General features: G+C 62.8%; 61 protein-coding genes and 1 tRNA gene (2 of these 62 cut by a window edge). 27 read left to right on the forward strand and 35 right to left on the reverse strand.

Annotation, left to right across the window (positions count from 1 at the left end; translation table 11 throughout):
* The 9 genes in view from ACEN9P_RS09560 to ACEN9P_RS09600 are tightly spaced (at most 40 nt apart) and all read left to right on the forward strand, a layout consistent with a single transcriptional unit that may run on beyond the window.
* Positions 1 to 699 carry the 3' portion of a hypothetical protein gene (locus tag ACEN9P_RS09560; RefSeq protein ID WP_495621812.1) on the forward strand. Its footprint begins 45 nt before the window's first position, so only the last 699 of its 744 coding nucleotides appear in the window; its start codon lies beyond the left edge, outside the window; the stop codon is at positions 697 to 699.
* On the forward strand, positions 689 to 2,128 hold the full coding sequence (locus ACEN9P_RS09565; RefSeq protein ID WP_495621813.1) for a GH3 family acyl-acid amido synthetase: 1,440 nt from the start codon (positions 689 to 691) through the stop codon (positions 2,126 to 2,128). The genes ACEN9P_RS09560 and ACEN9P_RS09565 overlap by 11 nt, the downstream gene beginning before the upstream one ends.
* Positions 2,125 to 3,234 carry a hypothetical protein gene (locus ACEN9P_RS09570; protein WP_495621814.1) on the forward strand — a complete coding sequence of 370 codons (1,110 nt, stop codon included), beginning with the start codon at positions 2,125 to 2,127 and terminating at the stop codon, positions 3,232 to 3,234. The genes ACEN9P_RS09565 and ACEN9P_RS09570 overlap by 4 nt, the downstream gene beginning before the upstream one ends.
* Before the next feature lie 12 nt (positions 3,235 to 3,246).
* The gene (locus ACEN9P_RS09575; protein ID WP_495621815.1) at positions 3,247 to 6,003 is read left to right on the forward strand and encodes an FG-GAP-like repeat-containing protein; all 2,757 of its coding nucleotides are present in this window, start codon (positions 3,247 to 3,249) and stop codon (positions 6,001 to 6,003) included.
* A 2-nt stretch (positions 6,004 to 6,005) separates the two neighbouring features.
* Entirely contained in the window at positions 6,006 to 6,830 is an 825-nt protein-coding gene (locus ACEN9P_RS09580; RefSeq protein ID WP_495621816.1) for a fatty acid desaturase family protein, read from the forward strand.
* A 3-nt stretch (positions 6,831 to 6,833) separates the two neighbouring features.
* Entirely contained in the window at positions 6,834 to 7,778 is a 945-nt protein-coding gene (locus ACEN9P_RS09585; RefSeq protein ID WP_495621817.1) for a hypothetical protein, read from the forward strand.
* A 40-nt stretch (positions 7,779 to 7,818) separates the two neighbouring features.
* Positions 7,819 to 8,445: a nuclear transport factor 2 family protein gene (locus ACEN9P_RS09590; RefSeq protein WP_495621818.1), complete on the forward strand. Its 627-nt coding sequence runs from the start codon at positions 7,819 to 7,821 to the stop codon at positions 8,443 to 8,445.
* Complete coding sequence (locus ACEN9P_RS09595) at positions 8,442 to 9,413, forward strand: fatty acid desaturase family protein (protein WP_495621819.1); 972 nt, start codon at positions 8,442 to 8,444, stop codon at positions 9,411 to 9,413. The genes ACEN9P_RS09590 and ACEN9P_RS09595 overlap by 4 nt, the downstream gene beginning before the upstream one ends.
* Positions 9,414 to 9,418: 5 nt before the next feature.
* On the forward strand, positions 9,419 to 10,015 hold the full coding sequence (locus ACEN9P_RS09600) for a YybH family protein (protein ID WP_495622159.1): 597 nt from the start codon (positions 9,419 to 9,421) through the stop codon (positions 10,013 to 10,015).
* Here ACEN9P_RS09600 and ACEN9P_RS09605 read toward each other — a convergent pair.
* The 3 genes from ACEN9P_RS09605 to ACEN9P_RS09615 are packed head-to-tail and all read right to left on the reverse strand — an operon-like array spanning position 9,985 to position 13,477.
* Complete coding sequence (locus ACEN9P_RS09605) at positions 9,985 to 10,629, reverse strand: phosphatase PAP2 family protein (protein WP_495621820.1); 645 nt, start codon at positions 10,627 to 10,629, stop codon at positions 9,985 to 9,987. The genes ACEN9P_RS09600 and ACEN9P_RS09605 overlap by 31 nt on opposite strands.
* A complete protein-coding gene (locus tag ACEN9P_RS09610) occupies positions 10,626 to 12,269 on the reverse strand; it encodes a B12-binding domain-containing radical SAM protein (protein ID WP_495621821.1) in 1,644 nt (547 codons plus the stop codon). Before ACEN9P_RS09610 ends, ACEN9P_RS09605 begins: the two co-directional genes overlap by 4 nt.
* Positions 12,266 to 13,477: a cytochrome P450 gene (locus ACEN9P_RS09615; protein WP_495621822.1), complete on the reverse strand. Its 1,212-nt coding sequence runs from the start codon at positions 13,475 to 13,477 to the stop codon at positions 12,266 to 12,268. Before ACEN9P_RS09615 ends, ACEN9P_RS09610 begins: the two co-directional genes overlap by 4 nt.
* 258 nt (positions 13,478 to 13,735) lie before the next feature.
* Here ACEN9P_RS09615 and ACEN9P_RS09620 point away from each other — a divergent pair, with 258 nt between their 5' ends.
* The gene (locus ACEN9P_RS09620) at positions 13,736 to 14,731 is read left to right on the forward strand and encodes a 4Fe-4S dicluster domain-containing protein (protein WP_495621823.1); all 996 of its coding nucleotides are present in this window, start codon (positions 13,736 to 13,738) and stop codon (positions 14,729 to 14,731) included.
* Positions 14,732 to 15,050: 319 nt separating this feature from the next.
* Here ACEN9P_RS09620 and ACEN9P_RS09625 read toward each other — a convergent pair.
* Positions 15,051 to 15,126, reverse strand: a tRNA-Arg gene (locus ACEN9P_RS09625).
* Positions 15,127 to 15,359: 233 nt separating this feature from the next.
* On the opposite strand from ACEN9P_RS09625, the gene ACEN9P_RS09630 reads away from it, so the two are divergent.
* Positions 15,360 to 15,914, forward strand: coding sequence for a c-type cytochrome (locus ACEN9P_RS09630; protein WP_477663702.1), 555 nt, complete (start codon positions 15,360 to 15,362; stop codon positions 15,912 to 15,914).
* Positions 15,915 to 15,967: 53 nt separating this feature from the next.
* Here ACEN9P_RS09630 and ACEN9P_RS09635 read toward each other — a convergent pair whose 3' ends face one another.
* From ACEN9P_RS09635 to ACEN9P_RS09650, 4 genes are read right to left on the reverse strand one after another with little or no spacing between them, the layout of a single operon-like run.
* Positions 15,968 to 16,537, reverse strand: a complete 570-nt coding sequence (locus ACEN9P_RS09635; protein ID WP_477663701.1) for a DUF2946 family protein — start codon at positions 16,535 to 16,537, stop codon at positions 15,968 to 15,970.
* Positions 16,538 to 16,558: 21 nt separating this feature from the next.
* Positions 16,559 to 17,533, reverse strand: a complete 975-nt coding sequence (locus ACEN9P_RS09640; RefSeq protein ID WP_495621824.1) for a YheT family hydrolase — start codon at positions 17,531 to 17,533, stop codon at positions 16,559 to 16,561.
* 23 nt (positions 17,534 to 17,556) lie between these two features.
* Positions 17,557 to 18,003: a YybH family protein gene (locus tag ACEN9P_RS09645; protein ID WP_477663699.1), complete on the reverse strand. Its 447-nt coding sequence runs from the start codon at positions 18,001 to 18,003 to the stop codon at positions 17,557 to 17,559.
* Positions 18,004 to 18,043: 40 nt separating this feature from the next.
* A complete protein-coding gene (locus tag ACEN9P_RS09650; RefSeq protein ID WP_495621825.1) occupies positions 18,044 to 18,901 on the reverse strand; it encodes a hypothetical protein in 858 nt (285 codons plus the stop codon).
* A gap of 44 nt (positions 18,902 to 18,945) precedes the next feature.
* On the opposite strand from ACEN9P_RS09650, the gene ACEN9P_RS09655 reads away from it, so the two are divergent.
* From ACEN9P_RS09655 to ACEN9P_RS09665, 3 genes are read left to right on the forward strand one after another with little or no spacing between them, the layout of a single operon-like run.
* A complete protein-coding gene (locus tag ACEN9P_RS09655; RefSeq protein ID WP_495621826.1) occupies positions 18,946 to 19,548 on the forward strand; it encodes a LemA family protein in 603 nt (200 codons plus the stop codon).
* Positions 19,549 to 19,580: 32 nt separating this feature from the next.
* Entirely contained in the window at positions 19,581 to 20,501 is a 921-nt protein-coding gene (locus ACEN9P_RS09660; protein WP_495621827.1) for a TPM domain-containing protein, read from the forward strand.
* Positions 20,502 to 20,506: 5 nt separating this feature from the next.
* On the forward strand, positions 20,507 to 21,049 hold the full coding sequence (locus ACEN9P_RS09665; protein WP_495621828.1) for a TPM domain-containing protein: 543 nt from the start codon (positions 20,507 to 20,509) through the stop codon (positions 21,047 to 21,049).
* Positions 21,050 to 21,062: 13 nt separating this feature from the next.
* Here ACEN9P_RS09665 and ACEN9P_RS09670 read toward each other — a convergent pair whose 3' ends face one another.
* From ACEN9P_RS09670 to ACEN9P_RS09715, 10 genes are all read right to left on the reverse strand, one after another.
* The gene (locus ACEN9P_RS09670; RefSeq protein WP_495621829.1) at positions 21,063 to 21,206 is read right to left on the reverse strand and encodes a hypothetical protein; all 144 of its coding nucleotides are present in this window, start codon (positions 21,204 to 21,206) and stop codon (positions 21,063 to 21,065) included.
* Between the two features lie 216 nt (positions 21,207 to 21,422).
* Entirely contained in the window at positions 21,423 to 21,839 is a 417-nt protein-coding gene (locus tag ACEN9P_RS09675) for a F0F1 ATP synthase subunit epsilon (protein WP_007868942.1), read from the reverse strand.
* 123 nt (positions 21,840 to 21,962) lie between these two features.
* Complete coding sequence (gene atpD, locus ACEN9P_RS09680; protein WP_007868954.1) at positions 21,963 to 23,369, reverse strand: F0F1 ATP synthase subunit beta; 1,407 nt, start codon at positions 23,367 to 23,369, stop codon at positions 21,963 to 21,965.
* Between the two features lie 49 nt (positions 23,370 to 23,418).
* The gene (gene atpG / locus ACEN9P_RS09685) at positions 23,419 to 24,285 is read right to left on the reverse strand and encodes a F0F1 ATP synthase subunit gamma (protein ID WP_007868957.1); all 867 of its coding nucleotides are present in this window, start codon (positions 24,283 to 24,285) and stop codon (positions 23,419 to 23,421) included.
* Positions 24,286 to 24,349: 64 nt separating this feature from the next.
* On the reverse strand, positions 24,350 to 25,903 hold the full coding sequence (atpA, locus tag ACEN9P_RS09690) for a F0F1 ATP synthase subunit alpha (protein WP_495621830.1): 1,554 nt from the start codon (positions 25,901 to 25,903) through the stop codon (positions 24,350 to 24,352).
* A 64-nt stretch (positions 25,904 to 25,967) separates the two neighbouring features.
* Complete coding sequence (locus ACEN9P_RS09695; protein WP_007868963.1) at positions 25,968 to 26,498, reverse strand: F0F1 ATP synthase subunit delta; 531 nt, start codon at positions 26,496 to 26,498, stop codon at positions 25,968 to 25,970.
* 12 nt (positions 26,499 to 26,510) lie between these two features.
* Complete coding sequence (locus tag ACEN9P_RS09700; protein WP_477663879.1) at positions 26,511 to 26,981, reverse strand: F0F1 ATP synthase subunit B; 471 nt, start codon at positions 26,979 to 26,981, stop codon at positions 26,511 to 26,513.
* A gap of 74 nt (positions 26,982 to 27,055) precedes the next feature.
* Complete coding sequence (atpE, locus tag ACEN9P_RS09705; protein WP_007868969.1) at positions 27,056 to 27,319, reverse strand: F0F1 ATP synthase subunit C; 264 nt, start codon at positions 27,317 to 27,319, stop codon at positions 27,056 to 27,058.
* Positions 27,320 to 27,380: 61 nt separating this feature from the next.
* Complete coding sequence (gene atpB, locus ACEN9P_RS09710) at positions 27,381 to 28,253, reverse strand: F0F1 ATP synthase subunit A (RefSeq protein ID WP_477663880.1); 873 nt, start codon at positions 28,251 to 28,253, stop codon at positions 27,381 to 27,383.
* Between the two features lie 12 nt (positions 28,254 to 28,265).
* The gene (locus ACEN9P_RS09715) at positions 28,266 to 28,766 is read right to left on the reverse strand and encodes an ATP synthase subunit I (protein WP_074578713.1); all 501 of its coding nucleotides are present in this window, start codon (positions 28,764 to 28,766) and stop codon (positions 28,266 to 28,268) included.
* Positions 28,767 to 28,962: 196 nt separating this feature from the next.
* Between ACEN9P_RS09715 and ACEN9P_RS09720 the strand changes: the two genes are divergently transcribed.
* From ACEN9P_RS09720 to ACEN9P_RS09750, 7 genes are all read left to right on the forward strand, one after another.
* Positions 28,963 to 29,409 (forward strand): DUF4149 domain-containing protein, encoded by a 447-nt coding sequence (locus ACEN9P_RS09720; protein WP_477663881.1) that lies wholly within the window; start codon positions 28,963 to 28,965, stop codon positions 29,407 to 29,409.
* Positions 29,406 to 29,936, forward strand: a complete 531-nt coding sequence (locus tag ACEN9P_RS09725) for a DUF2062 domain-containing protein (protein ID WP_477663882.1) — start codon at positions 29,406 to 29,408, stop codon at positions 29,934 to 29,936. Before ACEN9P_RS09720 ends, ACEN9P_RS09725 begins: the two co-directional genes overlap by 4 nt.
* Positions 29,937 to 30,009: 73 nt before the next feature.
* A complete protein-coding gene (locus tag ACEN9P_RS09730; RefSeq protein WP_495621831.1) occupies positions 30,010 to 30,912 on the forward strand; it encodes a D-amino acid aminotransferase in 903 nt (300 codons plus the stop codon).
* Positions 30,913 to 30,926: 14 nt separating this feature from the next.
* On the forward strand, positions 30,927 to 31,244 hold the full coding sequence (locus ACEN9P_RS09735; protein ID WP_495621832.1) for an HP0495 family protein: 318 nt from the start codon (positions 30,927 to 30,929) through the stop codon (positions 31,242 to 31,244).
* 19 nt (positions 31,245 to 31,263) lie between these two features.
* Positions 31,264 to 31,950, forward strand: coding sequence for a lipoyl(octanoyl) transferase LipB (gene lipB / locus ACEN9P_RS09740; RefSeq protein WP_495621833.1), 687 nt, complete (start codon positions 31,264 to 31,266; stop codon positions 31,948 to 31,950).
* A 29-nt stretch (positions 31,951 to 31,979) separates the two neighbouring features.
* The gene (gene lipA / locus ACEN9P_RS09745) at positions 31,980 to 33,017 is read left to right on the forward strand and encodes a lipoyl synthase (protein WP_477663885.1); all 1,038 of its coding nucleotides are present in this window, start codon (positions 31,980 to 31,982) and stop codon (positions 33,015 to 33,017) included.
* 10 nt (positions 33,018 to 33,027) lie between these two features.
* Positions 33,028 to 33,729: a helix-turn-helix domain-containing protein gene (locus ACEN9P_RS09750; protein WP_477663886.1), complete on the forward strand. Its 702-nt coding sequence runs from the start codon at positions 33,028 to 33,030 to the stop codon at positions 33,727 to 33,729.
* Here ACEN9P_RS09750 and ACEN9P_RS09755 read toward each other — a convergent pair.
* On the reverse strand, positions 33,723 to 33,917 hold the full coding sequence (locus tag ACEN9P_RS09755) for a hypothetical protein (RefSeq protein WP_007868991.1): 195 nt from the start codon (positions 33,915 to 33,917) through the stop codon (positions 33,723 to 33,725). The genes ACEN9P_RS09750 and ACEN9P_RS09755 overlap by 7 nt on opposite strands.
* Positions 33,918 to 34,161: 244 nt before the next feature.
* Between ACEN9P_RS09755 and ACEN9P_RS09760 the strand changes: the two genes are divergently transcribed.
* Positions 34,162 to 35,001 (forward strand): DMT family transporter, encoded by an 840-nt coding sequence (locus tag ACEN9P_RS09760; RefSeq protein WP_477663887.1) that lies wholly within the window; start codon positions 34,162 to 34,164, stop codon positions 34,999 to 35,001.
* On the opposite strand, the gene ACEN9P_RS09765 is transcribed toward ACEN9P_RS09760, so the two are convergent.
* A complete protein-coding gene (locus tag ACEN9P_RS09765; RefSeq protein WP_495621834.1) occupies positions 34,964 to 36,439 on the reverse strand; it encodes an MFS transporter in 1,476 nt (491 codons plus the stop codon). The genes ACEN9P_RS09760 and ACEN9P_RS09765 overlap by 38 nt on opposite strands.
* Positions 36,440 to 36,587: 148 nt before the next feature.
* Here ACEN9P_RS09765 and ACEN9P_RS09770 point away from each other — a divergent pair, with 148 nt between their 5' ends.
* Positions 36,588 to 37,493 carry a LysR family transcriptional regulator gene (locus ACEN9P_RS09770; protein WP_477663889.1) on the forward strand — a complete coding sequence of 302 codons (906 nt, stop codon included), beginning with the start codon at positions 36,588 to 36,590 and terminating at the stop codon, positions 37,491 to 37,493.
* On the opposite strand, the gene ACEN9P_RS09775 is transcribed toward ACEN9P_RS09770, so the two are convergent.
* From ACEN9P_RS09775 to ACEN9P_RS09795, 5 genes are read right to left on the reverse strand one after another with little or no spacing between them, the layout of a single operon-like run.
* Positions 37,490 to 38,779 (reverse strand): sensor histidine kinase, encoded by a 1,290-nt coding sequence (locus ACEN9P_RS09775; protein ID WP_495621835.1) that lies wholly within the window; start codon positions 38,777 to 38,779, stop codon positions 37,490 to 37,492. The genes ACEN9P_RS09770 and ACEN9P_RS09775 overlap by 4 nt on opposite strands.
* Complete coding sequence (locus ACEN9P_RS09780) at positions 38,776 to 39,462, reverse strand: response regulator transcription factor (protein WP_477663891.1); 687 nt, start codon at positions 39,460 to 39,462, stop codon at positions 38,776 to 38,778. Before ACEN9P_RS09780 ends, ACEN9P_RS09775 begins: the two co-directional genes overlap by 4 nt.
* 32 nt (positions 39,463 to 39,494) lie before the next feature.
* The gene (locus ACEN9P_RS09785; protein ID WP_495621836.1) at positions 39,495 to 39,860 is read right to left on the reverse strand and encodes a hypothetical protein; all 366 of its coding nucleotides are present in this window, start codon (positions 39,858 to 39,860) and stop codon (positions 39,495 to 39,497) included.
* The gene (locus tag ACEN9P_RS09790) at positions 39,860 to 40,312 is read right to left on the reverse strand and encodes a DUF4260 domain-containing protein (protein ID WP_495621837.1); all 453 of its coding nucleotides are present in this window, start codon (positions 40,310 to 40,312) and stop codon (positions 39,860 to 39,862) included. Before ACEN9P_RS09790 ends, ACEN9P_RS09785 begins: the two co-directional genes overlap by 1 nt.
* A complete protein-coding gene (locus ACEN9P_RS09795; RefSeq protein ID WP_477663894.1) occupies positions 40,305 to 40,763 on the reverse strand; it encodes a Spy/CpxP family protein refolding chaperone in 459 nt (152 codons plus the stop codon). The genes ACEN9P_RS09790 and ACEN9P_RS09795 overlap by 8 nt, the downstream gene beginning before the upstream one ends.
* 163 nt (positions 40,764 to 40,926) lie before the next feature.
* On the opposite strand from ACEN9P_RS09795, the gene ACEN9P_RS09800 reads away from it, so the two are divergent.
* The gene (locus ACEN9P_RS09800) at positions 40,927 to 41,982 is read left to right on the forward strand and encodes an amidohydrolase family protein (protein WP_495621838.1); all 1,056 of its coding nucleotides are present in this window, start codon (positions 40,927 to 40,929) and stop codon (positions 41,980 to 41,982) included.
* A gap of 4 nt (positions 41,983 to 41,986) precedes the next feature.
* Here the strand turns inward: ACEN9P_RS09800 and ptsP are convergent, their stop codons facing one another.
* Genes ptsP through ACEN9P_RS09825 form a run of 5 tightly spaced genes read right to left on the reverse strand, consistent with a single transcriptional unit; the run spans position 41,987 to position 46,295 of the window.
* Entirely contained in the window at positions 41,987 to 43,756 is a 1,770-nt protein-coding gene (gene ptsP / locus ACEN9P_RS09805) for a phosphoenolpyruvate--protein phosphotransferase (RefSeq protein ID WP_413328656.1), read from the reverse strand.
* On the reverse strand, positions 43,753 to 44,022 hold the full coding sequence (locus ACEN9P_RS09810; protein WP_007869021.1) for an HPr family phosphocarrier protein: 270 nt from the start codon (positions 44,020 to 44,022) through the stop codon (positions 43,753 to 43,755). Before ACEN9P_RS09810 ends, ptsP begins: the two co-directional genes overlap by 4 nt.
* Positions 43,991 to 44,434, reverse strand: coding sequence for a PTS sugar transporter subunit IIA (locus ACEN9P_RS09815; RefSeq protein WP_477713814.1), 444 nt, complete (start codon positions 44,432 to 44,434; stop codon positions 43,991 to 43,993). The genes ACEN9P_RS09810 and ACEN9P_RS09815 overlap by 32 nt, the downstream gene beginning before the upstream one ends.
* Positions 44,431 to 45,729: an MFS transporter gene (locus ACEN9P_RS09820; RefSeq protein ID WP_495621839.1), complete on the reverse strand. Its 1,299-nt coding sequence runs from the start codon at positions 45,727 to 45,729 to the stop codon at positions 44,431 to 44,433. Before ACEN9P_RS09820 ends, ACEN9P_RS09815 begins: the two co-directional genes overlap by 4 nt.
* A gap of 5 nt (positions 45,730 to 45,734) precedes the next feature.
* Positions 45,735 to 46,295: a hypothetical protein gene (locus tag ACEN9P_RS09825; RefSeq protein ID WP_495621840.1), complete on the reverse strand. Its 561-nt coding sequence runs from the start codon at positions 46,293 to 46,295 to the stop codon at positions 45,735 to 45,737.
* Between the two features lie 132 nt (positions 46,296 to 46,427).
* Here ACEN9P_RS09825 and ACEN9P_RS09830 point away from each other — a divergent pair, with 132 nt between their 5' ends.
* The 3 genes from ACEN9P_RS09830 (at position 46,428) to cynS (ending at position 49,452) form a co-directional block, all read left to right on the forward strand.
* The gene (locus ACEN9P_RS09830) at positions 46,428 to 46,988 is read left to right on the forward strand and encodes a hypothetical protein (protein ID WP_495621841.1); all 561 of its coding nucleotides are present in this window, start codon (positions 46,428 to 46,430) and stop codon (positions 46,986 to 46,988) included.
* Positions 46,989 to 47,058: 70 nt separating this feature from the next.
* Entirely contained in the window at positions 47,059 to 48,858 is a 1,800-nt protein-coding gene (locus ACEN9P_RS09835) for a heparinase II/III domain-containing protein (RefSeq protein WP_495621842.1), read from the forward strand.
* 150 nt (positions 48,859 to 49,008) lie between these two features.
* Positions 49,009 to 49,452 carry a cyanase gene (gene cynS / locus ACEN9P_RS09840; RefSeq protein WP_495621843.1) on the forward strand — a complete coding sequence of 148 codons (444 nt, stop codon included), beginning with the start codon at positions 49,009 to 49,011 and terminating at the stop codon, positions 49,450 to 49,452.
* Between the two features lie 142 nt (positions 49,453 to 49,594).
* On the opposite strand, the gene ACEN9P_RS09845 is transcribed toward cynS, so the two are convergent.
* The 5 genes from ACEN9P_RS09845 to ACEN9P_RS09865 all read right to left on the reverse strand — a co-directional run.
* Complete coding sequence (locus ACEN9P_RS09845; RefSeq protein ID WP_495621844.1) at positions 49,595 to 50,653, reverse strand: hypothetical protein; 1,059 nt, start codon at positions 50,651 to 50,653, stop codon at positions 49,595 to 49,597.
* A 322-nt stretch (positions 50,654 to 50,975) separates the two neighbouring features.
* On the reverse strand, positions 50,976 to 51,359 hold the full coding sequence (locus ACEN9P_RS09850) for a DUF1801 domain-containing protein (protein ID WP_495621845.1): 384 nt from the start codon (positions 51,357 to 51,359) through the stop codon (positions 50,976 to 50,978).
* A gap of 12 nt (positions 51,360 to 51,371) precedes the next feature.
* Positions 51,372 to 52,256, reverse strand: coding sequence for a DUF4238 domain-containing protein (locus ACEN9P_RS09855; RefSeq protein ID WP_495621846.1), 885 nt, complete (start codon positions 52,254 to 52,256; stop codon positions 51,372 to 51,374).
* Positions 52,257 to 52,316: 60 nt separating this feature from the next.
* Positions 52,317 to 53,129, reverse strand: a complete 813-nt coding sequence (locus ACEN9P_RS09860; RefSeq protein ID WP_495621847.1) for a hypothetical protein — start codon at positions 53,127 to 53,129, stop codon at positions 52,317 to 52,319.
* A 214-nt stretch (positions 53,130 to 53,343) separates the two neighbouring features.
* Positions 53,344 to 53,745: the 3' portion of an AbiU2 domain-containing protein gene (locus tag ACEN9P_RS09865; protein ID WP_495621848.1), read on the reverse strand. It continues 153 nt past the right edge of the window; the window shows 402 of its 555 coding nt (coding positions 154-555); its start codon lies beyond the right edge, outside the window — the gene reads right to left on this strand; the stop codon is at positions 53,344 to 53,346.

Raw genomic sequence — 53,745 nt, forward strand, 5'->3', positions numbered from 1 at the left:
GCGCGGGACGTGGCTGCGATGTATGCACTCTACCGTGTGTATTACGCGCAAACCGATGACCGTCTTTTCGCGCAGGATATGGCTGGCAAAAGCCATGTCATTGAACTGCATGGCGACACTGGACTGCAGGGGTTTTCCACGCTGGAACTACTGCGCCTGGAATCGGACGGAGTGCGTCAGATGGTAGTTTTTTCCGGTGACACCATCATTGACCAGGCCAGTTGGGGTGAACAGGCGTTGTCGCTGGCGTTTTGTGAGTTTGCCGGGCGCGTCAAAGCCACATTTCCCATTGACCCACTGTACTGGTTTTTGATATCCAAAGGCTATCGCACCTATCGCTATCTGAGTTTGTTTGCGCGTGACTACTACCCCAGTTACACGGCCCCGACACCGCACGCGATGCAATCCCGGTTGGATACCATTGCACGGCATAAATTTCGCAATGCCTACGACGCCGCGTCTGGCCTGATTCGGTTTCAGTCTCCCCACGGACATTTGAAGCCGCAGTGGGCTGGGATTCGTGAAGGCTTGCGCCAACGACCCGAAATCCAGTTTTTTCTGGAGCGCAATCCGCACTACGACCAAGGGGATGAACTGGCCTGTCTGACCAAACTTGAAGCCGGCAATCTGCGCTCACTGGCACGGCGCGCTTTTGTAGCAGGTCTGGCCCGCCCGCTGACGCAACTGGATGTCCATTAGCCAAGCGGTAGCGGGTCACGCTGCGCGATTTCGTTATCTGCTGGATGATCCCGCGGCCGTTCAAGCACGCCAACTTGCCACACTGGTGGCGAACAACGCACAGTCGGCCTGGGGTTTGCTGCACCAATTCGGGACTATTGGGAACTACCGTCAGTACGCGCAGAATGTGCCAATTTCAAATTGGGACGATCTGGCACCCTGGGTGGACCGTGTCGCAAAGGGAGAGCGAACGGTCTTGACCAGTGCCCCGGTTCTGGTATTTGAGGAAACCGGTGGCAGCTCCGGGGGCGCCAAGTTGGTGCCCTATACAGAAGATGGTCTGGCATCGTTCCGCAAAGGTTTGTTACCTTGGCTGGATGATTTGTTGGCGTCGTACCCAGCCCTCGGGCAGGGAAAGTTCTACTGGGCCATTTCACCGGCCTGCCGCGCCCCTCGAGCGACCCCTGGGGGCGTACCGGTGGGCCTGGCCAGTGACGCTGCCTATTTTGGCGCCGAACTGGCACCCCTGGTGCTGGACGCGCTGGCGGTGCCGCCCACAGTCGGTGCGATTGCTGACTTTACGCAATGGGTGGCTGCGACGGTTGAGCATCTCATGGCCTGCAGGGAATTGACCATGATTTCCGTTTGGAGCCCGACCTTTTTGTCTGAGTTGCTGCGCCTGGCGGGGTCCGGGCTGGACTACAGAACATTGTGGCCCCAGCTGAAAGTCATCAGTTGCTGGGATCAGGCCAGCGCGCGGCCGCAAGCCCAGGCATTGCAAGACTTGTTTCCGGGCGTCGTTGTGCAAGGCAAGGGCTTACTGGCGACCGAGGGGCTGGTCTCGATTCCGCTGGTGGGCTTTGAATTTCCGGTGCTGGCAATAGAGTCAGGCTTCTGGGAGTTTCTCGACGCGAGCGGCCGCGCGCTGCGCGCGCACGAGGTCGAGAAAGATGCCGACTATACGTTGGTGATGAGCACCGCGTCTGGCCTGTACCGCTATGTGCTGGGTGACCGCGTCAGAATTCCGGGCTTTGCCGGGGGTACGCCGATGATTGAGTTCATTGGCCGCGGCGACACATCGAGTGACTTGTGTGGCGAAAAGCTGGTTGATGAGTTCGTGGCCCGGGCATTGGCGCCGCTGGCCTTGCGGTTCGCGATGCTGCGCCCGGTTTGCGCGCTGGGCAATACGCCAGGATACGCATTGTTGTTCGATGTCGATGAGGTGCCGGAGCAGACGGCCGTGGCATTGGCGCACCAGGTTGAGCAAGCGCTGTGTGCCAATCCCCAATATGCCTACGCGCGCAATCTGGGGCAATTGGTGGCTCTGACACCGGTTGGTATCCACCAACCACTTGCGCGCTGGCTTGCACGCGGGTTGGCACGTGGCCAGCGTCTCGGCGATATCAAGCTGCCCGCGCTAGGACCCGACGATGATTGGTACCGGCCATGAGCCGCTTTGCCTTCGCGCTGGCAACGCCCGATGACGACGCACAACTGCGTGCGCGCATGGCTGCAGACTGGATGGAAGGTGACATTGCCGTGAGCTTTCGCCGCGAACCGTCCTACTTCGCTGGTTGCAGCTTGCAGGGCAGCCTTGCACAGGTGATCAAATGCACCGAGCTGTCCAGCGGACGCATCATCGGGATGGGCGCACGACTGAAGACCATGGCCTTCGTCAATGGCGCGGCGTGCCAGATCGGCTACCTGAGTGACCTGCGGGGTGCGCCAGAGTACAGGCGCGGGACGCTGCTGGCGCGTGGCTACCGTTTTTTGCAAACTTTGCATGAAGTCGATCCATTGCCTTTCTACTATTCGATCATCTTTGCCGGCAACGACGCAGCCACACGCAATCTAGTAGGTGCGCGCGCAGGATTGCCGGACTACACCGACAGTGGTGCAATTTTGACGCCAGCACTCCACCTCGATCTGCCAAAACGGGTCTTACAGGTCCCTGGCGTTGAATTCAGCCGCGGCAGCGACGCGCAAGGCGACGACATTGTGACCTTTTTGAATCAGCAGATGGCGCGCAGACAGTTGGCACCGTGCTATGCGGTGGCCGACTTTCTAGCCGGGGGTCGTCTTCGGAATCTGTCGTTTTCTAACTTCTTCATCGCCCGCCGTGGCCCGAAGATCGTGGCCGCATTGGCCGCCTGGGACCAAGTGGACATTCGTCAAACGCATATTGAGCGCTACTCGCCCGGTCTGCGTGCGCTGCGCCCGCTGTACAACGTGTTGAGTGCGCTCACGCCGTTGAAACCTTTGCCAGCGACCGGCGACAGAGTGCCCTATTTGTACTTCTCCTGCGTTGCAGTGGCAGAAGATGACAGCGCATTGTTTGCTAGCCTGTTGCGCCATGCGTATCGTGCATTGCGCACCGGGCCCTGGCACTATGCGATCATAGGACTGCATGAACGTGATCCGTTGCTTGAGGTTCTCGATGGCTACCGCGCTATTGCAGCCGCGGGTCGTCTCTACGTCGTGCGCTATCCGCAGGCCGCAACGGAAATCATGGCTTTGGACGCCAGGGTTCCGTATGTGGACATGGCGCTTGCCTGAACGGAAGCTGCAATGAAAACTTGGCTGCGTGTACCTGATTGGCGCGACCCACGGCTTGCGGTGGCTGCTATTTTGGGGACCTATGTGCTGTTGGGCATGACGGTGCTGGGCTTTAACCGCAGTCCACTGCAAGTTTGCACCACGGTTGCTGCGGCGGTTCTACTTGACATGGTTTTCCACCGCATTTTTCGCCCTCAAGAACCACCGTTGTTCCCGTTCAGTGCGCTAATCACTGGGTTGGGGCTGAGTATTCTGGTCAACTATGCGCACGGTCTATGGCTGGCAGCAATGCCGGCTTTTTTTGCGATCTCGTCCAAGTATGTGTTCACCTGGCGTGGTCGCCATCTGTACAACCCAGCCTTGTTTGGTGTGGTCGCCAGCTTGTTACTGACCGACGGCTTGATCAGCGACTCACCCGCCTATCAATGGGGCGGCTCCTACGCTATTGCGGCCTTCATCGTCACGCTGGCACTATTTTTTGTGTTTCGGATCCAACGCTTTGCCCTGATTGGCTCGTTCCTGCTGTTCTACGCCATCAGCCTGTGCGTGCGTGCTTGGTTCACGCGTTGGCATATGCCGATGGAAACCTGGTTTCTGGGAACCCTGACCTCGCCACCTTTTTATCTATTCACCTTTTTCATGGTGACGGACCCACAGACTTCACCTGCCACGCGGCGCGGCCAGGTGCTGCTGGCATTTTGCATTGTTACAGTCGATTTTCTTCTGCATTTGCGCGAGACCTTGTCGACACTTTTCTATGCGGCGTTTTTGTGCGCAAGCCTGCGATTGCTGTGGACGCACGGCCAGGCCATTCGCGATGGGGTCGGCGCCTTGCGCGTTCGGTTGGCATTCAGCTACAGACGCTGGGCGATGGTCGGCTGCATGGGGGCGGCTGCCTGGCTGGGCGTTCACGGCCTGTTGGCCACAGACAGCGATTTTTTGCCGGATTTTGAATTCAAGGAAATCATTGCCGAGCAGGTTGGCATCAGCTCCCGGCCGGGGCAGGTGCTGCATTCAGTGGACCCGCGCATAGCCCATATTGCAAAATGGGTGCTGTCGGTGGGCGATGCGGTGGCGGTGGCGGACGTCGACAACGATGGCTTGCAGGATATTTTTCTGACCTATCCGCTCAAGGATGGGCGCGACCGGGCGGCGCTGTACCGCAACCTTGGCAACTACCAGTTTGAGCGCGTCGCCATACCTGCATTGGATGGCATCTTCGACCACCCTGAGATTCACGGCCTGCCGTCGGGGGCCATCTTCTTTGACTACGACAATGACGGCGATCAGGACTTGCTGATACTGGTGGGCTATGGCAAGGTACGCCTGCTGCGAAACCGCCTGGTCGAAGATGGACGCTTATCCTTTGTCGATGTCAGCGATGCGATGGGGCTTGGTGACTACGGCATCAGCGTTGCCGCAAATGTGGCCGACTTTGGGCATTCGGGCAAACTCGATGTGGTGATTGGCAATGCATTGAACCCCCTGTTGCCGGACTATGCCAAGCCAACACCGTTCAATATTTTCAAGCTGCCGCAGCCCGAGTACCCCGGGGACCGACGGATGTTCAATTTCATGCACCGCAATTGGCACAGCGCCAACAACGGCGGCGGCATAATCCTGTTTCGCAACCAAGGTGGGCGATTCGAAAAGGCCGATGCACAGGCCTTGGGGCTGGCCGGTGAAAAGCGCTGGACCACGGCCATAGGCGCGGCTGACCTCAATGGGGATGGCTGGCCGGACCTGTATGCGGCCAACGACTTTGGACCAGACCAATTGTTGATCAACCAACGCGACGGCACGTTTGCCATGGTCAAGGGTAACGTCGCCGGAGAGATTGGCCGGGACACCTACAAAGGCATGAACGTGTCCGTAGCCGATTTTGATGGTAGCGGTCGGCCTGGTATTTACGTGTCCAATGTTCATGAAAAATTGCAGGCCGAAGGCAGCCTGCTGTGGATGAATAGCGGCAAAGGTGACACAGCGTCCAGTTGGGTCGACCAGGCCATGCAAAAGAACATGCTCAACGAAAAGCGTTTTGGCTGGGGCGCGGCTGCCGGCGATGTGGACCTGGATGGTCGGGTCGATATCTTGCAAGCCAATGGCATGGTCGACAACGCCTACGACAAGATCTACCCCGACTGCCCTGACTACTGGTACTGGAACGACAAAATTGCCTTGACGCGGCCCGACGTACATGGCTATGCGGACCGCTGGGCCGACCTGCGCGGCCGCTGTATTTTTCCGTTTGAGCGCAACCGGGTGGAGTTGAACCGTGGGCGCTACTTTGTCGACGTCGCCCAACGCGTGGGCTGGGGCAAGCAGGGAAATTCGCGTGGCATTGCGCTGGTCGATCTCGACAACCGTGGCAGACTGGACGTGCTGGTGACCCACCAGTTCGCGCCGGTATCCATTTACCGCAACCAACCCATTGCAGGCGCGGCGCCAAAATCCTGGATTGGCCTGTCACTGGCAGGTGATGGCCATAGCTGCAACCGCGACGCCATTGGCACCCGTGTGGATATTGAATACACCTCCCAGGGCACGCTGCATAAGCAATGGCGTGAAGTATTGGCCGCCAACGGTTTTTCAGCACAAGGTGATAGACGCCTGTTATTTGGCCTGGGTGATTACCGTGGCGTCGTCAACCTTTCGATTCATTGGTGCGGTGCCCCCACGCCACAAAAACTGACGCTTGAGCCCGGGCGATACCATGCGCTGAAAATTGCTGCGCAAGACACGCTTGCCGCGGTCGGACAGAAGAAGTGAGCATGCTCAAGCACCGTGCCGATGTTCGTAGCCTGGCATTTGTCACGGTGGCGTTGCTGCTGTTGGGGTTGCCGCACACGTGGCTGCCAACACCGGGCCTGGCTGTGCCGTGGATTGCGTGCGCCAGTCTGGCCTGTTTTATTGCCAGCATCATCAACCACAACCACATGCACCAGCCCGTGTTCACGGATCGCAGGTGGAATATTTGCTTCAACCTGGCCTTGAGTCTTGCGCGTGGACACAGTGCCAGCGGCGTCATCGTTCCGCATAACCTGAACCACCATGTGCAAGCCGGTGCCGAAGACGATTGGATTAGTCCACGACTCGCAGGCCAGGGGCTGGGATGGTGGCGTTTGTTACGCTACGTCGTCGTGGCAAGCGGCAACATGATGATTCAGCGCCAACGTGCAGATGCCCCACGTTTACCGAAGTCCATGCGTGCCAGCCTGATACTGGAAAAGCTTGTTTTGGCCATCGTCGTGGCGTTGGCGTGCCTGCATGACTGGCAGATATTTTTGGCCTACAACGTTGTGCCCTGGCTGCTGGGCCTGGCGCTGTTGGTGGGTGTGAATTTGCTGCAACACGATGGTTGCGATCCAGGCTCCGTGCTGGGAGAGTCCCGAAATTTCACCGGAAAATGGGGGAACTGGATGTTTTTCAACAATGGTTTTCACAGTGCACACCACTACCAGCCCGCACTGCATTGGAGCCAACTGCCGGCCCTGCATGCCACGCTTGCGCAGCGACTGCCTGGCAATGACCTGACGCATGCCTCGATTGTTGTCTACCTGTGGCATTTTGGTTGGTCACGCGTCGGCGTGCGTTGATGCATGGGCAAGCTGTACATCTCCGCTCCGGTTGACGACGTTCAATTGGCCACCCACGTCGCGCCAACCGTTGCCGAACTGGCTGGTCGCTTGCCCACCGAACAAGAGCTGTGCCACTTGGCGCGCGTGCAGGGCCTTGATTACGCGACCATGGTGTTGTACCAGGCGCTGCACGCATCGGCACAGCACCGCCCATTTATTGATGCCGTGAACGCCGAGCCGGTTCGCACATCACATCCGCCATTGGATGCCAAGGTCCTGATCATTCCCGCTCTGTTCCATGGCCATTTTCCGGAAACCGGTGCCGACGCCAAGTTGGTGGCCGATATTGCGCGCCACTGTGGCTTTGCCGTTGAAACGCTGCCCATTCGCAGTGTTGCGTCCAGCACGGTGAATGCGCAGATCATTGCCGAGGCACTCAGTCGCGAAACGGCTCGCAACCTGTGGATTTTTACGGTCAGCAAGGGCACCGCGGATTTTCGACTCTTCCTGCAACGTCATCCGGACCATCCGGTCATTGACCGGTTGAGTGGCTGGGTGAACGCCTGTGGCATTGCCGGCGGCTGTGAAATCGCCGACTACGACACCGCAACAGCATGGCGTCGCCTCAAATACTGGTTTATTTGCCGCCTGTTTGGCAATGGCCCGGAGTTGCTGCGAGAAATGCGCACCGACCACCCGTATTGGCAAGTGCCCATTCAACTGCCCAAGAGCATGCAAGTGTTCAATTTTTCCGCCGTACCCTTGGGGGCCCACATACAGACTTCCTTGATTGGCCGCTATCAGGCGATCAGCCAGTTGGGTCCCAACGATGGCATGGTGCTGTGCCGCAATTCCATGCTGGAGCACGGTCCCTGCTATCCTGTGTGGGGATGTGACCATTTCTTTCGCAGCCCATTGGTGGCCCCGTTGTTGTACCGCTTTTTCGGTTTTTTGCGACGGCAGTGATCGTTCGTTATAGTTCACCATCTTCCAACAGGAGAACACTATGCGGCAAATTGGCATTGGGAAACTGACCCGCAACTTTTTGCTGGGTGCGCTGCTGGCGTCCTGTGGGTACACCTGGGCTGCGACAGCGCCAGTGCTCGATCCCAGTGCGGGCAGGGTCGAAGACCGGCTGCAATTGCGAACGCTGCTGGACCAGATGGAAAAAGCCATCAGCAATTTGGACGTGGAGGCTGCCATCAAACAGATGCAGCCGGACGCGGTAGTGACCTGGCAAAACGCCGAAGTGTCACGTGGCCCCGAGCAAATTCGCGCGTACTACAACCGCATGCTCAAGGGCGGATCCCCTATCGTGAAGAAATTCAGCACCAAGGCGACCTTGGGTGGGCCCGCCGTGTTTTACGCCGACAGTGCGGTGGCGTATGGAACCACCATCGATACCTATGAGCTGTCGGATGGATTAAGTTTTCAGTTGAAGGCGGCCTGGAGTACGACGGTCACCAAGACCGATGGGCAGTGGAAAGTGGCGGCACTGCATTTTTCAACCAACCTGTTTGACAACGCGCTGCTCAACAGTGCCGAGCGATTGATCTGGATTGCCGGTGTCGCTGCCTTTGCGGCCGGTCTGCTGCTGGCTTGGCTTGGGCTGCGGCTGACACGCAAGAAATGAATGCGATGCCGCAGTTCCGCGTGAACAACGCTGACAAAGTGGCGATCCGGCCATGGATGAACCTGGCGATCATCGTCACCGTCTATGCCGTGGCGTTGTCGTTGCTATGGCTGGGATCACGGGTAAACCTGGAAATAACGCTGCTGTTGGGCATCGCTTTTTCGTTTGTGTTGCTCACCAATTACGCGCTGATTCACGAAGCCACGCACGACAACTTGCATCCCAATGCCCGTTGCAACCAATGGCTGGGCGTTGTCACTGCCTTTCTGTTTCCAATACCCTTTTCCATGATCAAGGTGACCCACACGGTGCACCACTGCTGCAACCGCACAGACCATGAGATGTTTGACCTGTACTACCCGGGCGACAACATGTTCCTTAAACTAGGCCAATGGTACGGGCTGCTCACGGGGTTTTTTTGGCCCACCATTCCGGTGGGCATGGTCATCCTGGCCACTTGGCCGGCGCTGCTCAAGACCGCACCCTTTCGCAAGGCGCGGACCACGGCCGTGCTGTTCGACGATTTTCAGAAAAAGGGAGTGGGTCGTATTCGCGTCGAGGTGTTGCTGCTGATAGGATTCTGGGTTGCGATGTTCGGGTTGTTGGGTTTGAAATGGCAGAGCGTCTTGTTGATGTACGCCTGTTTCGCTTTCAACTGGTCAACAAGACAGTACGTGACCCATGCCTTCACACCGCGCGACGTCGTCAACGGGGCCTTGAATCTGCGTGTCAGCGCGCCGATGTCGTGGCTGTTGCTCAAAGGCAATTGGGACCTGGTGCACCACCAAAAACCGTGGTTGCCGTGGACAGCTTTGGCAGAAGAAGGCCGGCGCAGCGTGGCGCCCGTTGGTTTTTGGCGGCAGTATGCGCGCATGTGGGGAGGGCCCGTGCCGACGCGTGAGCCCTCGCCCGAGCGTCTGCCGAATACTACGGCTGTTCCCCACAGCATGTACCAGACACCAGTTTGATCGGCATGGCGTTCGCCCGTTCGTGGGTTTGCATGGTACTGCTAGCCTTCCTGGGCAGTACCGGCGCATCGGCCGTGCCAGAAGACCAGGCGCCCGACGTTGCGCGTATCCATGCCTTGTTGCATGAAATCGAAGAAGCCACCAATACCCGGGATATGCAGCGCCTGTTGCGCCACGCCACCGACGGTATCGTCATGCTGTCCAAGAACGGCGAGACGCTGGTCGGCAAAGCCGCAGTGGACGCCTATGTGAACAGGATGCTGGGCGCAGCGGGGCCAGTTCTGACAGGCATGCACACTCGGGTGATACAGGACGGACCACCACTGATCCATGGTGCGGTGGCCATGGCCCACGGAACGTCTGATGATGCGTACGAGTTCCAGGGCGGCATGCGGCTAGCCATCGTGACATCATGGTCCGCAACCTTGGTGCGCCAGGATGGGGAGTGGAGAATAGCCAGCCTGCATTTCTCCTTCAATCTGTTTGACAACCCCTTGCTCAACGCTGCGCGCTTTAGTGTCATCGTTGCCTCTGGCATAGGCTTGGTGTGCGGACTGTTGACCGGTGTTCTTTACTTGCGCTGGCGGGTTAGATTCAGATAGCGGTTGTAGCAGTAGCGGCCCAGCGCCAGGCCTGCCAGCACGTCCAGAAGATGATGTTGATGCACCAGCAACACGGAGGCCACAATCAACGCCAACCAACCCTGCAGTAGCAGGGCCCAAAGTCGACCCTGTGCGCAGCCGGCCAAGGCACTGGCGATAACCCACACAATCAGACTGCTGTACGCAATGTGCAAGGACGGCACCAGGTTGTGGCTGAGGTCCAATTGGTACATCGCTGCATAGACTGCGGCAAAGTCGGGAACGGTCGTCGGGCGGGTGTGCCCCAAGTGGCCAGGTATCAGCAAGAAACAGATGCCGCCGATGATGGTGGCCAGCGCAAATACTCGGGCTAAGGCGCGCATTTGTGCTGGGCTCAGGCAGAACATCGGAAGCCAGAACAGCGCCGAAATGGAGAAGTAAACGAAGACCATGGACGGAATAAATGGGATGGCCAGTTCCCACTGCGTGTACATTCCCCACGTCGTTTCGCGCCTTGCTGACAGCCAATTGCAGCCGCCATAGACCAGTACAAACAACACACTCAATTGCACCAACAGGCGCACATATAACAGAGCGGCTGCCCTGTCCGGCCAGCCAAAGCCGATCTTCTTCATTGTGCGCGCCAACGCGCCATGTCACGACGCAAATGCCGGTCCAGCCAGGCATTGGCGAGGTTCATCGATCGTGTAACCACAGGATGTTGCGTTGCAACGCGGTGCTGAAAATCCAGCAAGTCGCTACGCTGCTCGGGTCTATACCCCAACAGACCGGCATAGAAGAGTGGCGCATTCAGTGAAATTTTCTCGGCCATGATGCGTTGATGCAGATGGCGTACATGGTTGCCCACGTCTGCGGCCGACATCGTCGCATGCTCCCAATAGGGCGCTACGGTGTGGGGGTTGCTATCCGTGCGTAAATGGAAGCGGTCACGGTTGAAACTGCTGAGAATCGGAACCCCGGCAACACGTGTGCTAAAGGTGGCCAAAAAATAGAAATCGGGCGGCGTGGCGGCCAGAAACGCCAACGTGGTGTCCATGGTCTTTCGCGTTTCGCCCGGGAAGCCGACAATCAGTGAAACCACACTTGTTAATCCCACAGCTCGACAATTGACCAATGCTTGGTGATTGGCCTCCACCGTGCACTGCTTGTCCATGTTGTCGAGCAAACCTTGGTCGCCCGATTCCACACCAATTTGCACTTGGTGCGCGCCGGCCTCTTTCATCATGGCGGCAATCTCCGGGTGGGCCAGATCGTCGGCGCGGGCATAGCAGATCCATTTGAGTCCAAGCTGGCGTTTCACCAGTTCACCGCAGAGTTCAACCAGCCGACGCCTGGGCATGGTGAACAGCGAGTCCAGGCAGGTCACATATTGCGCACCAGTTTCCTCGCGATAGCGTTGCCAGTCATCAGCGATTTTTTTGGCACTTTTGTAGCGAAACCGTGTGTCATCGAACAAATAGGGATAATTGCAAAAGTTGCAGCGGTACGGGCAGCCGCGTACGCTTTCGTAATAGACCATGGGGAATTTTCTACCGTGGTCTCGTTCGGCTTGTGCCCAGTCCGGGGTGGGTAGAAAGTCCAGGTCGCTGCCATTGGGTACGCCGCTGCGCAAAATATGGGTGCTTGCGCGCGTCTCCACACTACCCGATACCGGTGCCACCAGTGTCGCAAAGCCTGAGCGGATATAGCGTACCAGGGTCGGCACCAGCATTTCGCCATAGCCTACCGCCAAAATGTCGACTTCCGGCATGCCGGCCCAATCGTGCACCAAGGTGCCACCCAGAGCGCCGCCGATGACCACCCGATTGTGCGCACGCTTGAGGCGTTTGACCAGTGGCTCTACCTCGCTCAAATCGCGCAATAGCGTCGCCGATAGAAAGACACAACAGCATTCTGCCAACAAGGATCTTGCCTGTTCTGTATTGGCAAATATCTCATCAACAGTGACGGCGCCATAGGCCATGCCTTCTTGCGCCAACAGGGTCAGCAACACCACCTCGGTCAGTTCCGGCGCTGACAGATTTTCCGTGTTGGCGAAATATTCGCGAACCAAAGGCGACAGACGTCGCCTGCCGAGCAGGCGCTCGACTTGACCAGCGATCATGGGCTCGGCCATCACCAGCTTGATTTTCAAATCCAACCAAGCGGCCTGTGCTGCGCGCCATTGCAGCGACTGCTTGCGCAAGGCGCGCAGCACAGAAGTTTCCTTCTCATTGAGCAGGCCACCAGTCACAACCAATACTTTTTGCATCATCGCACCCTGCGCAGCGTGGGCCCACCCGAGGGCACGATGAGAACCATTTTTCGCACCGGTCTGACTTTTTCCGGCTCTACCGTCTCCATTTGGCTGTGTGTCAACAGCGTGGCCGCAATCAAAGTCATTTGCCGTTGGGCCATGGGCATGCCCGCGCACAACCTTTGACCCAGACCGAATGGAAAATAGGCATGGCGCCATTCTGGCTTGGGGTTGAGAAACCGTGTCGGTTGGTATTGCGTAGCTTGCTCAAAGACTGCCGGGTTGCGATGCGCCAAATACTGACATGGCAAGACCCTGGTGCCAGCGTGCACGACGTGCTCGCCGACCGCCGTGTTGGCTGTAGCGTGCCTGGTCAAGTGAACCACGACCGGACACAGCCGCAAACTTTCCTGAATCGCCGACTGCAGCAACGGCAAGTTTTCCGGCAGTACTTCTGCATGGGCGTTGGTCAGGGTGCTGACCTCGTTCTGCACCGCGGCCAAGGCGTCGGCATGGTTCCACAGATGGTGAAAGACCCAGCCCATGGCCTCAGCGCTGGTGTCGTGGCCGAATAGCAGAAAAGTCACGGTCTCGGAGATGATTTCGTCATCCGTCAGTGCATGGTCGCCTGCCATGCGGGCACGCAATAGCGCGCCCAATACACCACCGTCGACGGCGTAGGCTGCCTTGCGGGTCATTTGCTCTCGGATAAAGGTGTGCACCTTTTCTCGGTTGATCAAAAAACGGCCCCAGCCCGACCAGGCGCCCAGATTCACATGCAAGGGCTTCAAAAACAGAATGGCCGGATTGCGAAACGATGCCAGCCAGGTTTGGATGTGCGACACCATTGCCTGGTGTTGTTCGGTGTTCAATGCACCAAAGAGGATTTCCACCATGGCATTGAGCGTGATGGTGCTGACCAAGCGACTGCCCTCGAATGTCTGGCCTTGCGATATCTCTTGCAATGCCTGGCAAGCCCATTTGCGCGTGAGTGTGTCGTAGCGCGACAGGTCTCCGTAGAAGAAATGCGGCAATAGGGCCTTGCGGTGCGACTGGTGGCGCTCGCCTTCAATGGCTATCAGGCTGTGTTGGCCGACGACCGGTCGCAAGGCCTCGGTCCCGCGACCACCTATGAGATCGCGATTCTTCGTGATCTCGGCAACCAGTGTTGGATCGCCAGTGACCAGACAATCGCCCATCACGGGGAGGCGCAGACGCAGTGTCAATTCTCCGCGCTCCAGCGAACGATCCAGCAGCGCGTAGGGTGAGCGCAACCACGCCAGGGCGTTTCCAAGCGGGCCGAACAGGTCGGCGTTCAGATAGTGTCCTTATGCATGTCGCGAACCCGCAAAATAAGTGTTATCGTGAAGAACCAAGGTTTGCGCATTCTACGGGCAGCTTGATTCTGTATCCATGGGTTTGTCCCATGGTGACGCAGCCCTGAGCACGGGAGATATTTGCTTCAAGGAGGGAGAATCAAAAGCATGTCGAAAGCGAAACACACATTCACCCCTGATCCTGCACAAATGGCGTTGTGGCCCACGGTGTCTGGCAATACCATCAATGGTCTGGGTGAAGCAACTGCCGAGCGCCCCCGCCCCATCTATTGGCACGACCCGAACAGCACGCCGCACGGCCCCCTGCAACGGTGGTTCTATGCGCGCAGCGCAGACAACCCCGTGCTGGCCAGCGCCAGAGCGCAACGCCAGGCGATTCTGGATACCCCATTGGCGCCTCTGGCTCAGCAGACCGTGGCGTTACAGGATTGGGAATGGGTCGCCAAGCTACAGCAAGCCGCCACAGAACTAGGCGCTGACCTGTTTGGCATCACGCCGATGCGGGAGGAGTGGATTTTCGAGGGCCATACGGTCACGCAGCGTTGGATCATCATGATCGGCGTAGCCCATTCATTTGATGCGATGAAGACGGCTCCTGCTTCACATGCCGCGGCAGAGGTGGTGCGCCAGTACGGTCGCGGAAGTCGCATCGCCAAGGGCATTGCTTCTCTCATTCGCGAACATGGTCACGAGGCTCAACCGCACGGTGGACCCATGGCCGGTCCCCTGGTTCTAATTCCACCCGCGTTGGCATGCGGTTTTGGCGAACTTGGTAAACATGGCTCCATCATCAACCGGCAATTTGGTTCCAGCTTTCGGCTGGCCTGCGTATTGACCGATATTCCGCTGGTGGCGGATCGATCGGACACCTTTGGCGCCGATGACTTTTGTGTGAATTGCCGTGTCTGCGTTGACGCCTGCCCGCCAGATGCCATCTTCGCGTCAAAACAGCTGGTCCGCGGCGCGCAAAAGTGGTATGTCGACTTTGACAAGTGCCTTCCCTATTTCAATGAAACCATGGGTTGCGGCATTTGTGTTGTCACGTGTCCATGGAGCAGGCCTGGCGTGGCATTGAATCTGGTCGAAAAGATGGCGGCACGCCGTCCATCGAAGCCTCTTGTGGAAAGTAGCAGTCCGCGATAACGAAAATGCTGGCTGCGTCCGACGGCTGCGAGCCCGTACCATTCAAAAGAACCTCATGACCGTAATTCCACCCAAAACTGACCCACGTAACCGTGCCGCCTTTGGAAGCATAACCGTGCTGCAGGTGATCAGCGACACGGCCAAAACCAGTACTGCGCCTGCCGAGCGCCAACGGGCCGTTGAATTCCGCTGAAGTCTGACCCGAGGCCGCTGTCGATTGCTCGAAAGCATAACCGTGCCGGCCGAAAATGAAGCCTAAGCGTGCCGAAACGGCACAGTTATGCTTCCAGGGACAGTCCTGCGGCACGGCGATGGCAATTGGTGCGGCTGGCGGGGATCGAACCCACGACCCTTGGCTTCGGAGGCCAATACTCTATCCACTGAGCTACAGCCGCAACGCTGGAAACGGTTTGCGCCGGAATTCGCGGCCGGGGAAGGCGCGAAATCGGGGCATTTGCGCCGCGCGGGCGATTCACGCCGCGCAGCGTGTCCGATTCTACCAGCCGGCCGCGGCACTCCCCGGGCCCGGCAAGAGCCCCAGCTATAATGCGAGGTTGCTGAGCAAGCGCTGTACAGGCGCGCCACCAATACGCGATAGCCCCCCGATTTTTAGTTTTTTGAGGACGCCATGAGCGCAAACGACCACACCACGGCCCACGAAGAAGCCCACACTGGCCCGATCAAGACGCCCCAGCAGCTGCTGGCAGCGGTTTTTTTCTCTTTTGTCGTCCCCGTTTTCGCCATCATCGGCCTGGTTTATTACGTCGCCTCGGCCAACAAGCCGGCCGCCGGCGCCAACGAAGACGCCAAAACCGTCGCACAACGCATCCAGAAAATCGGTTCGGTTGAAATCCGTGATGCGAACCGCCCGCTCAAATCCGGCGAAGAAGTCTACAAAGCCCAGTGCGTGACCTGCCACGGCACGGGCGCCGCCGGCGCACCCAAGTTCGGCGACGCGGGCGCCTGGGGCCCCCGCATCAAGACCGGCTTCGACACGCTCTGGCATTCGGCCCTCAAGGGCAAGGGCGCCATGGGCGCACAAGGCGGCGGCGACTTTGAAGACATCGAGATCGGCAAGGCCGTGGTCTACATGACGACAGCCGCCGGCGGCAAGTTTGCCGAACCCAAGGCGCCTGCCGCGGCAGCGTCCGCGCCCGAAGCGGCCGCCAGCGCGGCCAAGTAAGCCCTCACGCAGTTTCCCAAAAAGCCGGTTTCGACCGGCTTTTTTCATGGCCGCTACTTTTGCTGCTGCTGCGCCTGCGGGCTGCGCACATAAGCAAAGCGCGCCGGCAGGTCGCGGGCCTTGTAGTCCTCGGGTACCCACAGGCCCTGCTCCACCGCATCGGCGGCATGCGTCATGTCCTGGGTGTGGACCAGGCCAAAACCCAGGTCGGTTTCCAGGTAAAGCCGCCCGGCTTCATCCAGAATGCAGCGCTGCGCGCGCGCGGCCGCGCCGGTGTGCGCGGTGACGGCGAAGGACGGCGCCGGGCCCACGCGCCAGACCAGCGGCGTGGCTTCGAGCTCCACATAGACGCGCTGCGGGCCGTTCTGGAAGAACCAGCGGCCGCCGGCGTCGCTTTCGTAATTGCGCTGGATGAAGTCGATCAGCTTGTCGTGCTTGAGCAGCGAGCCCTTGGCGGCCTTGTTGCGCGCGGGGTCCGCACCCGGGACACCGCTAAAAGGCCCGGCGGCCTGGGCCCTGTCGTCGCGCATATACCAGTTGCCGCGCGCGTCCAGCCCGAGCCAGCCGTAGCAGTCGGGCACATTGGGCCATTTGGCAATCGCCTGCCGAACTATGTCGTCCATAAGCCTATTCTGCGCGCGGAGCTATAACTGCGCCGCCAGAAAGGCGGTGACGGCGTCAGGCATGGCGCGCACATGGCCCGGGAAGGGCGCCGAGGGAAAGCCCACGTGGCCGCCTTGGGCCGGTTGCCACAGCGTGACGTGCGGGCCCGCCTCCGAGGCCTGCGGCAGGCTGGACGCCGGCACAAAGGGATCATTGAGCGCGTTCAGGGCCAGCGCGGGGACGGCAATCCGGTGCAGGTGCGGCTTGGCCGAGGCCCGCGACCAGTAGTCGTCGGCGTTCTTGAAGCCGTGCAGCGGTGCGGTGAAGACGTCGTCAAATGCATAAAGGTCGCGCGCAGCCAGCAGCCGCTCGCGGTCGAAGAGCCCGGGGTGCTGCTCGAGCTTTTGCAAGGCCTTGGGCACCATGGTCTTGAGGAACATGCGGGTATAGACCAGGCGGTTAAAGCCCCGGCCTATGGCCCAGCCGCTGGCGGCAAGGTCCAGCGGCGAGCACACTGAGGCGATGCCGGCCACCACCTGCCGGGCCTCGGCACCCATCTCGCCGGCCCAGCGCATCAGCGCGTTGCCGCCCAGCGAGATGCCGACGGCCATCACCGGCCCGCCGCGCTGTTCCGCGAAGCGCCGCAGTATCCAGTCGATCTCGGCGAAGTCGCCCGAGTGGTAGGCGCGCGGCGCGAGGTTGATCTCGCCCGAGCAGCCGCGGAAATGCGGAATCGCGCAGGCCCAGCCGCGCTGGCGCGCTGCATCGGCCAGCGCTTCGGCGTAGTGGCTGGCCGAGGAGCCCTCCAGGCCATGGAACACCACCAGTAAGGGTTTGGGTTCCGGAGTCGCGTCGTTCGTGACCAGCCAGTCGACATCGACAAAATCCTCATCCGGCGTGGTCCAGCGCTCGCGGCGAAACACCGGCTGCGGGCCGAGGAAGCGGCGCGATTGCAGCGCGGCCCAGATGGTTTGCAGGTTGCCGCCCGGGAGCCACCAGGGCGCGGCATAGTTCATGGCGGGTTCCATGCGCAGCCGGATCAATGGAGAACGGTGGGCGTTTCCGACACTTCCTGCATTTCGCGCGGCGTGCCGGGACTGGCATGGTGGGCCACCATGCGCCAACCCTGCGCGGTCTTGTGATAGACGTTGGTGGCGATGACGTAGGCGTGGCGCGGGCCTTCTTCGGTCAGCACCTCGATGCGCTCGAGCACGCTGTGCACGCTGGCGCTCATGGCCTCCACCTTGCGCACCTTGATAGGCTGCGCGCGTATGGTGCCGTTGGAGAACATCGCATCGAAGGTCGCGCGTATGGCCGCCGGCCCCACGAGGCGGGCGCCCCCGGGATGCACGCAGACGATGTCGTCCTCGTCGCCCCAGCAGGCCATGAGTTTTTCAATGTCGCCGGTTTGCAGCGCGTCGTAAAACGCCGCCTCGATGTCATCGGCGTTGCCGCTGCTGGCGGGCGGGACTTTGGGTTTGGGCATGGGGACGATCAAAAAGAGTTCGGGCAAGGGGATGGCGGCTTCAATCCGGCTTGGCGTTTGGTGCTGAATTCTGCGCGGGATTGCGCGCCGCAGCAAGCCAGGCCTGGACCACGCCCTGCATGCCGCCGCCCGCCTGGCCCGCGCCGCGGCCGCTGCCGCTCTGGTTGGCCTGCCACAGCAGCTCGGGCGCGGCCACATGGGTGCCGGGCGGCAGCACCTGCAGGGCGGCATCGACGAACTCGGCGAGCTTGGCGGGCCGCACCGGCTGCTCGGTTTGGGGAATCATGAACTTGAGCGTGGACAGCATCCAGGCCGCGACCCGTTCCAGCACATTTTTTCCCGCGGCATCCTGCGCCTTGCGGGCTGAGCGCACCAGCAGCAGGCGTTCAAAGCCCAGGGCGGCGACGGCCTGCTCGTCGAGGTTGGCCAGGCCGCGCTTGAGCGCGTCGGGCAGGCGCCCGGTGGCGTGCGGCACCACCACGACCAGGGTCTGCACGCCGCAGCGCTTGAGCCATTGCGCCAGCGCGGGCAGCTCCGAAGGCGCGGGTGTCCAGAGCGTGCGCTCACGTCCGTAATACATGCGCGGCGGCTCGAACATGACCAGCCCGGTATGCGCCGGCAGCGGCCTCAAGGCCCATTGCGCGATCGGCGAAGGCACGCCCGCCAGCGCGATGCCGACGCCGGAGAGCCCGGTCGCCATGGCTTCGGTGGCCAGCACCTCGGTGTGCGCATAGCGGCCGCTGCCGACCAGGCGGCGCAGCACCTCGTTGCCCAGCACGCCGGTGGCACCGGCCACCAGCAGGCGCGGCTTGGCCTGGGCGGGCGGCGGCGGGCGCAGGGCGGACTGCAGGGCTTGCAGCGGGCTGCCGGAAGCGGAGGGTGTGGGCAGCGGGGACATTCGACTATGTTAGTGTTGCGGCTTGCATTTTCGGAGGCATTGCCATGACGATATCCCGCTTTTTGACATTCACCCTCGCGGCCCTGCTGGGCCTGCTGCTCTCGGGTTGCGGCTACAACGATTTCCAGCGCCTGGATGAGCAGACCAAGTCGGCCTGGTCCGAAGTGCTGAACCAGTACCAGCGCCGCGCCGACCTGGTGCCCAATATCGTGGCCACGGTCAAGGGTGAAGCGGCGTTCGAGCAGGATACGCTGACCAAGGTGGTGGAAGCACGCGCCAAGGCCACCTCCATCCAGGTGACGCCCGAAACCCTGAACAACCCGGCCGCCTTCAGCAAATTCCAGGCGGCGCAGGGCGAGTTGGGCAGTGCGCTGAGCCGCCTCATGGTGGTCAGCGAACGCTACCCCGACCTCAAGGCCAACCAGGGCTTTCGCGACCTGCGCGTGCAGCTCGAAGGCACGGAAAACCGCATCACCGTGGCGCGCAACCGCTACATCCAGGCCGTGCAGGAGTACAACGTGCTCACGCGCAGCTTCCCGAACAACCTGACGGCCATGGTCTTTGGCTACCAGGTCAAACCCAACTTCTCGGTGCAGAACGAGGCGCAGATCTCCACACCGCCGGTGGTGGACTTCAACAAGAAATAAAGAGCACGGCGGGCCTGAGCGTGCGGCGCTCCATGCTTTTTGTTCGCGGCGGTGCCCGGCTGCTGGGGGGCCTGCTGCTGGCCGCCTGGCTGCCGCTGGCGGCCTGGGCGCAGGGCGGCGTGCAGCCGGTGCCGGCGCTGACGGCCCACGTCATGGACGGCACCGGCACGCTCAATTCCACGCAGCGCGAGGCGCTGGAAGCCAAGCTCACGGCCTTTGAACAAAGCCGCGGCGCCCAGGTGGTGATGCTGCTGGTGCCCACCACCCAGCCGGAAGACATCGCCGCCTATGCGCAGCGCGTGGGTGACAGCTGGAAGATAGGCCGCAAGGGCGTGGGCGACGGCCTTCTGCTGGTGGTGGCCAAGAACGACCGCAAGGTGCGCATAGAAACCACCAAGGCGCTGGAAGGCGCCATCCCCGACCTGGCGGCACGCCAGGTCATAGACACGGCCATCACGCCGCGCTTCAAGCAGGGCGACTTCGCCGGCGGGCTCGATGCCGCGGCCGACCAGCTCATTGCACTGATCAGCGGCGAAAACCTGCCCGCGCCGGAACACAGCGGCAGCAGCGGCAACAACGACGGTTTTGAGTGGACGGACCTGGCCGTCTTCCTGTTTTTTGCGGTGCCGATTGCCGGGCGCATGGCGGCCACGGTCCTGGGGCGCAAATTCGGCTCGCTGGCCACCGGTGGCGTGGTCGGCGTGCTGGCCTGGATTTTCACCAGCAGCCTGATCGTGGCCGGCCTCGCCGTCCTGGTGGGCACGGTGTTCGCGCTGGTCGCCAGCCTGGGTGCGCTGGGCGGGGGCCGCCGCTCTTCGGGCGGCTGGACCTCCGGCGGCATAGGCAGCGGTGGCGGCGGCTGGAGCAGCGGCAGCAGCAGCAGCGATGGCGGGGGCTTCAGCAGTGGCGGCGGCGGTGATTTTGGCGGCGGCGGCGCCTCGGGAGACTGGTAGCCATCATGCTCAACAAGCTCAAGACCCTGCTCAAACACCTGTGGCTGGACGCCTCCGATACCCGGCGCGCGATTCCGCCCGACATGCTGCAGCGGCTCGCGCGGCGCGTGGCGGCGAGCGAACGGCGCCACAGCGGCGAAATCCGCATCTGCGTGGAGGCCTCACTGCCCCTGAGCTATCTGTGGCGGCTGGGCCGGCACACGTCCATCGCCGCGCTCACGCGCCAGCGCGCGGTCACGATGTTCGGCAAGCTGCGCGTCTGGGACACGGAACACAACAACGGCGTGCTGATTTACGTGCTGCTGGCCGAACGTGCGATCGAGATCGTCGCCGACCGCGGCGTGGCGCGGCATGTCGGCCCCCATCAATGGCAGGCCATGGTGGCGCGCATGGCGGCCGCGTTTCGCGAGCAGCGTTATGAGGATGGGCTGACGCAGGCGCTGGAAGAAACTTCGGCGGTGCTGATGCAGCACTTCGCGGCGGATGGCTCAGAAGAAGGTGCGCAAGCCAGGGCGAATGAGCTGCCCGACGCGCCGCTGCTCCAGTAAGAGAGCCAAAGAATCAGGATGAAAGCAGGACGCCCAGGACAAACAGCCCCGTCAGCACAACCAGGATGCGGCGTATCCATGTCCTGAGCGAACGTCGTCCCCTGGGGTGCGGCGAAAGCTCTTCGTCCCACGTCAGACTGTCCAGTGCGCTGTTCATAGTCCCACCTCGTCGGTTAGCGTGAATCCCTGGACCCACGATACGGCAGCGGCGCCCTCGCTGGCTGTCATTTAGGGTTTCCAGTTGTTAAGCTGAGGCGCCGGCGCAACAGCATGAGTGCGAAAGGATTAGCGCTCATGCGCCGCCCATGAAAAAAGCCCCTGGCTTTCGGCAGGGGCTTGGCGCGATCCGGCGATAAAGCCGGAAGGCTGGTTTTTATTTCTTCTGGCGGTATTTGCGCAAGGCGGCGATCTGCGCGGCCATGACGGCGAGTTCAGACTGGGCCATGGCGATGTCGATGTCGCTCTTGGCGTTCTTCAGCGCTTCCTCGGCAGCGGCCTTGGCTTCGCTGGCCTTGGTCTCGTCCAGGTCCTTGCCGCGGATCGCGGTGTCGCTCAACACCGTCACGCAGTTGGGCTGCACTTCGAGCAGGCCGCCGGCCACGAAGACGAACTCTTCCGTGCCATCGGCTTTTTCAATGCGCACGGCACCCGGCTTGATGCGGGTGATCAGAGGCGTGTGGCGCGGGTAAATGCCCAGCTCGCCAGCCTCGCCGGGCAATGCCACGAACTTGGCTTCGCCCGAGAAGATGGACTCTTCTGCGGATACGACGTCGACGTGAATGGTGCTCATACGTACTCCAATTAAAAAGGGGGATGGAAAGTGGTCAGTTGAGATGAGCCGCTAGGCGGCGCGCGGAAATGTGCAGAAAGCACATTGAGCACGCCAACAACGCGGATCGCTCAAATGGCCGCTTTACGCCACCTTTTTCGCTTTTTCGAAGGCTTCGTCAATGGTCCCGACCATGTAGAAAGCCTGTTCCGGCAGGTGATCGCACTCACCGGACACAATCATCTTGAAGCCGCGAATCGTTTCAGCCAGGCTGACGTACTTGCCGGGCGAGCCGGTGAACACTTCAGCAACGTGGAAAGGCTGCGACAGGAAACGCTGGATCTTGCGGGCGCGGGCCACGGCCAGCTTGTCTTCAGGGGCCAGTTCGTCCATGCCCAGAATCGCGATGATGTCGCGCAGTTCCTTGTAGCGCTGCAGCGTGCCCTGCACGGCGCGGGCCGTGTTGTAGTGGTCTTCGCCGACGACGTTGGGGTCCAGCTGGCGGCTGGTGGAATCCAACGGATCGACCGCGGGGTAGATACCCAGCGAAGCGATGTCGCGCGAGAGCACCACGGTGGAGTCCAGGTGGGCGAAGGTGGTGGCGGGCGACGGGTCGGTCAAGTCATCGGCAGGCACGTAAACGGCCTGGATGGAGGTGATGGAGCCGACCTTGGTGGAGGTAATACGCTCTTGCAGGCGGCCCATTTCCTCGGCCAGCGTGGGCTGGTAACCCACGGCGGAAGGCATACGGCCCAGCAGCGCGGACACTTCGGTACCGGCCAGCGTGTAGCGGTAGATGTTGTCCACGAAGAACAGAACGTCGCGGCCTTCGTCACGGAAGGATTCGGCGATCGTCAGGCCCGTCAGCGCGACGCGCAGGCGGTTTCCTGGGGGTTCGTTCATCTGGCCGTAGACCATGGCCACTTTGGATTCGCCGAGGTTCTCGAGGTTCACGACGCCGGAATCGGCCATCTCGTGGTAGAAGTCATTGCCTTCGCGGGTACGTTCACCCACACCGGCGAACACGGACAGGCCCGAGTGCGCCTTGGCGATGTTGTTGATCAGTTCCATCATGTTCACGGTCTTGCCGACGCCGGCACCGCCGAACAGGCCCACCTTGCCGCCCTTGGCGAAGGGGCAGACCAGGTCGATCACCTTGATGCCGGTTTCCAGCAGTTCCTGCGATGGCGACAGTTCGTCGTACGCGGGCGCCTTGCGGTGGATGGGGGCGGTCAGGGTCTGGTCGACCGGGCCGCGCTCGTCGATGGGCGAACCCAGCACGTCCATGATGCGGCCCAGCGTGGCCTTGCCCACGGGAACCGTGATGTTGGCGCCGGTGTTGTACACGACGTTGCCGCGGCGCAGGCCGTCGGAGGTGCCCAGCGCGATGGTGCGCACGATGCCGTCGCCCAGCTGCTGCTGGACTTCCAGGGTCAGCGCGGAGCCTTCCATCTTGAGCGCGTCGTAAATCTTGGGCATCTGGTCGCGCGCGAATTCCACGTCAACCACCGCACCAATACACTGAACAATCTTGCCTTGAGCCTGAGCCATGATTGAATCCTTTTCCGTTTCTTTAAATCTTTAAATCGGGTGTGGCGGCTTAAACCGCTGCAGCACCGGCAACGATTTCCGAAAGTTCTTTCGTGATCGCCGCTTGACGCGTTTTGTTGTAAACCAGCTTGAGTTCGCCGATCACGCTGCCGGCGTTGTCGGTGGCGGCCTTCATGGCCACCATGCGGGCGGACTGCTCGGACGCCATGTTCTCGGCGACCGCCTGGTACACCAGCGCTTCCACGTAGCGCACCAGCAGGTCGTCGATCACGGTCTGCGCGTCGGGCTCGTAGATGTAGTCCCAGCCGTGCTGGTCCTTGTCGGCCTGCAGGTGCGCTGCCGTCAAAGGCAGCAGCTGCTCGACCACCGGTTCCTGGCGCATGGTGTTGATGAACTTGGTGTAGCACAGGTACACCGCGTTGATCTTGCCTTCGCTGTAAGCGTCGAGCAGCACCTTGACGGGGCCAATCAGTTTTTCCAGGTGCGGCTTGTCGCCCAGTTGCGTCGCGTGCGACACCACCTTGGCGCCGACCCGGTTCAGAAAACCGAGGCCCTTGTTGCCGATGGCCACCGCCCGCGCGTCATGGCCGGCGGCCTGCACTTCCTTGAGCTTGGCCGTCACGGCGCGCAGCACGTTGGTGTTCATGCCGCCGCACAGGCCCTTGTCGGTCGTCACCACGATGAACCCGGTGGCCTTGGCGTCGTTGGACTCCATGAACGCGTGGGTGTACTCGGGGTTGGCCTGACTCAAGTTGGCCGTGATGTTGCGGATCTTGTCGCTGTAAGGACGGGCAGCGCGCATCCGCTCCTGCGCCTTGCGCATCTTGGAGGCGGCCACCATCTCCATGGCCTTGGTGATCTTCTTGGTGTTTTCCACCGATTTGATCTTGCCGCGTATTTCCTTGCCTGCTGCCATATGGATTCCTAAGGGGTTCCTGAGGGTTGCTTAATTACCTGCTTGACGATGAGGTCAGGCGAGATCAGGCAAACGACTTCTTGAACTCGGTCACGGCCGTGTTCAGTTCAGCCTCAGCGTCCTTGTCCATGGCCTTGTTGGCTTCGAGCTTGGCCATCAGGGCCGCGTTCTTGTCCTTCAGGTAGGCGTGCAGGCCGTGTTCGAAAGCCAGGACCTTCTTGACTTCGATGTCGTCCATGAAGCCCTTGTTCACGGCGAACAGCGTGGCAGCCATGTTGGAGATCGACAGCGGCGAGTACTGGGCCTGCTTGAGCAACTCGGTCACGCGGGCACCGCGGTCCAGCTGCTTGCGGGTGGCCTCGTCCAGGTCGGAGGCGAACTGCGCGAAGGCAGCCAGTTCACGGTACTGGGCCAGGTCGGTACGGATACCGCCGGACAGGTTCTTGATCAGCTTGGTCTGGGCGGCGCCGCCGACGCGCGACACCGAGATACCGGCGTTGATCGCGGGACGGATACCGGCGTTGAACAGGCTGGTTTCCAGGAAGATCTGGCCGTCGGTGATCGAGATCACGTTGGTCGGAACGAACGCGGACACGTCGCCGGCCTGCGTTTCGATGATGGGCAGCGCGGTCAGCGAACCGGTCTTGCCTTTGACGGCACCCTTGGTGAAGTCTTCAACATACTTCTCGTTCACGCGGGCTGCGCGCTCGAGCAGGCGGCTGTGCAGGTAGAACACGTCGCCGGGGTAAGCTTCGCGGCCTGGCGGGCGGCGCAGCAGCAGCGAAACCTGGCGGTAGGCCACGGCCTGCTTGGACAGGTCGTCATACACGATCAGCGCGTCTTCGCCGCGGTCGCGGAAGTACTCGCCCATGGTGCAGCCGGAGTAGGCGCTGACGTATTGCATGGCGGCGGACTCGGAAGCCGCGGCGGCCACGACGATGGTGTATTCCATCGCGCCGGCTTGTTCCAGCGCGCGCACCACGTTCTTGATCGAGGAAGCCTTCTGGCCGATCGCGACGTAGACGCAGGAAACGCCCTTGCCCTTCTGGTTGATGATGGCGTCGATGGCCACGGCGGTCTTGCCGGTCTGGCGGTCGCCGATGATCAGTTCGCGCTGGCCGCGGCCGACGGGCACCATGGAGTCGATGGACTTCAGGCCGGTCTGCAGGGGCTGGTCGACGGATTTACGGGCGATCACGCCGGGCGCGACCTTCTCGATCACGTCGGTCATCTTGGCGTTGATCGGGCCTTTGCCGTCGATGGGCTGGCCCAGGGCGTTCACCACGCGGCCGAGCAGCTCGGGGCCGACGGGCACTTCCAGGATGCGGCCCGTGCACTTGACGGTGTCGCCTTCGGCGATGTGTTCGTATTCACCCAGGATCACGGAGCCGACCGAGTCGCGCTCGAGGTTCAGCGCCAGGCCGTAGGTGGGGGTGCCGTCGGCGGTTGAGGGGAATTCCAGCATTTCGCCCTGCATCACGTCGGACAGGCCGTGGATGCGGACGATACCGTCGGTGACGGACACCACGGTGCCCTGGTTGCGGATGTCGCTGCTGCCGGTCAGGCCTTCGATACGGCTCTTGATCAGTTCAGAAATTTCTGCGGGATTGAGTTGCATGACTCTTTCCTTCTTTCAGTATGTTGTTGGCTAAAAACCTGCGGGTGGCGCCTGAGCACCGGGCTCAGGAGATCAGCGCCACTTTCATTTGCTCTAAACGGGCTTTGACCGAGGTGTCCAGCACCTCGTCACCCACCACGACTCGCACGCCGCCTATCAGGGCCGGCTCCAGCTCAACCTGGAGGTTGAGCTTCTTGCCGAAGCGTTTTTCCAGCGTTGCCGACAGGTCGGCCAGCGCCGCGCCGTCGAGCGCGAAAGCGCTGTAGACGGTCGCGTCGGAAGAACCGCTCTGCGCGTTTTTCAGGACACGGAACTGCGCGGCGATTTCCGGCAGGACGCTGAGGCGGCCGTTCTCGATCACCGTGCGCAGGAAGTTTTTCGCGGCGTCCGGCAGCTTGGTCTTGGCAACGCCCGAAATCACGTCGAACGCCTGCGCCGAAGTGACGCCGGGGTTGCCGGCGTACTGCTGCAGCTGCGCATTCGCAGCGATGGCGGCCAGCTCGTCGAGCCAGGCGGCGGTGCCGCCCAGGTCGGAGCCGGAGGCCTTGAACAGCGCTTCGGCGTAGGGACGGGCAATGGTGGCTAGTTCGGCCATGTTGATGCTCGCTTAGAGTTCGGTCTTCAGGCGGCCCAGCAAGTCAGCATGCACACCGGCATTGACTTCCTTGCGCAGAATCTGCTCGGCGCCCTTGACGGCCAGCGCAGCCACCTGCTCGCGCAGGGCTTCGCGGGCCTTCACGGCCTGCTGCTCGGCTTCGGCCTTGGCGGCGGCAATGATCTTGCTGCCTTCCTCGGTGGCCCTGGCCTTGGCTTCTTCGATCAGGGCCTGGCCCCGGCGCTCGGCTTCGGCCAGGCGCACGGCCGCTTCGTTGCGCGACTTGGCCAGCTCCTCTTCCACGCGCTTGTTGGCGACGGAGAGTTCGGATTTGGCTTTGTCGGCAGCAGCAAGGCCGTCAGCGATTTTTTGCGCACGCGCGTCCAGGGCCGCCGCGATGGGTGGCCACACAAACTTCATCGTGAACCCGACCAAAATCAGGAACACGATCAGCTGGACAATAAGGGTACCGGTAATGCTCACTGCTCATCCTTTCCCTTGGGGCCCAGCTGCAAGCCGGCCCGAAGGAATGACATTCTTGGGACTTGGGTCAATGCTTACTTGGGCAGGTTGGCGATTTGCGCCAGGAAGGGGTTGGCGGTGGCGAACCACAGCGCGATACCCGTGCCGATAATAAAAGCGGCGTCGATCAGACCGGCCAGCAGGAACATCTTGGTCTGCAGTTCGCCCATCAGCTCAGGCTGGCGTGCAGCTGCTTCGAGGTATTTGCTGCCCATGATGCCGATGCCGATACAGGCGCCGACAGCACCGAGGCCGATGATGAGGCCAGCGGCCAGAGCGACAAAACTAATAACTTCCATGATGACTCCTTAGGACTTTGGTTACGAGAGAAAAAGAAAAACGGAAAACGGGGACAACGGGTTAGTGGTGATCGTGCGCCTGGCCGATGTACACCAGCGTCAGCATCATGAACACGAAGGCTTGCAGCGTGATGATCAGGATGTGGAAAATGGCCCAGGCCGAGCCCGCGATGATGTGGCCTATGGCCAGGCCGATGCCGGTCGCCGACAGCGACCAGGCGCCGCCCATCAGGGCGATCAGCAGGAAAATCAGTTCGCCGGCATACATGTTGCCGAACAGTCGCATGCCGTGCGAGACCGTCTTGGCGACGAACTCGATGACCTGCATCAGGAAGTTGAAGGGGTACAGCGCCCAGTGGTTGCCGAAAGGCGCGGTGAACAGTTCATGGATCCAGCCGCCCAGGCCCTTGATCTTGACGTTGTAGACCAGGCAGGTGATCAGCACGCCCATGGACAGGCCCATGGTGATGGAGAGGTCGGCGGTGGGCACCGAGCGCATGTAAGCGTGGTGCGCGTCATGGCCGGCGGCGCCGTAAATCCAGGCCCAGATGACGGGCAGCAGGTCGACCGGCAGCAAATCCATGGCGTTCAGCAGGAAAATCCAGACAAACACGGTCAGGGCCAGCGGCGCGACCAGCTTGCGGCTTTCGGCGTTGTGCACGATGCCCTTGGCTTGCGCGTCGACCATTTCGACGAGGATTTCAACCGCGGCCTGGAAGCGGCCGGGAACGCCGGAGGTGGCTTTGCGGGCGGCTTTCCAGAGCAGGAAGCAACCGAGCACGCCCAGCAAGATGGTGAAAACGGTGGAATCCAGGTTGATGACGCTCAGATCAAACGGGCCAACAAGTTCCTTGTTGCGCCAGTGCGTCAGGTGGTGAACGATGTATTCACCGGCGGTTGGACCGCCATGTCCAGCAGCATTCTCAGCAGCCATTTATTGCTCGCCTCAAAGTTTATTTTTCCTGACCGCGAACAACAGCGCGAGCCAGGACGTTTTCATTGTCACCACCAGGCCGACCAGCATGGCCGGCCAACTCAGCATCGAAACCAGCCTTGGCGCGGCAAACAGCATTGCCACCGTCAAGGCGATCTTGACCATTTCCCACAAAAAGAAACCAGCCACCGCAGTGCCTGGGTTCATGGACCACACTTTGCCGGTCAAGCCGCGCGCAAACAGCGCGGCCGGAATCACCACCGCCAGCGCCCCGTAGAGCGCCGACCAGCCGGCGGACCGCTGGCCTGTCAGCGCCCAGGCGGCACATGCCACCAAAACCCCGACCACCAGTTGCCCCGCCAATACCGACCAGGGGGAGATCGACGGACTCGTTTCACGAAGCTTTTGGGCTTCTTCCCGCGTCAGGGTCTTGAAACCCTCGTCGTCCGCCTCAAGCTCATATGTAACTGCCCGGGGGACCGGGTCCGTCGCCGAATTCGCCGAATTTGTCATTCTGAAACCTACAAATTACGGGAAAGTTACAGGGGCCGCTATTAGCAAAGCCCTTGATTATACGTAGAAACCCCTGCACCCCCATAAAAAACCCCGCTCCCGGGTGAATTAGGGGCCTCTCACACCTGCGCCGGAGGCGGGCACCAGGGGTGGTTCACAATGGGCTGGCCACAACGCCCCACTGAAAGATCCCTCCATGCACGCCCTGATGAAATTCCTGCACCTCGCCGCCGCCATCGCCTGGCTGGGCGGGATTTCCTTCATGCTCTTCGCCCTGCGCCCCGCCGCGGCCGAACAGCTCGCGCCACCGCAGCGCCTGCCGCTGATCGTGCAGGTCCTGCGGCGCTTCTTCGTCGGGGTGTGGGCCGGCATCGCGGTCCTGCTGCTGACGGGCCTGGCCATGCTGCTGGCCGTCGGCATGAAAAGCGCGCCCACCGGCTGGCACATGATGTTCGGCCTGGGCCTGTTGATGTTCGCGCTGTTCGGCCACCTGTATTTCGGCCCCTATCGCCGCCTCAAGCAGGCCGTGGCCGCGTCCGACTGGCCCGAAGGCGGGCGCCGTGTCGGCCAGATCGCCACCCTGGCCATGGCCAATCTCGCACTGGGCGCGCTGGCGATCGCCGCCGTCATTTTTCTCGCGTGAAGAAGGCGCGGCCCGAACCCCGGAAAAAAACCGGCTGGCTGGAGCGCCTGAAGGCCTCGGTGCCGACCCGCGAGGCGCTGGCCGCCCATCCCTGGCTCAGGCCCGTGGCGCACCGCCTGCTGGACCCGCAGCTGTGGCGGCTGCAGCACGAAGCCGTGGCGCGCGGCGCGGCCATAGGCATCTTCTGGGCCTTTGCCCTGCCCTTCGCGCAAATCGTCGCGGCCGCCGCCCACAGCGTCTGGTGGCGCGCCAATATTCCGGTCGCCGTCGGCATCACCTTCATCACCAACCCCTTCACCGTGGGCTTCTGGCTCTGGCTGGCCTACCAGGCCGGCAGCCTGCTGCTGGACGCGCCGCCGCCGGTGCCCATGTCCGAGGGCGCGGGTGTGATCAGCTGGCTGGCTTCGTTTGGCGGGCCTGCCATACTGGGCATGGGCCTGTTCGCGCTGCTGGGCTCCGCCGCCGGCTACCTGCTGGTCAAGCTGGCCTGGCGTTTACGCATCTGGTTCAAGCGCCGCCGCCGCTGAACGCCGGACCCTGGACAATCGGGTATTTACGCCTCTTTCTTTTTCTTCCTTTTTTTCTTCGTTTCAAGCCACCATGACCACGCTTTCCCCCAGCCTTCCCGACACGCCCTGCTACCTGAACGGCGAATACACCCCCCTCAAGGACGCGAAGATCAGCGTGATGGACCGCGGCTTCATCTTCGGTGACGGCGTGTACGAAGTGGTGCCGGCCTACGGCGGCCGGCTGTTCCGTTTTGAGCAGCACATGGCGCGACTGGAACGCAGCCTGGCCGAGCTGCGCATCCCGAACCCGATGACGCGCGCCGAGTGGCAGGCCGTGGCCCTGAAACTGATCGCGGCCCACGCGCAATCCTCCGGGGCGCCGGCCGACAGCGGCAACCAGCTGGTCTACATCCAGCTCAGCCGCGGTGTCGCCATGCGCGACCATCCCATGCTGCCCGGCCTCACCCCCACCGTGTTCGTGATGGCCAACACCATGAAGCTGCCCGGCGCGCAGCAGCGCGATGCCGGCGTGGCCTGCGTGACGGCCGACGACTTCCGCTGGGAAAAAGCCCACATCAAAAGCACCAGCCTGCTGGGCGCGGTGTTCGCGCGCCAGATCAGCGTCGATGCCGGCGCGGTGGAGACCGTGATGTTTCGCGGCGAGTACCTCAGCGAAGCCGCTTCGAGCAACGTCTGGATCGTCAAGGACGGCAAGGTGCTGGGCCCGCCCAAGGACAACCTGGTGCTCGAAGGCATACGCTTCGGCCTGATCGAGGAAATCTGCCGCGCCGCCGGCATCCCCTTTGAGCTGCGCCGCATCACGCGCGCCGAAGTGCTGGCGGCCGACGAAGTTTTGCTGTCCTCCGCCACCAAGGAAGTGCTGCCGGTCACCCTGCTGGACGGCCAGCCCGTGGGCCACGGGCTGGAAAAGGGCAAGCCCGGCCCCATCTATGCCAAGCTGTACGCCCAATACCAGCGCGCCAAACAGGCCTGAAAGGACCCCTTGCCATGACCACATCGCCCGACACCCCGAAAATCATCGGAGTCCCCGGCTCCGAGCCTTCGCGCCAGGAGTCGCTGATCGAATACCCCTCGCAGTTCCCCATCAAGGTCATGGGCCACAAGGTCGACGGGCTGGTCGCCGCCATCACCTCGGTGGCGCACCAGTTCGACCCGGCCTTCGACGCCTCCACCCTAGAGCTGCGTGAAAGCAAGGGCGGCAAATACCTGGGCGTCACCGTCACTGTCACCGCCACCAGCCGCGAACAGCTCGATGAGCTTTACCGCACGCTGTCCACGCATCCCATGGTCAAGGTGGTCCTCTAGGCCACGATAGCGCCGCAAAATGCAGGCAGAACCACGCTACCTGGGCCGGGTCGACTACCTACCCACCTACGAAGCCATGCAGGCCTTCACGGCCGCCCGCCACCCGGGCGCCGATGAGGGCGAGCCCGACCAGCTGTGGATTTGCGAGCACCCGCCGGTCTATACCCAGGGCCTGGCGGGCAAGCCCGACCATGTGCTCAATCCCGGCGCCATCCCGGTGGTACAGACCAACCGCGGCGGCCAGGTGACTTACCACGGCCCCGGCCAGGTCGTGGCCTATCCGCTCATGGACTTGAAGCGCGCCGGCTACTACGTCAAGGAATACGTCTACCGCATCGAAGAATCCGTCATCAAGACCCTGGCGCACTTCGGCGTCACCGGCCACCGCGTGGCCGGCTCGCCCGGCATTTATGTGCGCCTGGACGACCCGGCCTCGCACGCCGCACTGACCGGCCCGCTGCACCCTGCCGACCCGTTTCGCGGCCTGGGCAAGATCGCGGCGCTGGGCATCAAGATCAGCCGGCACTGCACCTACCACGGCGTGGCGCTCAATGTGGCCATGGACCTGGAACCCTTCTCGCGCATCAACCCTTGCGGTTACGTAGGACTGCAAACCACAGACCTTTCTACAATCGGGGTATCGGCAAGCTGGCAGGAAGCCGCGGATGTGCTGGGCCGCAAGCTCGCCACCTACCTGGCGCCCTGAGCCACCTGCCGCCAACACGAAACACATTCATGAGCACACCCGACCCCCTCCAAACCACGGCCAACCCCGTGGTCCGCGAAGTCCAGGCCCTGGAAGGCTACAACCCGCTGGCCAAACAAAAGGCCGCGGCCAAGCTCTCGCGCATCCCCGTCAAGGTGGTGCAGGGCGAAATGCTCAAGAAGCCCGACTGGATTCGCGTCAAGGCCGGCAGCCCGACCACGCGCTTTTACGAGATCAAGCAGATCCTGCGCGAGAACAAGCTCAACACCGTCTGCGAAGAAGCCAGCTGCCCCAATATCGGCGAATGTTTCGGCAAGGGCACGGCCACCTTCATGATCATGGGCGACAAATGCACGCGCCGCTGCCCCTTCTGCGACGTGGGCCACGGCCGGCCCGACCCGCTGGACGTCAACGAGCCACTGAACCTGGCGAAAACCATCGCGGCGCTGAAGCTCAAGTACGTGGTGATCACCAGCGTGGACCGCGACGACCTGCGCGACGGCGGCAGCGGCCATTTTGTCGAATGCATCCAGAAAATCCGCGAGCTCTCGCCCGCCACCACGATTGAAATCCTGGTGCCCGACTTCCGCGGCCGCGACGACCGCGCGCTTGAGATCCTGAAAGCCGCGCCGCCCGACGTGATGAACCACAACCTGGAAACCGCGCCGCGCCTCTACAAAGAAGCGCGCCCCGGCAGCGACTACGCCTTCAGCCTCAACCTGCTCAAGAAGTTCAAGGCCCTGCATCCCGAGGTGCCGACCAAGAGCGGCATCATGGTCGGCCTGGGCGAGACCGACGAGGAAATCCTGCAGGTGATGCGCGACATGCGCGCCCACAACATCGACATGCTGACCATAGGCCAGTACCTCGCGCCTTCGACCAGCCACCTGCCGGTGCGCCGCTACGTGCACCCCGACACCTTCAAAATGTTCGAAGAGGAAGCCTACAAGATGGGCTTTACCCACGCCGCCGTGGGCGCCATGGTGCGCAGCAGCTACCATGCCGACCAGCAGGCCCACGCCGCCGGCGTGGCCGACAAGGCCGACGCGGCTGCCGCCGCCCTTTGATCCACGGAGCATGAACGCGCCGCAAGGCTCCCTGTCGCTGCGCCGCTACGGTGCTTCCCACGGCAGCCATGCGCACCCGCATTTCCAGGTCCTGCTGGGCCTGGACGGCGTGCTCGAACTCGAAGTGCGGGGGCGCGGGCGCCGCGTCGCGGCCGGCCAGGGCTGCGTGATCGCGCCCGGCGAGCACCACGACTTTGAATCGCGCGAAGGCAGCCGCTGCATCGTGCTGGACACCCCGCATACCGGCTGGGCGCGCTGCGCCGCCGACCCGACCCATGCCGCGCAGGCCCTGGCCCTGGGCAACTACCTGGCCCATGCGCTGCAGCAGCGCGGCAGCCTGGCCCAGCACTACGGCCCGGCCCTGCTGCTGGAATCCTGGCAGCCGCTGGCGCCGCACGCGCCGCGCACCACGCGCTACCGCCGCCCCATAGACTGGGAACAGCTGGCCGCCTGGACGCAGCAGCGCCTGCACGAACCGCTCAGCGTGGCGCAACTCGCTGCCCAGGTGTTTTTAAGCCCCACGCAGTTCGCCGCGCGCTGCCGGCGCGAAACCGGCCTGAGCGTGATGCACTGGCTGCGCCGGCAACGCCTGGACCTGGCCTTGCAACTGCGCGGCCGAGGCATGAGCGTGGCCGACACCGCGCTGCACTGCGGCTACCACTCGCCCTCGGCGCTGACGGCCGCCCTTAAGCGGCAGTCACAGCCTCAATAGCGGTAGGGGTTGTTGGGCCGGCGGTCGTAGCGGTCGCTGACACCGTCGCCGTCACGGTCATAACGCGGGCCCGGGCCGGGGCCGCCGCGGTAGTGAGGCCCGTTGTCGTAAGGCACGGGATAGGCTACGCAGCCCGACAAGGCCAGAAAGCCCACGAGCGAGAGCAGGAGGATGGAAAGTTTTTTCATGAGGGTCTCCTTGAGGCTGCGGGCCTCGGTGTGTTGTCAGAACATCTGCACCCTCATTGAACGCGCCACTCGCGCCCGGGAGGTGTCCGGCACACGCCCGCCAGGTGAAACTGGTTACCGGATGTAGGCATTCCTGTAGGACGGCAGGCGCACATGGCTCTGGCACGGGCCTTGAACGTCGTTGCGCGCTGGAACAGCGTTGTTGCGCGACGATGCCAGTCGCGGCGGCTTTTATGCTCGCGGCATGCCTGCCAATCTTTATGCACTGGGCGCCATCGCCCTCTGGGCCCTGCTTGCCTCGCTCGGGGTCTCGCTCAAACATGTTCCGCCTTTTCTGCTGACCGGTGTGGCGCTGCTGGTCGGCAGCCTGCTGGCCCTGCCTTTTGTGCTGCGGGACCGCGCCTTGTGGAAGATTCCCGCCGCCACGCTGGCCCTGGGCGTCTACGGCCTTTTCGGTTTTCACTTTCTGCTCTTTATCGCGCTGCGCCACGCGCCCGCCGTCGAGGCCAACCTGGTCAACTACCTCTGGCCGCTGTTCATGGTGGTGCTGGCGCCGCTGTTTCTTCGCGGCGTGCGGCTGCGCGGCGTGCATGTGGCCGCGGCCCTGCTGGGTTTTGCCGGCGCGGCGATTGCCATCCTGGGCGCGGCCGGCGGGGCCGCCGCGAGCGGCTGGTCCTGGGGCTACCTGCCGGCGCTGGGCTCGGCCTTGATCTGGGCCAGCTACTCGCTGCTGACAAAGCGCGTGCCGGCTTTTCCCACCGCGGCCATAGGCTTGTTCGGCTTGGTGTCGGGCCTGCTCTCGCTGCTGTGCCACTGGGCGCTGGAGCCGGCGGCGGCCCTGTCGGCGCAAGACGGGCTGCTGCTGGCCGTGATGGGCCTGGGCCCGCTGGGCGCGGCTTTTTTCCTTTGGGACAAGGCCCTCAAGCTCGGCGACGCGCGGCAGATAGGCATCCTGAGCTACCTCACGCCGCTGGGCTCCACCGCGCTGCTGATGGGGGTCAGCGGCCGCGCGCTGAGCTGGAGCATAGGCCTGGCGGCGGCGATGATCATAGGCGCGGCGGTGCTGGGCACGCGGGCACGCTAGGCCGCGCCGCGAGCGCGCGGCTGGCCAGTGCCAGGGCCAGTGCCGCGGCGGCCAGCACGGCCGCGACCGCGAAGCTGATGCGCATGCCGCCGGCCACCGCTTCAGGGCTGGCCGCCGTGATGTCGCTGGCCGCCGAGGCAAAAGCGAACACCGCGCCCATGACGGAAGCACCCGTGATCAGCCCCAGGTTGCGCGACAAATTGAGCAGGCCGGAGACCACACCGCGCCTGTCCGCCTGTACATCCACCATCACGGCAGTGTTGTTGGCCGCCTGGAACAGCTGGTAGCCCGGCGTCAGCACGGCGATGGCGGCGATATAACCCACCAGGCCGAACAAGCCCGGCAGAACCGAAAGCGCGAGAGAGCCCGCCACCATGGCGGCCAGGCCCAGGGCGACCATGGCCGGCGCGCCCAGGCGGTCGACCAGCCGGCCGGCCAGCACGCCGCTCAGCGCGGAAATCACCGGCCCCACCGACAGCACCAACCCCACCATGGCCGTGCCCAGCCCCAGCGCGCGGGACAAATAGAAAGGCCCGACCACCAGCGTCGCCATCATCACCGTGGCGACCAGCACATTCATCACCAGGCTGGCGCTCAGCATGCGGTCGCGAAACATCGCCAGCCGCAGCAGCGGCGACGCGACCCGCGACTGGGCCAACACAAACAGGGCCGCGCCCAGGGCCGCCGCCAGCAACAGCGCGATATTGAGCGAACCGAAACTGCCGCGCCCCAGGGTCACGGCCAGCGCATAGGCCGCGAGCGCCAGGGCCAGCAGCAGCGTGCCCAGCGCATCAAAACCGGCTTTGCCGTTTTTTTCGGCACCGGCCGCGCGATCCGGCGGCAGGTGGCGCCAGGCCAGGAACAAGGCCAGCAGGCCCAGCGGCAGATTGACAAAAAACAGCGCTCGCCAGCCCAGGCCGGCGATCAGCACGCCGCCCAGCGAGGGGCCCAGGGCGGTGCCCACCGCCGACATGGTGCCCAGCAGGCCCATGGCGCTGCCGGTCCTGGCCTTGGGCACCGTCTCGCCGACAAAAGCCATGGTCAGCGCCATCATCACGGCGGCGCCCAGACCCTGCAGCGCGCGCGCCGCGACCAGCAGCCCCAGGGTGGGCGCGGCGGCGCACAGCAGCGAAGCCGCCGTGAACAGGCTGATGCCGGCCAGCAGCAGGCGCCGCCGCCCGAACATGTCGCCCAGCCGCCCGGCGCCCACGATCAGGGTGGTGATGGCCAGCAGGTAGGCCAGGACTATCCACTGCACCTCTTGAAAGGAGGCATTGAAGGCCTGCGCCAGCGTGGGCAGGCCCACATTGGCGGTGCTGGTGCCCAGCGCGGACAGCAGCATGGACAGCGACAGGCTGGCCAGCGCCCAGCGAGCCGAGGGCGGCAGGGGCGGCGATGCCGTGCCGGCACCGGGTTGTGTAGGGATTGGCTTGGACATGGACTCCGCTCTCATATTTAGTTAGACAAAACCCGCAACAGGGCTGCCTGAAGCGTAGGTTTTTGCCAGCCATAGCGGAAGACGCAGCATTTGCACTTTATTCGTGCGTTTGACGCCATACCAGGCCCAAATGCGCTATGGTGCGGGCATGTCCATGCCCGATTTCAACCTGCTGGTGGTCCTCGACGTGCTGCTCGCCGAAGGCAGCGTGGCCGGGGCGGCCAGGCGTTTGCGGCTCAGCCCCTCGGCCATGAGCCGGGCGCTGGCCCGCCTGCGCGAGACCACGGGCGACCCGCTGCTGGTCAGGGCCGGGCGCGGCCTGGTTCCCACGCCCCGGGCGATTGAGCTGCGCGAGCGGGTCGGCCGGTTGGTGCAAGACGCCGAAGCCGTGCTGCGCCCCGCCGAAAAGCTGGACCTGGCCCAACTGGTGCGCACCTTCACCCTGCGCACCCGCGAAGGTTTTGTGGAAAACTTCGGGCCCGCGCTGCTGGCCCGCATAGGCGCCGAAGCGCCCGGCGTGCGCCTGTGTTTTGTGCAGAAACTCGACAAGGACAGCACAGCGCTGCGCGACGGCGACGTCGACCTGGAAACCGGTGTGATCGGCAAGGCCACCGCGCCTGAGCTGCGCGTGCAGGCCCTGTTCCGCGACCGCTTCATAGGCGTGGTGCGCCAGGGCCACCCGCTGGCCGAAGGCGAGATCACACCCGCACGTTACGCGGCCGCCAGGCACATCGCCGTCTCGCGGCGCGGCCTGGGCGCCGAGCCGGTGGACGAGGCCCTGGCGCCGCTGGGCCTGCAAAGAGAGATTGCCGCCATCGTCGGCAGTTTTTCGGCCGCGCTGGCCCTGGCCGATGCGTCCGACCTGGTCGCCAGCCTGCCCGAACGCCATACCGGCAAGCTGCGCGCCGGCATGCTGAGCTTTGCCCTGCCGGTCGCCACGCCCGAGTTCACCGTGTCCTTGCTGTGGCACCCGCGCCTGGATGCCGACCCGGCGCACCGCTGGCTGCGCGCCTGCGTGCGCGAGGTGTGTGCCGGGCAGTCAGTAGCGCTCTAGCGCCACAGCACCTGCACCGCCAGCCCCGGCGCCGCATTGCGCACCTCCAGCGCCGTGCCGTGCGCCTGCGCCACCAGCCGGCACAAGTACATGCCCAGGCCGACACCGCCGGTGGCGCGCTGGCGTGCGCCGTCGGTGCGGAAAAACGGCTCGGTCAGGTGCGCCAGCTGCGCCGGGTCCACGCCGGGGCCGAAGTCGCGCACCTCCAGCATCACGCCGCCGCCCTCCCCAGCCTGCAGCGACAGGCGCGGCGGCTGGGCCGCGCCGGCGCTGTAGCGCAGCGCGTTGTCCAGCAGGTTGCGCAGCAGCAGGCGCACGCGCATGCGGTCCAGCGCCAGCGCCGGCTGGGCGGGCGCCAGGTCCAGCACCACGGCGGCCGCCTGCGGCATGTCGGCCGCCACCTCGCGCGCCAGCGCGGCCAGGTCCACGGTCTCGCGCTGCAGCGCCGCATGCGGGCTGGCCAGGCGTTCGCTTTCCAGCAGGTCGCTGATCAGGTCGCGCATCTCGCCGAGGTCGCGCAGCAGCGCCTCGCGCTCGCGCGGCGCGCTGCCCTCGCCCTGCACCGGCAGCAGCTCGGCATTGAGGCGCGCGCGCGTCAGCGGCGAGCGCAACTCGTGGCTCAGCGCCAGCAGCAGCCCGCGCTTGGCGTCCAGCATGGCCTTGATGTCGTGCGCCATGGTATTGATGCGCGCGGCCAGGTCGCCGAGCTCGTCGCGCCGGCGCAGCGGGATGGGCGTGTCAAACACGCCGCGGCCGAAACGCTCAGCCCCGGCGCGTATGTCGTCCAGCGGGCGCAGCAGGCGCCGCACATAGGCATAGGCGCCCACCAGCAGGCACAACAGCAGCGACAGCGTGATCCAGCCGAACATGCCGTGCGAGGGAATGGTGCCGGGGCCGAACACCACCTTGTGGCCGTCGGCCGTGGTGCGGCTGAGCCACTCGCTGGCGCGGCCGCCGAAGAACTGCCGGTCCGGGTGCGACTGCCAGTTGACCTGCGGCCCCTCTATGCGTATCGAGATCGGCAGCCGCGCCGCCAGCGCCTGCGCGCGGCCCAGGTCGGGCGGCGAGCCGAGGTCGGCCACCAGCCGGTCCATATAGTCGCTCACCAGGGGCCTGGCCGCGTCGCGCCAGCCGCTGGAAAACGCGCGCTGCATGCCGCTCATGAAGACCGCGCCCATGGCCAGCGCCAGCAGCAGGAAGACCGTGATCAGGCGCAGCCGCAGCGAATGCCCCCAGCGGCGGCGCCAGCGCTCGGGCCGCGAAGGGCGGCAGCGGTTTCGCCTCATGGCGCGCCCGGCTTGCCCACCGCCAGCGTGTAGCCGGCGTTGCGCAGCGTCTTGATGCAGTCCAGCGGCTCGAGTTTTTTACGCAGCCGGCTCACCACGATGTCGACGGCGCGCGTGTACAGCTCGGCCTCGTGGCCGCGCAGGCGGTTGAGGATGTCGTCGCGGTTGAAGACCTTGCCCGGGTCGGCCGCCAGCAGCGCCAGCAGCTCGAACTCGGTGCCGGTCAGCTCCACCTTCTCGCCCAGGCGCAGCACCTCGCGGGTTTCGAGGTTGATCGCCAGGCCCTCAAACACCCGGCGCGGACCAGCCGCCGGTGCCACGGCGCGCTGGCGCCGCAAAATGGTCTGCACGCGCGCCACCAGCTCGCGCGGCTCAAAGGGCTTGGGCAGGTAGTCGTCGGCGCCCAGCTCCAGGCCGACCACACGGTCCATCACGTCGCCGCGCGCGGTCAGCATGATGACCGGGATGTCGCTTTCCTTGCGGATCTCGCGGCACAGCGCGAAGCCGTCCATCTCAGGCAGCATGACGTCCAGGATGGCCGCGTCGTAAGTGCCGGCGCGCAGTTTGGCCAGGCCCTCGCCGGGGCGCAGGGCGCTGTCCAGCACAAAGTCAAAACGCGCGAAGTAGGCGGCCAGCGGCGCGGCCAGGTGCTCGTCGTCGTCGATCAGGAGTATGCGGGGCATGCAACCATCATAGGGAGAAATCGCGGCCCGCCTCAGGCGTGCGCGCGGCGCGCGAAGTACAGCCCCGCCAGCAGCAAGGCGGCCAGCGCGAAATGAAACACCAGGTCGGGCGCCGACTGCGGCCCTATGCCGACGGCGATGGTGAACAGGCCCACCAGCGTGCCCAGCAGCGCGAAGCCCTGGCCCAGCAGCGCCAGCCTGCGCGTGCGTGCGGACCACAGCAGGCTCAGGGCCCAGGCTGCCAGCAGCACCACGGCAATCACCGCCTCGGCAATGCGGGCCTGGCCATGGGCATGGCCTTGCAGCAACAGGCCGGCATGCACCATGGAGGCCGCGCCCAGCAGGCCGGCCTCCAGCAGCAGAAAACCACGCAGCATGCGCGAGGCCTGGGCAGCCATCACCATGGGTCCTGCGGTCCGAGCCGGCCCAGGTGGGTATGGCCAAAACCCGCACCGTACTTGAGGCCGTAGCCGAGCAGGCGGTCAAAGCCGATGTGCGCGCACCAGACCAGCGCCGCGGCCAGCAGCAGGGGCGAAGCACCGACCACGCCCACGGCCAGCAGGCCGACGGCGCCTAGATAGGAATGCGCCGCGTTGTAAACCAGCGCACCCCAGCGCGGCCCGGCCAGGTAAGCCGCGAAGGACAGGTCGGGCAGCAGGAACAGCGCCGCGAACCAGCCCCAGCCCGCGCCGAACTGGGCATAGGCCGCCACCGAGGCGGCCAGCACCATCAGCCCCTCGGCGCGCAGCAGCAGGCGCACGCCGCCATTGGCGCTGCCGGGCTCCGCCGCCGCCTCGCGGCGCACGGGCCGCGCCACGCGGCCGGGCAGAAAGACCAGCGCCTCAGCCACGGTAGCCCCAGCGGCGGCCGCGCTCCATGAAGTCGCGCACTTTCTGCTGCTGCTCGGGCCGCAGGTTGTCGAAGAAATCGGCCGCGGCGGCGATCACCTCGGGGCTGCCGGACTGCAGGGCCGCGGTTTTTTCGTCGATCAGCTTTTTGGCGCCGGCCTGGTCCAGCTTGTTGCCGGCAAACAGGCCGCGAAAGGCCTCGCGCGGCTCGGTGGTGCCGCGCAAGGCGGTGCGCTGGGCCTGCAGCTTGTCGGCCAGCACGGCGAGCTTTTGTTTCTGCGCGGCGTCCAGGTCCAGGCGCGAGCCGATTTTTTCGACGATGCGGGCGCGCGCTTCGGGTGAGCCCGGGTCACCATGCCAGCCGTGGCCGCCGTGCGAGCAGGCGCCCAGGCTGCCGATGATGAGCGCCCCGCCAAACAGGCCGAGCAGGGTTTTTTTGATGCGGTGTTTCATGAAGAGCCTTGCGGGAGGTGTTGAGGTTCTTCATGGTGCCCGCGCCGGGCGCGGCGGTGTTTTCGCGCCGGTTGCGGCATGTTTCGCTTTGTTTCGGCGGGGCTCTTCCCCTAAGATAGGCGGCGAGAACAAGGGCCGGGGGGCCCGAGGAGGGATCAAACACATGGATCGTCGACGTTTTCTGCAGCGCGCCGCAGCAGCACCGGCCGCCGCGCTGGCCACCCTGAGCCTGCCGGCTTTTTCACAAGCTTTGCCCGCAAGTGCCGCCGACCCGGCCGCGCGCGCCGCCTCCATCGAAGCCTGGCGGCAACGGCTGCAGGGCATGCTCGACAAGGGCCGCCTGCCCATCATCGACATGGAGGCCACCTATGTGGCCGGCACCACCAACATCCCCCAGATCATGGCCTGGATGGACGAGACCGACATTGCGCAGATCGCTTTTGCGCCGGCCTTTTCACCGGACTCCGAGCCCTCGCTGGAGCTGCACCGCCAGTACCCCGGCTATTTCATCCCCACGACCAGCAGCGGCGAGTTCCCGCGCTGGTGGAACAACCCCGACGCCTTTGTGAGCAAGGTGGCCGGCGACCTCAAGACCGGCCGCTACCACACCATGGGGGAGTACGAATTTCGCCACTACCCCTCTCCCGAGCAGGTTGAAGCCCGCAACTTCGCCCGCGACATCACCGTGCCGCTGGACGGGCCCGCGGGCCAGGCGCTGTTCCAGCTCAGCGAGGACACCGGCACGGCCTTCCAGATCCACTACGAAATCGAAGACAGCCTGCTCCCGGTGCTGGAAGGCATGCTGGCGCGCTACCCCAAGGCGCAGGTCATCTGGTGCCACCTGGGCATGGTCCGCTACCCGGAGCGCGCCAAGACCTACAACCCCGCTTACGTGGCCTCGCTGATCACACGCTTTCCCGGCCTGCATTTCGACCTGGCGGTGCCGCGTCCCGAGAACATCTACCGTCCTTCGGGCGCGCGCGACTCCACCCTCTTCCAGGGCGGGCGGCTGGGCAGCGAATGGCAGGCTTTGCTGGAGAAATTTCCCGAGCGCTTTGTGGCGGCCAGCGACTACCGGCCGCCGGTCGAATCCATGTACCGGACCGCCATGGGCCGGCAACGCAACCTGATCCTGGCGCCGCTCAGCGAAGCCGCGCGCCACAAGATCGCCTATGGCAATGCCTGGCGGCTGGTGACCGGGAAGAACTGGGGCGCCTGAACGCTCAGGCGGACTGCAGCAGCGCGGCCGGGTCCTCGCTGGCCAGCACCTGTTCGGCCCAGGGCTGCAGCTTGGAGGCGTCGGCGCGCAGGATCTGCTGCTTGACCGCCAGGATTTGCGAGGGATGCATGGAAAAGCTGCGCAGGCCCAGGCCCAGCAGCAGCCGCGTCATGCCCACGTCGCCGGCCATCTCGCCGCAGACGCTCACGCCCTTGCCCTGGGCATCGCATTCGGCAATGGTGTCGGCGATCAGGCGCAGCACCGCCGGGTGGCAGGGGTCGTACAGGTGCGAGACCGCCTCGTCGGCGCGGTCTATGGCCAGCGTGTACTGGATCAGGTCGTTGGTGCCTATCGACAAAAAGTCGAAGTACTTCAGGAACAGCTTGAGCGTGAGCGCGGCCGCCGGGATTTCAATCATCGCGCCCAGGCGCACCGGGCCATAGGGCGTGCCGTTGTTGTCCAGCGTGGCGCGCGCATGGTCTATCAGCGACATGGTCTGGCGGATTTCCGTGGCGTGCGCCAGCATGGGCACCAGCAGGTTGACCTGGCCGTGCGCGGCCGCGCGCAGGATGGCGCGCAGCTGCGTGAGGAACATGGGCGGGTCCGCCAGGCTCCAGCGTATGGCGCGCAGGCCCAGCGCCGGGTTCAAATGGGTGTCCTGGGCCTTGGCATGGCGGTCCAGCGGCTTGTCCGAGCCTATGTCCACCGTGCGTATGGTGACCGGCAGCCCGTGCATGCCTTCAATCGCCTTGCGGTAGGCCTGGTACTGCTCTTCCTCGTCGGGCAGCTTGCCGCTGCGCCCCATGAACAGGAATTCGCTGCGGAACAGCCCGACGCCGACCGCGCCGGCCGTCACCGCGCCCAGGGTGTCCTCGGGCATTTCAATATTCGCCAGCAGCTCCACGCGCTGCCCGTCAATCGTCAGCGAGGGGGTGTTCTTGAGCCGGTTCAGGCGCTGGCGCTCCAGCTCGCCCTGGCGCTGCTTGAAGCCGTACTCGGCCAGGATGATGGGCGAGGGATCGACGATCAGCACGCCGGCATCGCCGTCGATGATGACCCAGTCGTCCTGCTTGATCAGCTGGCTGGCGCTGCGCGCGCCCACCACGGCCGGGATGTCCATGCTGCGCGCCACGATGGCGGTGTGCGAGGTCTTGCCGCCCACGTCGGTGGCAAAACCCGCGAACAGGCTTTGCTTGAACTGCAGCATGTCGGCCGGCGAGAGGTCGTGCGCCACCAGCACCAGCGGCACGTCGGTGGTGTCGTCCAGCAGAAGGTCCTGCTGCGAGAGCTTGCGGCCCGCGCCCGCCTGGGCGGCCGGCTGCACTGGCGAGGCCACGCCCTTCATGTGGCGCAGGATGCGCTCGACCACCTGCTCGAGGTCGGCCTTGCGCTCGCGCAGGTACTCGTCCTCCATGTCGTCGAACTGGCGCGCGATGATTTCGTACTGCGTGGTCAGCGCCCACTCGGCGTTGTAGTGGCGGTCGACGATCCAGTGCTTGACGCCGCTGATCAGCTGCTCGTCCTGCAGCAGCATCAGGTGCACGTCCAGCAAGGCGGCCAGCTCGTGCGGCGCGTCCTTGGGCAGGTCCTGCTGCAGGCGCGTGATTTCCTCCATCACCGCGTTGCGCGAAATCCGCACCCGCGTGATCTCATCGGCCGTCTTGTCGTCCTCGATGAAATAGTGCGCCACGTCGGCGCGGCTGGATGCGACCAGCACGGCACGGCCTATCGCGATACCCCGCGAGACGGCAAGACCGTGGACTGAAAAGGTCACTCGCCTTCCCCAAACTTGTCGGCGATGAGCGCCAGGATGGCCTCCATCGCGGCCTGTTCATCGTTGCCGTTGGTCTCGACCTCGACGGTGCTACCCAGGCCGGCGGCCAGCATCATGACGCCCATGATGCTTTTGGCATTGACGCGGCGCTCGCCCTTGCTCATCCAGACTTCGCAGCCGAAGCTGCCGGCGAGTTTGGTGAGTTTGGCGGAGGCGCGGGCGTGCAGGCCCAGCTTATTGCTGATGTTCGTGCTGGTCTTGATCATGGTTTCGGCGCACCTGGTTTTGCGGTGCGGTAATGGCGACTTGCATCACGCCCTGCGTGGCGCCTATGAGGGCGCGCGCCACCAGGGCGTCGAGCGACTCGTGCCGGTAAGACACGGTGCGCAGCAGCATGGGCAGGTTGATGCCGGTGATGAGTTTGGAATGAACGCCGTCGACGAGTTTTTGCGCCACGTTGCAAGGCGTGGCCCCGAAGACGTCGGCCAGCACCAGCGCATGCGAGGTGCCCAGCTGGGCCAGCATGATGCGGGCCTGGGCCAGGGTTTCCTCGGGCGGCATGTTGGGTTGCACGTCCAGCGCGGCGACGCCGGGCGCGTTGTCGGGGAAGACATGCAGCACGCACTGGCGCAGGGCGGAGGCCAGCGGGGCGTGGGCGATGATGAAGATGCCGTTCATGGGTTTTCGGGTTCCACTGAATTATCGGCGCGCACACTGAGGAAATACCCATATGAGGCGATACAACAACACAATAACACCCCCATGGCCGCCTGGAAGCTCGCCAGCGTGCCCAGGCCCAGGGCGGCAAACACGTCGATCAGCAGGCCTATGCCCCACTGCACGACAAACACGCCGGCAAAAATCATGAGGTTGTAGGCCGACAGCGCCCGCCCCGCCAGCGAAGGCTTGAAGGCCATGCCCACCGCCGGCTGCGCCAGGCCCATCACGCTGCAGCCCATGCAGAACAAGGCCCAGCCCAGCCAGCCGGTGGACGCGCCCGCCGCGATGTTAAAGGCCAGCACCGCGATGCTGACGGGCACGCCCCAGGTGATCAGCCGGTCCGCCGACCAACCCTGGCGCGACAGCCAGGGATTGACCATGCCCCAGCTCCAGAAGGTCAGCAGCATGGTGGCATTGATATAGAAGAGGCCCGTGGCGGCCTCAAGCGGCGTGTAACCTGCGACCTTGACCATCCAGGGCCCGGCCCACAAGGTCTGCACCGCGACCAGCCCGCCGTAGTTGAAGAAGGCCATGGGCGTCATCTTGCGGAAATAGCGGCTGCGCCAGATGGGCGCGTAACCGGACTCTCCGGCCTCCCCGGCCGGCCCCGCGGCATGGCCGGTTTTCCACGCGGGCGCCACCCAGGCGATGGCCGCCATGGACAGCACAATCATGGCCGCCAGTATCCAGAACAGCGGCCGCCAGCCCGTGACCGGCATCAGCCACTGCACCGGCAGGGTGGAGGCCAGCATGCCCAGCGAGCCCGTCATCAGCATCCAGGAATTGGCGCGCAAGACCGTGCCCGGCTCGAACCAGCGTCGGTAGCCCGTGAGCGGCGCCATCAGGCAGGCGCTCACGCCCATGCCCACCAGCACACGCGCCGCCAGCAGCCAGGCAAAACTGGTCGCCAGCGAAAACGCCAGGCAGCCCAGCACGGCAATGCTTAAAAAACTCAGGATCACGCGCTTGGGCCCATGGCGGTCCAGCCAGGTGCCCAGCGGCAGCTGCGTGGCCGCAAAACCCAGGAAATAACCGCCGGCCAGCAGCCCCAGGTCGCGCGCATGCAGCGAAAACTCCTGCGTCAGCACCGGCGACAAGGTGGCCGTGATGGCCCGCACCAGCGCCGAGCAAAAGTAGGCCGCGGCAAAGGCCAGGAACACAATGGCGCCCGTCCACGCATCCAGCCGGCCGGCTTCGGACGGCGCGGCCGATGCATTGCGCGCGGCGGACATAGAGGTTTGGGCGCTCGTCATTCGAATCATTCGAATTTAAGGCTGGAGAAAAAGGTCTCGGCCACTTCGGGCGCAATGCGGTCGGCATACAGCACCACCTGGAAGGCCTGCGCGCCCTGGGCGAAATAGGCGGCCTGCCCCTCGACCACCGCGCCGTCGGGGCGACGGCCCTGTGCCTTGACCAGCACGGCGGCTGCGCCGGAAACCTTGAGCGGCGCCAGCTGCGCGGGCCCGGCTTTCATATTCGCCAGCGTCAGGCTTTGCCATTGCGCGAGCACGGGTGCGGCCTGGGCCGCATCGCCCAGCTGCGCCACCGCCACGGCAAAGGTCGCGCCGCCGGCATCACAGCCCAGCATGGACAGCGGCGTCGCCGGCCCGCCCAGGGGCACGGTTTTTTGCGCCTTGTCGGGCTTGCAGGGCAGCAGCAGCGCCAGGCGCGTGCCCTCGGGCCGCACTTCGCGCCAGTTCAGGGTGGGGCTGCAGGCCGCGATCAAGGTCAGGAGCAGGACCAGCGCAGCCCATAAAAACGGAGCTGCGACCGGCCGCAGCGCGGAGTGTGCGGCGGTATCGCCGCGAATCGTAAGCATGCCTTCAACTTTACAGTGATTCATGCACCGTGACGGCCCATCAAACCCGCCCGACCGGTTTTTGCACCGCTTCGGCGCACCTGGTGGCCTTGGTAAGCTTTGGTGATGACCTCTTTCAAACCACACTTATTCATGGCGGCCATGCTGCTATGTGCCGCAAACCCTGTTCGGGCCTTGGAGCTGCAGAACCAGAACTTCAGCGACGATGAAATTTTCTCGGCTGTCGTGAACCGGTTTAAAAAGCCGCTTCTGCATCGCTTCAACCCTGCCGCTGCGGATGAGCGCAAACCTTTGCTGGTGCTGGGCCCGGCGCTGAAATTCGGCAAAAAAGTCCAGTCCCAAACCTTTACCCACCTGACGCAGCAAGAACTGGTGGCGCAACAGCAGGCGGTTTTTATCCTGGTCGAGAAGGCCTACCCCGACCCTGGGCGGACCGAACTGTATGTTGAGTACGACATCCCGAGCAATGCGTCGTTTGGCGTGCTGAAGGTCTACCCCAAAGACGGCGCGCTGGTCACTGAAACGCTGGACAGCTACCGGTCGTCCTCAGGTGCGAGGGCCACTTATGGCAAGCTGTACAAGGGCGCGGCCTGCCGGGACAACACCGAAATGGCCTGGCGCTGGAACTACTACGCACGCAATGGTGCAAGCGGGCGTTGCCCTGAGCCGATGTTTACTGAATTTACGGAGTAGTCAAAGCTCTGGCCGGGGTGTAAAGCCAATGCAATCTGAATGAACGAAAAAAGGGTGAAGGACAAAAAGGATGCCTTTCAACCGCCGTGAGTTTCTTGCAGCGATGTTGCCGGCCACCGCCCCGCTGGCTGGGTGCGGGAGCATGCAGGCGGTTGCCGAATCACCGCCGACAGAGCAAGTTCAAGCTCACCCGCCACTGCTTGCAAGCGAAAGCGATTGGTCCTCCCTGGCCGATCGATGCAAGGCAGACCCTGATCTTGGCCGTTTCAACGCAGCACTGCTGGCACGCGCCCGCAATGACATCGCCCTGCCTTCGCTGGAGCGCACACCCGAGGACGGCCGCCTGCTCCCTGTTTCGCGCGAATTCATTCGCCGAAGCCTGCAGTGGGCTTACGCGTACCGGGTGACAAGGGAACGGGTTTTCCTGGCCCGCGCCCGGCAGGAAATGCTCGCCGTCGCCGCATTCAGCGACTGGCCGGAGCATTATCTGGAGCTTGCCGAGATCACCACGGGCATGGCCATTTCCTATGGCTGGCTTTTCAAGGACCTGTCGGCCGGCGACCGTGCCATCCTGCGCGCTGCGATGGTCGACAAGAGCATTGCCCAGGCGCGCCACGGCAACAGGGCTTTCAGGTCCACCAACAACTGGAACCAGGTTTGCATAGGCGGCATGGTCCTGGGAGCGCTGGCCGTGGAGGAAGATGAACCCGCGCTCGCAGCCGACCTCCTCGCGGCGGCGCGCCAAGGCGTATCCATCGGGCTGAATGCCTACCGGCCGGACGGGGTCTACCCTGAGGGGCCGAACTACTGGAGCTATGGGACCAGCTTTACGGTGCTGCTGGCCGCCGCACTCCGTGGCCGCAAAGGCGGCGACTGGGGCTTGCTGGATGCGCCTGGCTTCAGGCGCAGCGCCGAGTTCTATACACACTCCATCGGCCCGTCCGGGAAGCACTTCGATTTTGCCGACAGCGTCGAGAGCCAGGAATTGCCATGCGCCATCGTCTACCTGGCCCGTGAACTGGACCAGCCCGCACTGTTGACAGCCAAGCGCGAGATGATCCGCCAGCAGCAGGGCCTGTCCGACCGCTTCGCGCCTCTCTCCGTGTTGTGGTGGCCCACCAAAACGGGCGGAAATGCCCTGCCCACCAGCTTCTCGGGCCAGGGGGCGCAGCCGCTCGCCATCTGGCGCTCATCATGGTCCGACCCCAACGCGTGGTGGTTCGCCATCAAGGCGGGCGGAGCGGCGCACAGCCATGCGCATATGGATGCCGGCAGTTTTGTGCTCGAACTGGATGGCCTGCGCTGGGCCAAAGACCTCGGCATGCAGGACTACGGCAGCCTGGAATCACGCGGCATAGACCTGTGGAACATGAAGGCGGATTCACCACGCTGGCAGGTCTTCAGGCTTTCTGCCGAAGCGCACAACACGCTGACGCTGGACGGCCAGGCGCACAGTGTCCGCGGCATGGCCACGCTGCGCATGCTTGCCGAGCGCGAGGCCTTGATAGACCTGACCCCCGCGCTGTTGCCCGGCCAGGTCACGCAGGCCAGCCGCCGTGCCCGTTTCCTGGATGACGGGGTGAAACTTGACGACGAGCTTCTCGGCGCCCGCCCCGGAAGCACCATCCGGTGGGCGATGGCCACCGAGGCTGAGGTCAGGCTGGAGGGCCGCACCGCCTTTCTGGCGCAAAAGGGCAAACGCCTGGCCGTGCAGTTTGAAGGCAGCGGAATCGAGCTGGACGTGCTGGATATTTCCGCGCCCCGCCACGACTTCGACCAGCCGAATCCCAACGTTCGCCAGCTGGTGGTGTCCGGAAAACCCGGGGCAGACGGCAGCTGGAAGCTCAGCGCCCGCTTTTCGCGGGGCTAAACACCGTGGATTGGTTCCCGAAGGGCACCCGCCTCAGCCCGGTGCGCAGCTTTAGGGCTTTTTGCACCGCCTTGGCGCACTTGAGACGCGACGGCCGCCACAAGGCGGGGCACGGTGTTTGCTACGGCTTCCCCAACATAGGAGCCAACCATGAACCGCAACGACATCACCGAAAAAATCATCACCGTCAAAGTCAGCAAAGGCATCACCTGGGAGTCCGTCGCCAAAAAGGTAGGCCTCAGCAAGGAATGGACAACCGCCGGCTGCCTGGGCCAGATGACCTTTGACGCCAAGCAGGCCAAAGTGATTGGCAAGATATTCGGCCTGACGGTCGAAGAGCAAAAATGGCTGCAGGTCGTGCCCTACAAAGGCTCGCTGCCCACGCCCGTGCCGACCGACCCGCTGATCTACCGCTGGTATGAAATCGTGAGTGTCTACGGCACCACCATCAAGGAACTGATCCACGAAGAATTCGGCGACGGCATCATGAGCGCGATTGACTTCAGCATGGACATCGTGCGCCAGCCTGATCCCAAGGGGGATCGGGTCAATGTAGTGTTGTCGGGGAAGTTTTTGCCGTACAAGACTTATTGATGCCGCTGAAAGTTCAACGCGAAAAATGACTGGCGGTCAGTAGGTGAGCAAAGCTCGCGGATAGGACGCCCGAGTCGATTGATTCGTTAGGTACCACATCGCTTAACGTGGGGCCGTTAATGCGATGCTAATGTTTTGACATTTAGAACGTATCACTTATGTTTATTAGGTCGACTACGAGTGCCTCAAGAAACGGTGCGAGCCACCGTATTTCTGATTCCTCCGTGCTCCCATGAAGGAAGGAGAATCCGTGGTCGGCCTTCTCCGCATGGGCAATCTTGTTTCTCACAAAGTACATGTATTTGATGCAAAGAGTTGAGAGAACGTCGCTATCGCGAGTTACATTTGCCGCGATGCCCGCGAGGATATGCGCGTTTGTTGCCGCGTAGAGTCCCGCGTTTGTGAGGAAGGCTTGTCGGACGGAAAGTGACGCTCGATAGATCTCAAGGATTCGAGGATCTGAATTCCTGATGATCGAGTCCCTGAGAGCTGCAGTTCTTGCCTGCGTTGGATAATTGTTCAGGATCATCTGATTCCAACGAATCTTGGATCGAATGTCTACCGTCGATAACGGCGATATCTTCGCTATCGAGAGCGGAAAGAGCGCAGGGAAATTCTGAATATGGTCTCTAAGCGCCACGTGGCAAGCGTGATCGGTGTTGGCCTTGGCGAACGCCTTATATAGCGCGTTGAAGGCACGCCATAGTTTCTCGAAACGGTCGAACGGGCTTGAGGCATCCAGTGATTTGATCAAATGCGTAGCTGCATGCAAGACGGCACGGCCAGCAGGGGCCTCAGATAGCAATAACGCTGCCTTGGTCGGATCGATGGTTCTGAGAGTTGTGAGATCCGCAGATCGCCCTACGACTTGTCTCAGATCGGTCTTTGGAATATCGCTTGAGCTCACCGCCACGCCGCCTCTCATCCGTGTAATCGTGACTTCTCGAAGTTGATTGGGGCGTCTCTCGACGATGTAATACAGGCACAGCGCCTTTATAACTTGCTTGAAGATTGTGCTGTTGTGCGCCTGTAGAGGGGTGGGGGTGTTTGATGACCTCCTCGTTCTAATCACCACGCTTTTATTGAATACTTCAAGCGAATCCGTCGCAGCAGAAGCAGATCGGTAGGTGAACAGCCCACTGTAAAGGAGTGCCTTCTTACCGGACCGAGAGAATTTAAGGTCGATCTTTTGATCTGGCATGCCTTGTCTTCTTGTAGATCGAAAATAAGTGGTCGTCTGATGCCTAACACGACTTAGACCTCAAAGCCCGCGATATAACTGATCGGCAGCGGTTTAACTCAGACATTCAATTCTCTTGAAATATTCGCTTGTATTGCCTTTGCACGGAATGCTCCGGATTTAGGCAGATATAAATCAAGACGAATTTGACCGCGGCCGTCGACGAATTCTAGGCTTTCGATTTGATCTACCCATCCCCCAATCGGATGAGTTATCAGGCAGTTTTCACCGCACAAACCTCTTGTTGCTCCTACAAGGGCGGCCGCAGCCCTTAGCACGACGGCTAAAGCTTCGTCGGATCACCAAGCGTCTTGTTGAGTCGCACCGCTTCTTTAGCGAGAAGGCGCGACAAGGCGGCGTTGACCTTATCACCCTCATGAAACTCCCTGGTCGCCATTTCATACTTGCCGCCGGGCTTTAGCAGCGGGTCTATCTCGCGAAGGCGTTGACCTCGCCAAAAGCCAAACAGCACGCGGCTTTCTTCGGCTCGAATCAGCAGCACAGGACCATTTGACAGATAGACCAGGTGGCCCCATTTGATGGCTTCGTCCAGCGCCGTGCTGCCCAGCACAGCAGCCCGCAGCTGTTCAACCACCGCACGCTCCCAGCCGGAGAGAGCGGCGACGTAAGCGTCAGGGCTTGAGGCGGAAACGATTTTTTTCATCATGAAAGCGATCTCCTAGACCGCGTTGGCGTCCACGCACCTCTGAATCACTGAGGGACTATTGGCCACAACCAAGTTTAAGCATAGTTGGAGCAACTTCCAGTTGAAGCGGTCAACCACCTGCGCCGGCCAAATTGCACCGGAAATGATCTCAATGTGTCCATCCTCATGTTCCGGAATAGGCAGAATTTCCGTCGGATCCATACGTTCATTGGCGGACTCGAAATGTCGCATCAAGAGCGCCTTGCTGGAACTGAGGGGGAAAAATACCTTAGTACCCACTAGTCCGATGCCAGCTTCGGCCGGTGGTGGCGCCGCCGGGTTGTAAAGTGATAGCGGGCTATCCGTGGTCACAAAAGATGCGCCATCGCCCGCAGTCACAACCTCCCACTCCATTGTCCCGAACCAAGGTGATAGCGTTCCGATGGAGTGTCGCATGTAGTCAAATCTGGCAGCATCCTTAATCTCAAGCTTGAACTTTCCTGCGGCTATAGCTTCAGCGGCGTCAGGTGGCGCAAGTCGCATGATGAGATCACGCATCAGAGCCTTTCCCATCTCGGCTTGCCTTGGAACACGAATGCGTTGGAGCTCGAAATAGATCAATAAATTGGCGATGTCTTGAGCGTCCAACTCTTCTGGAGTCGAGTGAAGTTTATCAATGGCGTTCTTCGCCTCCGCCTCCAACCACTCACCCAACCTTATCTCCAATACGTTCGGGTCAACTCCTTCTGGCGCCCACTCCTGTCGATAGTAGGAGTTGATTTTCATCACCTCCTTCGGGCGTTGCTTCCTCAACTCCTTCGCCGCCCTGTCATAGACGTGCAGAAACCCCTGGTCGTCCGTGAATCGAGCGAGGTACGAACGCGGAACATAGTGGTGATTCTTAGCGCGATTTCCCATAAGGTCCAACGCCTCTCGATCGACTTGTTAGGCGGTTCGCTAGATATTGCTCCTACAACATCAACTCGCCGGCAACTGAAGGGGGTCTTCCCCGGGCGGCCTGTTCCCGTGCTTTTCAATCAGCCTTCTGGTGATAAACGACGCAACCGCATCCAGACTCTTGACTGCTTGATCGAAGTAGCTTGCATCCACTTGGACTTCGTCTCCAGGCTTATAGGTGCTGCTTGCCACCTGCTCCAAATAAATATGGTTGACAAGGCCGTTGTTGTGAATGAGCAGGTTGCGAGTGGCTCTGAGCTCCACTAGCTCGGACACGGGAACGCCGGATTCTTCGAGCGCCACGCCAAAACGATCACGGTAGTACTCGGCTTGGTCCTTAATCGATTTATAGCTTACCTCGTTGAGCTCCCGACTTGCTATGAATTCAACGAGCGCCTCGAAGGACCCGAACTCAAGAAGTCGGTCATACGAAATCTGCTTCTTGGACGACTTCAAAATTGCCGGACGAGTTCTTACTACTTCAGAGAAAACGTCTGTGAGGAAAGCGTCGAAAAGCGCCACCAAGTAAACAAAAGACATTCGAAATGTGAGATTCGGGTATGCCACTGTGTGCCCATGGGCAAACTTCATGGCCTCCACCAGGAGATTCATCTCTTCGAGGTTCAGTTCTACCTGAAATTCCTTCTCGCCTTGCTTGGGTGGACTAGGATCAGGTCTTCCCAATTTCACTGCCTCCAACTTCGCGACCATTGCCTCGTGTTCTTTCTGAAGCTTCTTTATGGCATCCCCCATGTGCGGAAGGTAGCCCCGCAGTAAATCAACGGACTGTCCATAGCCACGGTGTATTGCGTTCAGTGAATCAGAGAGTTCCATGTTGATACCGATCTAGATCTATTTGGGCAGCCTATCCGCTCTATTCGATTTGTCACTGACGCTCGGTGGGATTACCAAGCGTCTTATTGAGGCACACCGCCTCTTGGCAAGACAGCAGGACAGGGCGGCAGCATGAGCGTCAGAACTTGAGGCGGGGGCGTCATTTTCATAATGGATTCGATTTTCAAGCAGGCCGAGAGTGTGGGGTCGCACATTAAGCATCTGAGTTTTGCAATGCGCGTATGAGCTTTAGAGTCGCCTCGATCAGCCGCCCGTCTCGCGGAATTCCGATACTGCCGCTTGGTACTGATGCGAGGCGTGCAACGAATTCAGCGGATTCGTAAATGATGTCGCGCACTTCATTCCAAGTGATATTCAACGGTGCAAAGACGTCTTTTTCGCTAAGACGCGCATCGATATGCGCGACAGTCTTATGGCGAGCAACGACCAGTGGACGAGCGCGCGCTGCAAGAGTGGAGTACTCCGCCTCCAGCACGGTCCACATAGCGGGATCGCTAGCAGCTCGAATTGCGGAAAGATACGTGGGAATCGACGACGAATCGCTACGGGTATCAAATAAGTGAGCTAGATTGACGAAGAAGGCCGTGTAATGGGC

The organism is Polaromonas sp. Polasp52 (assembly GCF_059491565.1).

Coding starts and splice junctions, on each gene's coding strand:
- ACEN9P_RS09640 (WP_495621824.1), bottom strand. CDS start 17,533: ATGAACTATGCCGCGCCCTGGTGGCTCCCGGGCGGCAACCTGCAAACC.
- ACEN9P_RS09820 (WP_495621839.1), bottom strand. CDS start 45,729: ATGACGAGCGCCCAAACCTCTATGTCCGCCGCGCGCAATGCATCGGCC.
- ACEN9P_RS09590 (WP_495621818.1), top strand. CDS start 7,819: ATGCGGCAAATTGGCATTGGGAAACTGACCCGCAACTTTTTGCTGGGT.
- ACEN9P_RS09750 (WP_477663886.1), top strand. CDS start 33,028: ATGAACGCGCCGCAAGGCTCCCTGTCGCTGCGCCGCTACGGTGCTTCC.
- ACEN9P_RS09570 (WP_495621814.1), top strand. CDS start 2,125: ATGAGCCGCTTTGCCTTCGCGCTGGCAACGCCCGATGACGACGCACAA.
- ACEN9P_RS09670 (WP_495621829.1), bottom strand. CDS start 21,206: ATGAACAGCGCACTGGACAGTCTGACGTGGGACGAAGAGCTTTCGCCG.
- ACEN9P_RS09850 (WP_495621845.1), bottom strand. CDS start 51,359: ATGATGAAAAAAATCGTTTCCGCCTCAAGCCCTGACGCTTACGTCGCC.
- ACEN9P_RS09645 (WP_477663699.1), bottom strand. CDS start 18,003: ATGCCCAAACCCAAAGTCCCGCCCGCCAGCAGCGGCAACGCCGATGAC.
- ACEN9P_RS09795 (WP_477663894.1), bottom strand. CDS start 40,763: ATGAAACACCGCATCAAAAAAACCCTGCTCGGCCTGTTTGGCGGGGCG.
- ACEN9P_RS09755 (WP_007868991.1), bottom strand. CDS start 33,917: ATGAAAAAACTTTCCATCCTCCTGCTCTCGCTCGTGGGCTTTCTGGCC.
- ACEN9P_RS09605 (WP_495621820.1), bottom strand. CDS start 10,629: ATGAAGAAGATCGGCTTTGGCTGGCCGGACAGGGCAGCCGCTCTGTTA.
- ACEN9P_RS09730 (WP_495621831.1), top strand. CDS start 30,010: ATGACCACGCTTTCCCCCAGCCTTCCCGACACGCCCTGCTACCTGAAC.
- ACEN9P_RS09800 (WP_495621838.1), top strand. CDS start 40,927: ATGGATCGTCGACGTTTTCTGCAGCGCGCCGCAGCAGCACCGGCCGCC.
- ACEN9P_RS09610 (WP_495621821.1), bottom strand. CDS start 12,269: ATGATGCAAAAAGTATTGGTTGTGACTGGTGGCCTGCTCAATGAGAAG.
- ACEN9P_RS09630 (WP_477663702.1), top strand. CDS start 15,360: ATGAGCGCAAACGACCACACCACGGCCCACGAAGAAGCCCACACTGGC.
- ACEN9P_RS09860 (WP_495621847.1), bottom strand. CDS start 53,129: ATGGAACTCTCTGATTCACTGAACGCAATACACCGTGGCTATGGACAG.
- ACEN9P_RS09760 (WP_477663887.1), top strand. CDS start 34,162: ATGCCTGCCAATCTTTATGCACTGGGCGCCATCGCCCTCTGGGCCCTG.
- ACEN9P_RS09660 (WP_495621827.1), top strand. CDS start 19,581: ATGCTTTTTGTTCGCGGCGGTGCCCGGCTGCTGGGGGGCCTGCTGCTG.
- ACEN9P_RS09775 (WP_495621835.1), bottom strand. CDS start 38,779: ATGAGGCGAAACCGCTGCCGCCCTTCGCGGCCCGAGCGCTGGCGCCGC.
- ACEN9P_RS09810 (WP_007869021.1), bottom strand. CDS start 44,022: ATGATCAAGACCAGCACGAACATCAGCAATAAGCTGGGCCTGCACGCC.
- ACEN9P_RS09635 (WP_477663701.1), bottom strand. CDS start 16,537: ATGGACGACATAGTTCGGCAGGCGATTGCCAAATGGCCCAATGTGCCC.
- ACEN9P_RS09565 (WP_495621813.1), top strand. CDS start 689: ATGTCCATTAGCCAAGCGGTAGCGGGTCACGCTGCGCGATTTCGTTAT.
- ACEN9P_RS09580 (WP_495621816.1), top strand. CDS start 6,006: ATGCTCAAGCACCGTGCCGATGTTCGTAGCCTGGCATTTGTCACGGTG.
- ACEN9P_RS09575 (WP_495621815.1), top strand. CDS start 3,247: ATGAAAACTTGGCTGCGTGTACCTGATTGGCGCGACCCACGGCTTGCG.
- ACEN9P_RS09665 (WP_495621828.1), top strand. CDS start 20,507: ATGCTCAACAAGCTCAAGACCCTGCTCAAACACCTGTGGCTGGACGCC.
- lipB (WP_495621833.1), top strand. CDS start 31,264: ATGCAGGCAGAACCACGCTACCTGGGCCGGGTCGACTACCTACCCACC.
- atpD (WP_007868954.1), bottom strand. CDS start 23,369: ATGGCTCAGGCTCAAGGCAAGATTGTTCAGTGTATTGGTGCGGTGGTT.
- lipA (WP_477663885.1), top strand. CDS start 31,980: ATGAGCACACCCGACCCCCTCCAAACCACGGCCAACCCCGTGGTCCGC.
- atpG (WP_007868957.1), bottom strand. CDS start 24,285: ATGGCAGCAGGCAAGGAAATACGCGGCAAGATCAAATCGGTGGAAAAC.
- ACEN9P_RS09785 (WP_495621836.1), bottom strand. CDS start 39,860: ATGGCTGCCCAGGCCTCGCGCATGCTGCGTGGTTTTCTGCTGCTGGAG.
- cynS (WP_495621843.1), top strand. CDS start 49,009: ATGAACCGCAACGACATCACCGAAAAAATCATCACCGTCAAAGTCAGC.
- ACEN9P_RS09830 (WP_495621841.1), top strand. CDS start 46,428: ATGGCGGCCATGCTGCTATGTGCCGCAAACCCTGTTCGGGCCTTGGAG.
- ACEN9P_RS09835 (WP_495621842.1), top strand. CDS start 47,059: ATGCCTTTCAACCGCCGTGAGTTTCTTGCAGCGATGTTGCCGGCCACC.
- ACEN9P_RS09585 (WP_495621817.1), top strand. CDS start 6,834: ATGGGCAAGCTGTACATCTCCGCTCCGGTTGACGACGTTCAATTGGCC.
- atpE (WP_007868969.1), bottom strand. CDS start 27,319: ATGGAAGTTATTAGTTTTGTCGCTCTGGCCGCTGGCCTCATCATCGGC.
- ACEN9P_RS09695 (WP_007868963.1), bottom strand. CDS start 26,498: ATGGCCGAACTAGCCACCATTGCCCGTCCCTACGCCGAAGCGCTGTTC.
- ACEN9P_RS09715 (WP_074578713.1), bottom strand. CDS start 28,766: ATGACAAATTCGGCGAATTCGGCGACGGACCCGGTCCCCCGGGCAGTT.
- ACEN9P_RS09845 (WP_495621844.1), bottom strand. CDS start 50,653: ATGCCAGATCAAAAGATCGACCTTAAATTCTCTCGGTCCGGTAAGAAG.
- ACEN9P_RS09855 (WP_495621846.1), bottom strand. CDS start 52,256: ATGGGAAATCGCGCTAAGAATCACCACTATGTTCCGCGTTCGTACCTC.
- ACEN9P_RS09770 (WP_477663889.1), top strand. CDS start 36,588: ATGTCCATGCCCGATTTCAACCTGCTGGTGGTCCTCGACGTGCTGCTC.
- ACEN9P_RS09600 (WP_495622159.1), top strand. CDS start 9,419: ATGGCGTTCGCCCGTTCGTGGGTTTGCATGGTACTGCTAGCCTTCCTG.
- ACEN9P_RS09720 (WP_477663881.1), top strand. CDS start 28,963: ATGCACGCCCTGATGAAATTCCTGCACCTCGCCGCCGCCATCGCCTGG.
- ACEN9P_RS09655 (WP_495621826.1), top strand. CDS start 18,946: ATGACGATATCCCGCTTTTTGACATTCACCCTCGCGGCCCTGCTGGGC.
- ACEN9P_RS09675 (WP_007868942.1), bottom strand. CDS start 21,839: ATGAGCACCATTCACGTCGACGTCGTATCCGCAGAAGAGTCCATCTTC.
- ACEN9P_RS09650 (WP_495621825.1), bottom strand. CDS start 18,901: ATGTCCCCGCTGCCCACACCCTCCGCTTCCGGCAGCCCGCTGCAAGCC.
- ACEN9P_RS09595 (WP_495621819.1), top strand. CDS start 8,442: ATGAATGCGATGCCGCAGTTCCGCGTGAACAACGCTGACAAAGTGGCG.
- atpA (WP_495621830.1), bottom strand. CDS start 25,903: ATGCAACTCAATCCCGCAGAAATTTCTGAACTGATCAAGAGCCGTATC.
- ACEN9P_RS09620 (WP_495621823.1), top strand. CDS start 13,736: ATGTCGAAAGCGAAACACACATTCACCCCTGATCCTGCACAAATGGCG.
- ACEN9P_RS09735 (WP_495621832.1), top strand. CDS start 30,927: ATGACCACATCGCCCGACACCCCGAAAATCATCGGAGTCCCCGGCTCC.
- ACEN9P_RS09815 (WP_477713814.1), bottom strand. CDS start 44,434: ATGAACGGCATCTTCATCATCGCCCACGCCCCGCTGGCCTCCGCCCTG.
- ACEN9P_RS09765 (WP_495621834.1), bottom strand. CDS start 36,439: ATGTCCAAGCCAATCCCTACACAACCCGGTGCCGGCACGGCATCGCCG.
- ACEN9P_RS09825 (WP_495621840.1), bottom strand. CDS start 46,295: ATGCTTACGATTCGCGGCGATACCGCCGCACACTCCGCGCTGCGGCCG.
- ACEN9P_RS09780 (WP_477663891.1), bottom strand. CDS start 39,462: ATGCCCCGCATACTCCTGATCGACGACGACGAGCACCTGGCCGCGCCG.
- atpB (WP_477663880.1), bottom strand. CDS start 28,253: ATGGCTGCTGAGAATGCTGCTGGACATGGCGGTCCAACCGCCGGTGAA.